The sequence below is a fragment of the Pseudomonas sp. URIL14HWK12:I6 genome (genome assembly GCF_000514195.1).
Taxonomy (GTDB): Bacteria; Pseudomonadota; Gammaproteobacteria; order Pseudomonadales; family Pseudomonadaceae; genus Aquipseudomonas; species Aquipseudomonas putida_A.
Genome location: NZ_KI911359.1, coordinates 226,343 through 284,013, shown reverse-complemented (window position 1 = coordinate 284,013; position 57,671 = coordinate 226,343). Strand labels below are relative to the sequence as shown.

Genomic DNA, 57,671 nt, shown 5'->3' with positions numbered 1-57,671 from the left:
AATCAGCCGTTCGGCATCGGGATCAGCATGAAATACACCACCCACCAACTGAACACGCCTGTGTCGGTGGACGGTGGTTATGTCAGCAGTTTTACCGATTGGTCGGTGAAATTTTCCCGACCGTTCATGGGCGTCGATCTCGATCTGATCTACAGCAATTCCAACCTCAGCGGCAGCGAATGCTCTGCGTACTCGGGACACAACAGCCAGTGTGACGGGCTGGTGACGCTCAAGGCCGAGCGCGCATTCTATTGATCGGCTGAACTGCCGGGAGCTTCCTGCGTTCACATGAGAATCAGACGTCAGGCTCTCGCAAGGATTCGCTCATGTCTCGCTGGTTCAAACACCTCGCCACCCTGCTGATCTTCACCCTCGCCCTCGGCGCCTGCAGCCGCGTCGGCCTGGCCTACCGCAATCTCGACGTGATCATTCCATGGACGCTTGGCGACTATCTGGACATGACCAGCGAGCAAAAAGACTGGTTCAACGATCGCCTCAAGGAGCACCTGAACTGGCACTGCACCACGCAATTGCCGGGCTACCTCGACTGGCTGGATCGCTTGCAGGCAATGGTCGAAAGCAATCAGGTGACCGACGCTGCGCTGCAAGCACGAACCGAGGAAGCGAAAAAAGCCATTGCCGAAACTGCACGGCAGATCACACCGTCGGCCATCGAGCTGCTGCAAGGGCTGGACGACAAGCAAGTCGCCGAGATGAACGATTCGTTTGCCAAGGATCTGCGCAAACGGGAAAAGGAATACGTCAAACCGCCGCTGGCGCAACAGATTGCCGAACGCGGCGCGCGCATGGACAAGCGCCTGACCGATTGGCTTGGCCCGTTGAGCGCCACTCAGGAACAAAGGGTGATGGCCTGGTCGACCGCGCTGGGCGATCAGAACACTCAATGGATCGCCAACCGCGCACATTGGCAGCAGCAGTTCAGTAACGCCGTTGCCCAGCGTAAAAGTGCCGAATTCCCACAACGAATCGAGACACTTCTGGTCAACCGCGAGCGTTTATGGACAACGGATTACCAGAAGGCTTACGCCAACACCGAAGCACAAGCGCGCTCGCTGGCGGTGGATCTGATGGCCGAAAGTACGCCGCAGCAGCGTCAGCGGTTGCTGAAGAAAATCGAAGGGGTGCGTAAAGATTTCAACGACCTCAAGTGCCTCAGGACCGCACAAAAACCTTAAGGCTATGCAAAAAACAAAGTGGGAGCGGGCTTGCTCGCGAATGCGGTGTATCAGACACGTAAAGGGTGAATGACACGCCGCATTCGCGAGCAAGCCCGCTCCCACAAAGGCCGTCAGGCAATCTGCGCTTTGGAAGCCAACTCATCAAACGTCGCCTCATCCAGCGCATCCACCTGTTCATCCAGTACTTGCCGAGGATGATCATTGCCGGGAATGCTGCTGTCGATCAGGCTCAGCAGGCTTGATCCGCGTGGCGTCAGAATAAAATTGCTGCCGGTACTGCCCATATGATCTGGGCGCGGTTCGATAAATCCACGATCAAGCAACAAGCCTTCATATTCGCAAGCCACCGTTTTCAGGTGATCCAGATTCTCGATCGGCTCGCCTGCACTGGCTTTCTGCGCCGCATAGTCCTCGGCATATTTTCGCGGCGCGAAACTTTCGCCTGCACTGTTCTGCACTTCATGCAGCAGGCGTTCAATCAAATCCCAGTTATAAGTCGTCATCCTGATTCAACCTCCGGTGCGCGTGATTTGGGGCGCTGTCATAGGTTGTGACCCGGACGCATCGCAGCCGTTCAGCGCCATTTTCCGCAGCGACCGACCGGCGGTCTGTCGAATTGATCGAGGGTTAAACGACTAGTCTGACAAAGACGGTTTCAACCCCGCAGGAGAAATCATCATGAACGTCGAGAATCATCCGGTCGTATCGCGAGAAGAATGGCTCGCTGCGCGCAAACAACATCTGGCCGACGAAAAGGCCTTCACCAAAGAACGCGACCGCCTCAGCGCCAAGCGCCGCGCGTTGCCCTGGGTCAAAGTCGACAAGGACTACCAATTTCACGGCCCAAACGGCGAACTGAAGCTGGCCGACCTGTTCGGCAAGCACAGCCAGTTGATCGTTTACCATTTCATGTTCGCCAAGGACTGGGAGGAAGGCTGTCAGGGCTGCTCGTTCCTGTCCGACCACATCGACGGCGCCAATCTGCACCTGGCCCACCACGACATCGCCATGGTCGCGGTCTCCCACGCCCCGTTTGAACAGTTCCAGGCCTTCAAGCGGCGTATGGGCTGGAAATTCGACTGGGTGTCGTCAGACGGTTCCGATTTCAACTACGACTTTGGTGTTTGCGCCCGCGCTGAAGATGTTGCTACAGGAAAGGCTACGTACAACTACGAAAAGACTGACAGTGCCGAGGAAGAAATGCCCGGCCTGAGCGTGTTTTATCGTGATGCAAAGGGTGACATTTTCCATACCTACTCAACTTATGCTCGCGGTCTGGACATGCTGGTCGGTGCCTACAACTACCTCGACCTCACGCCCAAGGGCAGGAATGAGGACGAGATCATGGAGTGGGTGCGGCATCATGATCGGTATGAGTCGGCAATGAAGTCTGACTGCTGTCATGACAAAGAATGTTGAACCCAATCGGAAAAAGCGGGGTTCGCCCCGCTATCGACGCAGCCAGAAGGTGACCTACCTTTCGGTACGCAAGTTCATATACAAGGATTTGATCAATGCATCCTCGCCGTCCTCAATGTCCGGGACATAAAAGCTCATGCCAAATTCGCTAACGTCGAACCCGTCATCGTCAATGACGGGTTGGATGCCATTACCGCGAAACAGACTCAGTACGGGGAACAGTTTTTCTCCCACAAGTTTGTGTCCCTGCCAGGAGACGCCGCTTCTATCGAAAAATTCCACACCTTTTACCATGTCTTGCTCGTCGTAAAAGACATGCAGGTTGTGACGTACAAAAGAATCGGTAGTGTTCAACGAGGCAGCCGTTTTCTTGAACTCCTCGAAATCCCGGCCCAAAATACTGCGCACCTGCATTCTGGACAAGGTTCCACTCAGCGGCCCTACCGCTCCGAACACCTGGAATGAAAAGTCCACCTCCGCTACCTCCTGAAATCGTTCGGATCTAGTTTGGAGGCATACTCCAACATTTGTTTTATTCCTTCATCATATTTATTGCCAAACTTACTTCTGATGTCGTTGATGTCCATCTGAATAGCGTCCATCAGGCGACCCTCTTCGAGCAGCGCTTGCTGCTTGTCCCGATAAGCCTTGGCTTCTTCGGAACGACCAAAACTCGCGGTGTTTTTGTGATCCTCTGGATCCATCTTGATGGCAGGACCATCACGACTGCTGATTGGCGCGCCTTTGTAGCATTTCTGAGCAGGACAATGGTGCGAGTCCAGCCCGTCGTTTACTGGCTTGCTGGTGTCTTTGTGCGGACCGCCCAATACATCTGCCGGATCCTTTTTGACGACGGCAACCGTTCTCGTGACGGCCTTCATCCCAATGGACTTGAATTCCCCAAGTACCGCATCGATCAGGAAACGGGTAGCGACAACATACCCATCACCATCGTATTTGTATTCCTCATTACCCCCTTCGTGCTCTTGTTTGGCAGTCTCGTGGAGCTTCGTCAGGTCCTCCTCTTTCTCACCCAGTAATTTCGCGGCCAACTTGATGGCTGCCAGATCTTTCAGTTCGTCAATTTTGTCGCCATACGCGGCGTTGAGTAATCCATTGGCGGTCATGCTCAACAGAAACTTCATCGGCCCCATGACTGCCTGTACAGCAATAACGGTGGCCTGAATTTTCTCGGTCGGCATATCCTTCGTGAGATCAATCAAGTCCAGAACTTGATTCAATGCCAACTGACCATGAGTGATCAGGTTTGCGGGAACCGGAATAGGCGGCAGCGTCATTGTTCCAGGTTTGTCTGGGCCGCTTGACGGATCAGCCGTCATTTGTGGGCAGGTGTTGTTTGCGGTGCAGCTTTCTACCAGCTTTTCGTAATCAGCCGCTTGTTTCGCGAACTCGGACAGCCCTTTCAAAACTGTCTCAGGCAATGATTTTATCTGGTTGGGATCAAGCCCTTGTCGAACGAAGTTCTTGGTGACTGCCAGAGCGCGCTCTTTGCCCAACTCAGTGATCAGCGTTGGAGAAACATCATCAATGTCAACAAGCTGAGCATTGATCGCCTGATTCAGGTTTTGCAGAAAGCTGGCGCCCGCCTTGGCTTGATCGAGCATGTTCTTCTTGAAGTTGATGACGTTATCGCCCCAACGCTCAAGCGTCTCCAGCGGATGGCTAACGGCATCAATGGAGGAACTGCTCGCATACAGCGTCGTGCGATGTTCTTCATCCCTGGTGATTTCATACGCCTTGTTCACATCACGATTAAGACCTGCCGTGGAATCCTGCCCGGTAGTCTTGTCGTTACGTACAACAATCTGTCCCTCGCCCACCGTGGCGTTCAACGTCTGCTGGCGATCCTTGTCATATTTGTAGCCTTCAACTGCCCAGCTATTTTTGCTCTCGCCTTCCATGCCTTTGTTTGGCTTGTCGGCCTGGGAGCCACCGCCACCGCCATAGCTGCCACTGACATTAAGGTAGTAGCCGTGCTCATTATCCTTACCGGTGATGTTGCGATAGCCGAGGGTGTCGGTGTCGAGTTTCAGATTTCCGTTGTCGGCGCTGATTACCGAACCATCGAGTTGCGTATGTTTTTCGGTACGGATGTCGACTTTGCTTTTGCCACTGATAACAGTCTGGTTGTCGACCCAGTTGGTTTTGCCGTTGGTTTCGCCATAACCCAAAGAACCGCTGACCGTTGCACCGAAGCTGACCGCAACCGTCAGGCTGGCGTCGAACTCCTTGCCTTCGACCTTGCCGGTGTTCGGCACAGAGGTCACGGTCAGGTTACGACCGACATCACCGATGACTTCGTCGCCACGCAAAGTCGCGCCAGCGATATTGGTATCGCGACCGCTTTCGAAGCCCAGTTTGTTGCCGGCATACAGATAGGCTTCTTGCTGCTTGACGCCCTCACGGTTGAGATCGCCAATGCCCACATTCGCCGAACCATAAATCCCGAAGCCGTCCTGGCCCGCGATGATGCCGCCCTCCGCGCCCCAACTGCGCCGATCATGCGAACTCTCGTAGGCGTTTTGCGCCGAGAGAATATTCAGATCGTTACCGGCCTTGAGGGAGATATCCCGCTCGGCGGTGGCCCGGGTGCCGATCAGCGTCAGGTCGTTTTTCGCGTCAAGGTTGATGCTGCCACCGGCGTTCAACTGAGTTGCCGTCGAGGTGCCCTGCGTGGATGTGTCTGCAGTGCCGGCATTGCTGACACCTACGCCCAGTTTGAAGCCGCCGGTGGTGCCCCCTTTGACACCGCCCTTGCTCTGGGTTGAATGCCCGTCGCTGCTTTCTGAACCGTGCGCGACATCAAAGGTAATGTCTTTGCCTTTGACGTTGATGTCACGGCCGGCATTGAACTGGCTACCGCTAACGTTGACGTTGTTGCCAGCGTCCAGCGAAATGTCATTGCCTGCAGAAAGTGTCGACGGACGTTGAGTAACCGACGTTTGAGTCTGGTTTGAACTGACGCTCGATCCACCGATATGGCCGTCAAATTTCGGCCCACTGAAAAACTGATCCAGCGTATCAACCGACTTCAGAACACTTGAGCCCTTGCTGACCCCGTCCTCACCTTTGCCAGTGCCTTTGAGGCCATCCATCGTATTGCCGATGTTGTAGGCCGTGGTCACGGTGATGCCGTTGCGCTTGATGCTGTCACGGATGGTGACTTCGCTGGCCTCCTCCTTGGCATCGATGTTGATGTCGCGATCGGCCTTGAGGCGGATGTTGTTCTCCGCCGTCAAGTCCGAGCCTTGCTGATTGATGTCACGACCGGCGTTTACGGTAATGTTAATCCCCGCATCGATGGAACTGCCCGCCGCGGTGTAGCCCTTGCTGTTGACACCATGTTGAATGGTTTCACTACCGGCGAAGGTGGTGAAAGCATTGCTGTCGATGGTCTGTTTGATACCAACGGTCTTGTCTGTCTCCCAGCTGCTGCTGCGCTGGTTGTCGATGGACGCGACCACGTTGACGTCGCGACCCGCGTCGAGCGAAACATTGTTGTCGGCACTGATGCCGCTGCCAATGACATTGATGTCACGCGACGCATTGAGAATGGCATCGTGCCCGGCATTGACCTGGCTACCGATACTCTCGGAGCTGACAACTTCCCGTCCTCCATTGTGGGAGGTGGCGAAAGTCATGTCCGCGCCAAAGCCCGGCGTTCCGGCAGCCCAACCGATTGCGTCCTTCAGCGAAAGGCCCAGTTTCTTTTTGTACTCTTCGGCACGGCTGTAGGCCTGATCATCGGCGGAAGACAGGGTGATATCGCCTTCCTTGTCCACCAGGCCAGCGTGTAGTTCAGCGTCGTTTTTGGCGTTGACTTCACTGGCGTTCAGGCGAACATCGCGCCCGGCGAGAACCACCGTATCGTGACCAGCGTTCAACTCACTGCCGACCTGGGTAACCGATGTCTGCAAATGACTGCTGCCACTTTCGGACATGCCGAATAGGCCGGTTTTGGTTTTTTTGCTGTAACTGCCCGACTCCTCCGTAGCGGAAAGCACCGCGACATCGTTGGTCGCACCGACAAACAGATCATTACCGGCGTTCATCTGGCTGCCGATGATGGTAACGTTACGACCGCCATCAAGACTGAGGTCGCCGTCTTTACGCCTTGAGACGTTGACGGTCAGATCACGGCCCGCGTCGATCACTGACGCGACGTTTTCACTTTCATAGCTTTCTGTCTGGGTCGTCTTGCTTCGACCAAAAGAGCCTTTTTTCTTCCTGTAGTAGTAAGCGGAACTCTCGTCCTTGGCCGAGGCGACAGTAATATCCTGTACTGCGTCGAGGCTGACATCATCTTCGGCCTTGATCCGGCTGGCGATAATCCCAAGATCGTTACCTGCCTTCAGGGCAATGTCGCGCCCGGAATTTAAAACCGACGACTGTTGAGTAATGCTGTGGGTTTCGTTCGCGCGCTTCTTGCTGCGCGAGACGTAGTCACTCTCGTCGGCGGCCGAAGTAATGACAATGTCATGGCCTGAATCGACGCTGAGATCGCGCTTGGCATCCAGCCGACTGGCCACGACCTCCACATCCCGATCGGCACTGATCGACAGATCCCTTCCGGACGTCACTTCAGCGCCGTGCTGGGTAATGGTCTGATTCAGGAAGTTACTGCCACGTGAATCCGTGCGGCGATCCTGAACCGAGGTGATGTTCACGTCGCGATCGGCATCAAGCGTCATGTCCCCACCGCTTTTCAGCACACCGCCGATATTGCTGATATCACGCCCGGCATTGATCGTCAGATCATTGGCCGCTTCGATCCGTGCCGCGTTGTTCAGGACGTCGCGGTGCTGCAGCGTGCCGCCATAGTTGGTGTCGTAGCCATAAACATCGCGCTGGTTGATCACGTCACCGTTGGTGGCCGTCAGACTGACGTCCTTGCCCGAAACAACGCCGCCGCCCTTGTTGACGATGTTGTTGCCAGCCTTGAGCGTCAGACGCTCACCGGCTTCGATCAAACCGCTGTTGGTGAGGTTGTTGCCGGCTTCGGCCGACAGGTTGTTCGAGGCGCGAAGCGTGCCGGCGTTATTGAGGTCCGCACCGGCGATCAGAGTCACGTCACCGCCCTGAATCAATGCACCGTTGGGTGCCAGACGGTTATTCGCCTGGGCGAGGTAAAGCACCGGCACCAGCACCTTCTCGCCATTCACTTCGTGCTCTTCGAGCCAGACGATGTCATGGGTCAATGCCGCCACTTGTTGCGCCGTCAATGTCACGCCCATCGACAGGTTGAGTTCATTCTTGCTGGCGACAGCATTGTTCATCAGGTACTTGAACATCGCTTCGTCGGAGGTCTGGCCGTCGATGAAACGTTGGCCGGTGCGGGCAACGACAGCCTGCTGAACCAGGCGCTGTTCAAACAGGCCATCGCCCAGACGCTTGGCGCTGTTGTCCGGGTCGTACCCCAGTTTGTCGAGCAGATAGTCCGAGCTCATGAACTGCTTGAGATCGGTGAGTGCCGGGTTGGTCTCGATCAGGTATTTGTGCGGATTGGAGCGCACGCTGGTGTCAGGCAAGCCCTGGACGCGCGGAACGTTGAATGAGGCGCTTCCCCGATTGGGCAACAGCACGCCGACCGGCCCGTCACCCGCGGCTGCGTTGACATTGATCACGGCCGTCTTGTCGTCGAGGTTCAACGATGGGCGACTGGCCAATGCCAGCTCTCGGTTTTTCACCGAGACCGGATCGTTCTTGTCGAACTGCAAGTCAGTGGCGTGCCTGACCGGCATGCCATCGGAGCGCTCTGTAGTACTTGCGGCTATGGAACCAATCGTCCAGTCCTTGCCGGCAACCACCGCTTGTTCCGTGCCGCCCTTGCCACTGAGACGGAACAGGCCATTGTCACCGGTCGGCAGCGTGAAGCCTGGCAGTGCCAGCGGGTTGACCTGTTGTTGCGCCAGATCCGGCGGCAACTGCGGGTTCAAGAAAACCACCGTCGGTTTGGCCGCGTTTTTCACCCCGGTATCGGCACCGCCCTTAGTGGTGCCGTCAAAGTTTGTATATGGGTTCAGGTTGCCGTTGTTGATGGTGGTCTTGGCGTTGATCTGTACCGCTTGTCCGGCCTGAATGATCGAAGGAACACTGCCGCCGCCGTTGGTGAAAACCCGGTCATCGCGCTGCTTCACGCCTGCCAGAATCTGTGCCGGCACTGCGACCTCGGGCCCGATGCCGAACTTGGTATTGACCTTGTTGAGCAATTGCTTGTTCAGCGCCTGGTAATCCCAATGCATCCCGCCCTTGTCAGGCTCGTGCCAGCTATCAATATAGTCATATTGATTTTTTGAGTTTCGGTCGGCATAAGCCTGCAGATCCGTGCTGACCCAGCTCGATTGGGGTTTGTTTGGAAGCCCGCCGAGTTTGTAGGTGCGCATCCGTGTAAAGGTGCCCGACTGCAAGCCGAAATTATCGAAGCTATCAACGTCGAGAGTGATGTTCTTGCCCGCGGAAATCAGTGACGCCGTGTTGGTGAAGGCCCCAACATTCGCGGTCAGATTGCCAGCCACCGAGAGCGATGATTGCGGCCCGGTGATCTTCGAAGTCGACTCAAAGTTCTCGTTGACGTAGAACGTGGTACCGCTGAACGTAATGTCGCCGGAGAGAAACTTCTCCTCGCCAATCACACCTTCAGTCTTGTTATTGAAACTGTTGGCCGACAGCGAAAAATCACCGTCCACATTGATCGAAGCCGCGAGGTTGTTGACGCTGTTCGCACGACCGCCAGCCATACCGGCAATCGTCAGGTTGCCAATGCTGTAAACGTCCCCGGTCTGGTTGGTGAAATCATTGACCAGCAGATTCATGTTGCCGCCGCTGAAGACCAGCCCGTGGTCGTTCACCAGGTTAGCCGTCCTGATCGTCAGGTCCTGCGCGGCACCCAGCGTACCGGTGTTGCTCACGGCGCCCGCATTGATCGTCAGGCCGTTGTTGGAAGTCAGTCGACCTCCGGCATTGTTCAACAGCCCGCCAATGTTGAAGTTACCCTGCCCGCCACTGCCGATGCTGGCGACGCTGGTGAGGCCCAGTTGCGCCGCGTTGAAGGTCATGTCACCCAAGCTGCTGACACGACCATTCCCGCCGTAAGTCCCGCCTATCTGGAAGTCCATGCCACCATCACTGGCGATCAAACCCTCGTTGGTCCAGTTGCCGCCACGCGCCACCAACAGGTTCGACGCCAGCAACTGCCCGCTAGCGGTCTGCACAAAATTGCCGACATTGACGGTCAACCGCCCAGCCTGAATCACACTGCTGTTGGTCCAGCTGTCCGCGTTCAGCGTCAGGCCGCCGAGGGTCACCAGCGAGCCGCCGGCGTTCATGACGTTGGCGGTCGAGATGCCGAATTCGCCGACGCCGACATGGGTGATCGAGCCGCCGGCATTGAGCAGGCTCGGCGTGGCGAGATTGAAGTCGTTGTTGGCGGTTTCCACCAGACCGTTGCGGTTGTCGAACAGGCTGCCGATCTGGAAATCGGTTTTGCCGCCAGCGCCCAGTGCGCGCAGTTTGCCGCCCTGGTTGTCGAGGTTGGCGGCGCGAATCGTCAGTGTGCCAGCGCTTTCGATCAGGCCGCTGCGGTTGCTGAGGTTGCCGTTGACGCCCAGGTCGATGCCATTGCCGCTGATCTGGCCGGCGTTGTTGCTCATCGAGCCGGCGGTGGCTTTCACCTTGCCCCGGGCGTAGATCCCGCCGCCGCTGTTGTCGAGCGTGCCGACACCGGCATCGAGCAGGATGTCACCGCTGTTGGCGGCGATACGCCCGCCGTCGCTGTAGATACCACCGAGTGCGCGCAGATCGAGGCGGCTGCCTTCGATCTTGCCGCCCTGGCCGTTGCGCAACACGTCAGTCAGGCGGGTCTGCAGCAAACCCTTGAGGCTCGACAGCACACCGCCACGGCTGTCGAGGCTGGCGGCGGTGAGGGTCAGGTCGCCGTTCTGGGCGATGATCTTGCCGCCCTGGTTGTCGATGGCGCCGCTGCCCGCATTCACGGTCAGTGCAGTCATGCTTTGCACAGCGCCCTTGGCGTTGTTCAGCGCCGCAGCGGTGAGGTGCACCCCGGCATCGCGGCTGGAGATCAGGCCATCGGTGTCGTTGTGCAGAGTGCCGCCAACGGTGAGATCCAGTTGGCTGTTGGCCGACACGGTGCCGCTTTGGCTGTTGTTCAGATCACCGCTGGTGAGCAGGTTCAGCAAGGTCTGGCTAATCAGTTGCCCGCCGCGGTTGTCGACGCTGGCGGAGCGTTTGATCAGCAGTGGGCCGTTGCTACCCAACGCGCCATTGACGTTGGTCAGAGCGCCGAGCAGGTCGAGGCTGACGCTGTCATCGCCAACGAAGCTGCCATGGCTGTTATTCAGTTGCGTGCCGGTGAAGGTCAGGGCTTTTTTCGCGGTAATTCTGCCGCCGCTGTTGTCCAGCGTTACAGCGCGGACATCCAGCGTGTCACCGCTCTCGATCAAGCCGCCGGAAGTATTACTGAGCGTGCCACCGGTCAGCGTCAGCGTCTGCTTGCCGCCACTGCTGAGAGTGCCGTTGCTGTTATCGAGGCTCGCGGCCTTGATGCTCACCTCGCCCTTCGCGCCCACGCCACCGTTGCTGTGGTTGGTCAGCGCGCCACTGAGGTCGATGCTGGTGTTGCCGAGCAGACTGGAAACACTGCCTTGCTGACTGTTGTCGAGGGTGCCGCCGGTGACAATCACGCCGTTCCAGCCGGAGACCAGACCACCCTGGTTTTTCAGCTCGGCAGCGGTCAGGGTCAGCTGATCGTTGCTGATCAGGTTGCCGCCACGGTTGTCCAGGCTGTTGCCTTTCAAACTGAAGCTGTTGACGCTGGAAATCTCGCCCTTCTGGTTATTCAGATTGCGCAGCGCATCGATGCTCAACACGCCTTTGCTGTTGATCACGCCGTTCTGGTTATTGAGGTCACGCAGGTGGGCGATGCTCAGCAAACCCTTGCTGCTGATCAGGCCGTCCTGGTTATTCAGATCCTGTGCGGTGGCGCCCAGATCGATCGCCACGCCCGCAACACCCACCAGCGTGCCGCCCTGATTATTCAGGCCGGTGCTGTTGAGGGTCAGTTGTTGCGCGGCCTTGATGCTGCCCTTGTTCTGGTTGTTCAGCAGGCCATCGACCTTGACGTCGATATCGCTGTCACTGAGCAAAACACCCTCGCCGCTGTTATCCAGACTCGCCGCGCGAACCTGCAGCGCCGCCGCCGCGATCTTGCCTTTGATCGAGGTCAGCGCGTTGTCGATCTGCAGGGTGAGTTTCTGATTGCTCAGCAGTTGGCCGCCGCTGTTATCCAATGACTTGGCGAGCAGTTCGAAAGCCTGCTCGCTGGAAATCTCGCCGCCACGGTTGTTTACGTCAGCCAGATTCTTCAACAACAACTGACCCGGTGCACTGATGACGCCGCCCTGGTTGTTCAACGCGCCGCCGTTCAGATCGACGCTGACATCAGCATTGCTGCTGAACAGCCTGCCGCCCTGCTGATCGAGACCACGAACATTGGCCACCAGCGAATTGGCCGCGCCGAGACTGCCGGCGGTGTTGGTCACCTGGCCGGCCGTGATGTGCAGTTGATCGGCGGAGTAAATGCTGGCCTGGCTGTTGTTGAGGTCGCCGGTGGTGATGCTCAGTTTGCCTTTGCCACTGATCGCGCCTTGTTGCTGATTATCCAGCGCGCTGCTGTTGAGCGTCAGGTCGGTGTCGGTCAGCAGTTTGCCGCCCTGGTTACTGACGGCGCCACGGGTGTCGATGGTCAGCGCTTTAGCGCTGGAGACCGTGCCGGCGTTGTTGTCGAGGCTGTCGGCGTTGATCGCCAGAGCCCCTTCACCGACGACACTGCCCTGCCCGTTGTTCAGCCCCGCAGAGAGGTTGATTGCGATATCTTTCTGGCTGGTCAGACGTCCGCTGTTTTCCAGGGTCTTGCCCGTCAGGGTCAAGCCGCTGTCACCGGACAGCAGCCCCTTGTTGCGGTTGATGACGTCATTAACCGTCAGCGCCAGATTGCCGCCGGCGAGCATGTAACCGCTGTCGCTGTTGTCGAGCCAGGCGCCGATCAGGCTCACATCGGCCTTGCTCGACAGTTCGCCGCTGCGGTTGTCGATACGGTCGACGCTGAGCTTCAGCGCTTTTGTTGAACCGATGAGGCCTTCCTGACGGTTATCCAGATTGGCGGCGGTGATCGTCAGGCCGTTGTCGGCGATGACCACGCCGTTCTGGTTATCAAACATGCCGGTGACGCTGAAATCGACATCACCGCGCACACGGATGTCACCGCTGGTGTTGTTCAAACTGTCGCTGCGACTGTCGAGACTGGCGGAGGCAATCATACCTTTAACGTTGCTCAGGGCGCGCTCGATAGTGAGGCTGAGCTTTTCATTGCTGAGCAATTTGCCGCCATCGTTGTTGAGGCTTTGTGCGTTGACTGCCCAGGCCTTGGCGGCGGAGATTTCGCCGGCGCTGTTGTTGACGTCCTTGAGGTTTTTCAGCAGCAACTGGCCCGGCGTATGGATGTTGCCGCGCTGGTTGTCGAGCAGACCGTTGTTCATGTCCAGGGTCAGGTCGCCGTTGCTGAACAGCTCGCCGCCGTCCTGTTCCAGCGAGGTCAGTGAAGCCTGAAGTTTCTGCTGGCTACCGATGGTGCCCCCGGAGTTGTCCAGGTGCCCGGCGGTCAACAACAGCGTGCCATCGGTGGCGATACTGCCGCTCTGACGGTTTTTCAACTCGCCGGTGGTCAGGGTCGAATCGGCCTTGGCGCTGATGATGCCGTTGGCGCTGTTATCCAGGCTGCCACTTTTGAAGGTCAGGCCTTTCTGCGAGACGATCAGGCCGCCCTGGCTCAGTACCGCGCCGGTAGCGGTCAGCGCCATAGCTTCAAGGCTCGACAGTTTGCCCAAGCGATTGTCGAGGCTGTCGGCGCTGAGGATCATTTGCCCTTCACTGCTGATCAGGCCTTGCTGGTTATCCATCGCGCCGTCGAAGGTCAGCCCCAGACTGTTCTGACTGACGATCCGCCCTGCGACGTTACTCAACCCGGTGCCGCTCAGGGTGCTCGCGCCCTTGCTGAAAATCAGGCCGTTGCTGGCGTTGATGATCTGCGCGACTTTCGCCTCCAGCGTGGTGTCGGACAACACCTTGCCGCCCTCGCTGTTGTCCAGGCGCGACCCGTTGATGTGCAGATCATGCTGGCTGGAGAGCGAGCCGCCGCGGTTGTCGATCTGGTCGACGTTGACCGTCAGGGTCTTGAGCGATCCGACGAGACCGTCCTGATGGTTCTGCAGCGTCTTGCCGGTCAGCAACAGGTTGCCTTCGGCAACCAGTTCACCGCCCTGCTGGTTCAGGCTGTCGATGTTGGCGTCGACATCGCCCTTGCCGGAAATCCGTCCGCCATCGTTGGTGACATTGTTGGCCTTGAGCCTCAGCAAACCGGTCGAGGTGAGCAGACCGCCATTGCGGTTGTCCAGCGTGTTGCCCTCGAACGTCAGCGTTGTCTTGCTTTCAACGCGGCCCTTGTCGCCGTTATCCAGTTCACTGATCAGCAGTTTCGCCGCCTGATCAGCGCGAATCGTGCCACTGCGGTTGTCCGTATTGGCGCTGGTAACCGTCAGGGTGTTGAGGCTGGAAATTTTGCCGGCGCGGTTATCCAGGCGCGTGGCCTGCACGTCCATCGCTGCGTTGGCCTGGATCAGGCCTTTGTTCTGGTTGTCCAGGCGATCGCTGATGCGCGTGGTCAGCGTGCCTTCACTGGTCAACTGGCCTTGCTGGCTATTGTCGAATTGCTGTGCGCGCAGGGTCAGCGCTTGTCTGGCGCCGATCCGACCGCCGTTGCTGTTGTTGATCGCACTGATGGCGGTGATGTCGAGCAACTGCCCGGCGGTCATCACGCCGGCGACGTTATCCAACGAAGTGACCGTCAGCACTGCGTCGGTCTGGCCGCTGAGTTCGCCATTGCGGTTGATCAATTGACCGATGTTGCCGGTCAGTCTGGTCTGGCTGTTGATCACGCCTTTGTTGTTCAGCACTTGAGCGGCATTCAGGCTCATCGTGCCGCCGCTCAGTACGCGTCCGCTATTGCGGTTGTCCAGCGTGCCCGCCGTGATCGCCGTGGTTTGTCCGCTGAGGGTGCCGCCCTGGTTGCTCAGGGTTTGCGCAGTGCTGACTGTCAGATTGCGGCCGGCGATGAGGCTTTTGCCAGTGTTGTCGAGGTTCTGCGCACTCAGGTTCAGATCACCGTTGCCGTTGCGCCCGCCGTCGGCGTTGACCCCGGCTTCGATGACACCGCCGTTGGTCAATTGCCCACCGGCACTCAGGGCAATACTGTCGCGGGCAGCCAGGGTCTGGCGGTTGGTCAGATTGCCTTGGGTCTGCACATTGAGCGCGGTGCCGGCATAGACTGGGCCGCGCGCATCAAGGCTGGCCGCCTTGACGTTGACCGCGCCAGTGGCCGAGGTATCAACCAGGCTCAATTGACCATTGGCATCAAGCTGAATATCGCCACCGCTGGCGATCAGTTTACCGTCGAGCTTCACGCCGACCCCGGCCTCGGTGCCGACCAGTTTGATCGCCCCGGCATACATGCCGCCCAGCGCCGAAGAGTCAATCGCCAGTTGCGGCTTGGCGCTGCCATCATCGGCGCGGGCCGTGGCGCTGAGATGTTCAGCGTTGACGTCGTTACGCCCGGCGACGATGGTCAGGTTTTTCGCCTGGATCTCGGCGTTGATCTTCGCGGTGCGGGTGATGATTTCGAAGCGGTCGATATTGGTTGCGTTAAGCCCGGCGCCTTCGATGGCGACCGAGCCTTGATCGACCTGAAAGCGATCGAGGCGACCGTTGTCCAGCACCGGTTTGCCGGTGGTCAACGTGACCCGTGGCGCATTGATGAAACCGCAGCCGTTGCAGGTGATGCCGTAGGGGTTGGCCACGATCACCCGCGCCGACTGCCCCGCCACTTCGGTGTAACCGCGCAACTGGCTTGGGTTGCCGCTGATGACTTCGTTGAGAATCGCTTGCGCCGAGCCGCTGTTTTTCAGGTTCGGGTTGCCGATGATGTGCCCGGCCAACTGGGTGTTCGAGGTTTGCGTCGAGCCGTTGTTGAGGATGACGCCCTGCGCGCCGACGTTGTAATCGTGGAACTGGTTGTGCGACAGCCCGCTGCCGTTGGGCGTGGCGATGTTGATGATCGGCACGCCATTGCCGGCCCGATCCAGCGCGGTGTTCGGGTTGGCCACGACAATGCCGTCGGCCTGCGCCCACATCGGTTGCCAGAACATGACGTTCGCCAGCAGGAACGCCAGCCCGCGCTTGGGCATGCCCCAGAAATGCTCACGGGTTTTCACGTCAGCAGAAGGCTGACCAGCGAGGAAGGCGTATTGGCGAACGTCCATGTTTGAGCTCTCGTTGCGACAGGCGAGTGAGGTCTGGGTAATCAACAGGCAAAGCGATCCCTGCCTGGCCAAAACACGGGGCCAGGTGAGAGAACAAGCAAAAAGGGGGATAAATGCGCGCCTCGGTCAGAACGTCCAAAGCGTGGCAAAAACGATCGCAGAACCGCTGGCGAATAGTTTGTTCGATCCCTCGAAATCACAATTTGATATCAATGTGATGGCGCGATGGTAGATTGCCATCATTCTGGCGTCAATAAGTCGTACAGCGTCTTTTACAACAACCTCTCTAACCCGTGGCTTTTCCTCAAGAGGTCTGCTTTTCAGGGGAAGATCGCGACCGTTCGGTCACTCTAAATGGACTGGTAAAAACACTGGAACTGAACTTTTCACCGCCCGAAACCCTCCACCGATCAACCCGCCCTACCCGGAACGGAGGCCTGCCCCCATGAAAACCCTGCTCAAGCTCACCCTCGCCGCCACTCTCGCCTGCGCCCTGCCGGTCTGGGCCTGCACACCAGAAGAGGCCACCGCTAAACGCGAACAACTGGCCAAGGAAGTGGCCAAGCTCACCGAACAGAATCCGGCCAAGGCCAAGGAGATCAACGCCGAGCTGCAGAAAATGGATCTGGGCACGGCCAGTGCCGATCTGCCGGACAAGTGCCAGTTGATTGATCAGCGCTTGAAGGAATTGGGCACGGCCGAGAAAAAAGCCGACAGCTAAAAGCAAGATCAAAAGATCGCAGCCTGCGGCAGCTCCTACGCCAGACCCTGTAGGAGCTGCCGCAGGCTGCGATCTTTTGATCTTAAAAATGCATTTGTGCATTTATTTTCTTGCATAAACGCATATCCAGACTAAGGTTACATCGAGCAAGGAGATCGGCACCGTTCATCGCAGATGAAAACCGTTACCCACCGATCGCTCGGCAATACCGCAACACAATCACAAGCTGGACGCTTGTTTTCATTCATGGAGGACTGAAAAAATGTTAACCACTCAAGCAACATCGTTCACCGGCGAGAGCCTGCCAAGGTGCCTTGTTGGCCACCTGATCGACCCGCAACTGGTCGAGGTTGAAGCCACTGCGCAAACGGCGGTACTGGCCGCTGCCAACCTTAACTTCACGATGCAGAAACAGACTCAGACCAACTGGTGCTGGGCCGCCGTTTCCGCTTCGGTCGGCAACTACTACGGCACCGGTTCATGGACCCAGTGCGGCGTCGCCAGCACCCAACTGGACCGCAATTGCTGCAGCCAGCCGGGGCCGTGCAACGTCTACGGCTATCTGGATTCGGCCCTGCAAACCACCCGCAGCTATAACGGGATGAATCAGGGTTCGCTGCAGATGTCGGCCATTCAGAACCAGATCAACATGGGTCGCCCGGTCGGCCTGCGTTGTGCCTGGTACGGTGGTGGCGCGCACTTCCTGGCGATCTACGGCACCAACGGCAACTACGTGCTGATCGCCGACTCGATCTACGGTTACTCGACCCGCGCGCTGAACTCATTCCCCGGTTCGTACAACGGCGGCGGCAACTGGACTCACACTTACTTCACCGCGAAAAACTAGGAGGGCGACATCATGCAACTGACTTATCCAAAGGCGCCTTCCAACGGCGTACAGACTTTGCGTCCGGTGCTGCAAGCCGCGCTGCAAAACCAGGGCTTCGGCATCAACCGCCAGTTCGCCAACGCGACACCGGCCAAAGTCAGCCTCAGCGAAGCCTATCGCGGCTACTCGCTGACACTCGACGACCTGAGCCAAGGCAAGGGTCTGAAAGACGCACGTATCGGCGACTGGCATTACCTGGTGTTTGCCGACGGCGTAAGCATTGCCGATGCGCAACTGGCCGAGGTGCGTGGCCATGTCGAGTTCGCTTCGCTGAACCACGGCACCCGGGCCGCCGACACCGTGGGCGCGTTGAAACTGGCGGAACAGGCGCCGCAATTGCAGGGCAAGAGCGTTGAACTGCGGCTGCTGTTTGTCTCGGCACTGCACGTCGTGGCGATCTGGCTGCACGCTGACGGTGAAGATGTGCTGATCCCGATTGAGCCGACGCCAAAAGAGCTGGGCGACTCGCGGCTGTACAGCGAAGCCGCGTTGCTCGCGCAGCTCAAACCGGCGGCAGATCGCGCCAAACAGCGCTTTGACGCAGACACCAGCGGACAGTTGGGGAGCTGACAAACCCTGCGCATAAAAAAACCCGGACACTGTCCGGGTTTTTTATTGCCTGCGAAAACGCCTTACTCAGCCGCTGGCTCAGCCGGCTTGCGACGTTTGAGCGGGGCCATGCCGTCGCTGCTCACCAGAGAATCCGGCTTCGGACGGTTGGCGCTCTTGCGCTTGGTCGGGGTCTTGGCGGCGGTTTTCTTCTTGTCGCCCTTGGCGTCGGTCTTTTTCTTCTTCACGCCGACGGCTTTGCCCGAGGCCTTGACCTTCTTCGGTCCGCCGTAGGTGCCTTTGACTTCCTTGATGGTGCGGCGCTCGAAGCTCTGCTTGAGGTAGCGCTCGATGCTCGACATCAGGTTCCAGTCGCCGTGGCAGATCAGCGAGATCGCCAGACCGTCGTTGCCTGCGCGGCCGGTACGACCGATGCGGTGCACGTATTCGTCGCCGCTGCGTGGCATGTCGAAGTTGATCACCAGATCCAGGCCATCAACGTCCAGACCACGGGCCGCGACGTCGGTAGCGACCAGAATCTTCACGCCGCCCTGCTTCAGACGATCGATCGCCAGTTTGCGATCCTTCTGGTCTTTCTCGCCGTGCAGCACGAACGCTTTGTATTCCTGAGCCACAAGGCGGCCGTAGATGCGGTCGGCCATGGCGCGGGTGTTGGTGAAGACGATGGCCTTCTGATAGGTCTCGTTGGCCAGCAACCAGTTCACAATCTGCTCTTTATGCTGATTGTGGTCGGCGGTGATGATCTGCTGACGGGTCGTCGAATTCAGTTGGCTGACCGCATTGAGCTGCAAGTGCTCAGGGTTGTTCAGCACCTTGCCGATCATCTCGCGCAGGCCGGAACCGCCGGTGGTGGCGGAGAACAGCATGGTCTGCTGACGGTTCGGGCATTCGTCGACCAGACGTTGCACGTCTTCGGCGAAACCCATATCGAGCATGCGGTCGGCTTCGTCGAGCACCAGCACTTCAACTTCTTTGAGGTCGAGGTTGCCTGCGTTGAGTTGCTCGATCATCCGGCCCGGCGTACCGATCAGGATGTCCGGCACCTTGCGCAGCATCGCGGCCTGCACCTTGAAGTCTTCACCGCCGGTGATCAGACCGGACTTGATGAAGGTGAACTGCGAAAAGCGCTCGACTTCCTTCAGGGTCTGCTGGGCCAGTTCGCGGGTCGGCAGCAGGATCAGGGTCTTGATGCTGACGCGGATCTTCGCCGGGCCGATCAGACGATTGAGGATCGGCAGGACAAAAGCGGCGGTCTTGCCGCTACCGGTTTGCGCCGTCACCCGCAGGTCACGCCCCTGGAGCGCCAGCGGAATGGCCGCTGCTTGCACAGGCGTTGGCTCGACAAATTTCAGCTCGGCCACGGCTTTGAGCAGGCGTTCGTGCAGGGCGAATTGGGAAAACACGGGTGCTACCTCGAAGATATGCAAAAAAACAGCTGCATAGGTTACCGGTTTCGAGCGCTCAGGCCGAGTTTCTTTATACAAACGGGCGTAATCAGTGGCTTTTTTGTTGCTCGATTTGTCTCCAACGGTAATACACAGCGTCTTAAATGCTCTAATCGCCCATCGCGTCTTACAGAAGAATCGTTGCTCACATGGATTTCAAACAGCTCTGGCTCAACGCCCAAGACCTCTGGGGTGCCCTCGAAAAGCACCCATTCCTGCAATCCGGCCTGGCGCTGATGCTGCTATTGGTGATCGCGCTGGTCCTCGGACGAGTGGCACGCTATCTGATCCTGCATGCCAGCCGCATGCTCGGGCGCCAGCCGGCCTTTCACTGGATCAACGACTTTCGCCACAACAAGGTGTTTCAACGTCTGGCGCAGATGACGCCGTCGCTGGTGATCCAGTTCGGCCTGCACCTGGTGCCGGAACTGAGCAAAACCGCGATGACCTTTCTCGGCAACGTGGCGCTGTCCTTCACCATCCTGTTCCTGCTGCTATCGGTCAGCGCCCTGCTCAATGCGCTGCTGGACATCTACGCCCGCACCGAACACGCCCGCACCCGCTCGATCAAGGGCTATGTGCAACTGGCGAAAATGGTTTTGTACGTGTTTGGCGCAATCATCATCGTCGCCACGTTGATCGATCGTTCGCCGCTGTTGCTGCTCTCCGGTCTGGGTGCGATGTCGGCGGTGATTCTGTTGGTCTACAAGGACACATTGCTGTCGTTCGTCGCCAGCGTGCAACTGACCAGCAACGACATGCTGCGGGTCGGCGACTGGATCGAAATGCCGCAAGTCGGCGCCGATGGCGACGTGGTCGACATCACCCTACACACAGTCAAGGTGCAGAACTTCGACAAGACCATCGTTTCGATCCCGACCTGGCGCCTGATGTCCGAGTCGTTCCGCAACTGGCGCGGTATGCAACAGTCCGGCGGGCGACGGATCAAGCGCAGCCTGTTCATCGACGCCAGCGGCGTGCGCTTCATTCGTGACGATGAAGAAGAGAAGTTGAGCCAGGTGCACCTGCTGACCGGCTACATGGGCCGCAAGAAAGCCGAACTCAAGGCGTGGAACGAGGCGCAAGGAAACGTCGCGGCGATGTCGGCCAACCGCCGGCGCATGACCAACATCGGCACCTTCCGCGCTTATGCGCTGGCGTATTTGAAGAGTCACCCGGAGGTGCAGCCGAACATGACCTGCATGGTGCGCCAGATGCAGACCACGGCGCAGGGCATTCCACTGGAAATCTACTGCTTCACCACCACCACGGTGTGGGCCGATTACGAGCGGATTCAGGGGGATATTTTCGACTATCTGCTGGCGGTGCTGCCGGAGTTTGGCTTGAGTCTGTATCAGCAGCCGAGTGGCGGGGATTTGCGGACCGGGTTGTTGCCGGCGGTGTTGGGGGCGGCGAGCATTCCCGAGCCGCAGAAACACCTCATGTAACGCCACCGATCAAAACTGTGGGAGCGGGCTTGCTCGCGAAGGCGTCAGGTCAGTCAACATAATCGTTGAATGACACACCGCTTTCGCGAGCAAGCCCACTCCCACAGGGGTTATGCGGTGGCTTGAGTTTTGCGGATGCCCAACCGGCTGATCCACACCGCCGCCAGAATCACACTCCCGCCCAGCAACAACCGTCCCAGTTCCTCATGCTGATTCCAGATCAGCAGATTCAGCAGCAAGCCCACTGGCACATGCAGGTTGTTCATCACCGCCAGCGTGCCGCCGTTGACCATGCACGCGCCCTTGTTCCACCAGTACATGCCCAACGCGGTCGAGACCAGTCCGAGGAACAGCAACACGCCCCATTGCAGCGGTGCTTCCGGCAGAAAGTTGGTTTTGCCGAACAGCAGAAACGCCGGCAACACCACTGCCAGTGCGCCGAGGTAGAAGAAGCCGAAACGTCGGTAATGCGGCAGATCGCTCGGGTGTTTTGCCACCAGATGCTTATACATCACCTGCCCTGCGGCGTAGGTGAAGTTGGCCAGTTGCAGCAGCAAAAAGCCCATGAAGAAATCCGGGTTGATCCGGTCAAAACGAATCACCGCCGCACCGCCCACCGCTACCAACGCGGCCACCAGCGCCCACGGATTGAAGCGGCGGTTCAGCGCATCTTCGATCAGCGTCACGTGCAGCGGCGTGAGGATCGTGAACAGCAACACCTCCGGCACCGTCAGTACACGGAAGCTCAGGTACAGGCAAACGTAGGTGATGCCGAACTGCAACGCGCCGATCAGCAGCATGCCGCGCATGAACGAAGGCTCCACCGAGCGCCAGCGGGTCAACGGAATGAACACCAGCCCGGCCAGCACCACGCGCACCAGCACTGCAAAGTAGCTGTCGACGTGACCGGCGAGGTATTCGCCGATCAGACTGAAGGAAAACGCCTGGATCAGCGTGACAAAAAGTAGATAGCCCATGGTCGCCTCTGTTTCGAATGGCGGCGACGATAGCGGTTTTCTGGTCTCACTGCGAATAGCCCGAAACACAAAATCCCCCTGTGGGAGCGAGCCTGCTCGCGAAGGCGGAGTGTCAGACGGCAGATACTTGTCTGATGCACCGCTTTCGCGAGCAGGCTCGCTCCCACAAGGAGTTTTGTGTTGTTCAAAAAACACAGGCAAAAAAAAGCCCGATCTCGCTAAAGCGTTCAATCGGGCTACAGCACTCAGGAGCAACAAGTGCAAAGGGAGGTTCGATGCGCGTAGAGCCTTGAAGGGGTTGCGCCAGGTCACTTAACCAAGCGGCGATTATCTGGCGATTAACATATCAAGCGACCTGAGACAGTTTGGCGTTGGCCTGATTCAGGCCCTTCTCCTGGAAGTCGCCACCCAGGTTCATGCCTTCGGCGTGAATGAAGGTCACGTCATGGATGCCGATGAAACCCATGACCTGACGCAGGTACGGTTCCTGATGGTCGGCCGGGCCGCCAGCGTAGATCCCGCCGCGAGCGGTCAGCACGTAGGCACGTTTGCCGCTGAGCAGGCCTTGCGGGCCGGTTTCGGTGTACTTGAAGGTCACGCCGGCACGCAGCACGTGGTCGAGCCAGGCCTTGAGGGTGCTCGGGATCGCGAAGTTGTACATCGGCGCAGCCATCACCAGTACGTCGGCGGCGAGCAGCTCGTCGGTCAATTCGTTGGAGCGCTCCAGCGACGATTGTTCGCTGGCATTGCGCTGCTCGGCAGGCTTCATCCAGCCGCCCAGCAGGTTGGCGTCCAGGTGTGGAACGGGATTCACGGCGAGGTCACGCACGCTGATCTGATCGTTGGGATGCGCCGCTTTCCACTGACCGATGAAGGTCTGGGTCAGTTGACGGGAAACCGAGTCTTGCTGGCGGGCGCTGCTTTCAATGATCAGAACGCGGGACATGGTGTGTAGTCTCCATCCGAGAATGTTGTAGGTCGATGGAGTGAAGGTTAAACAGTGTTGTATCGATGAAAAAGCGCAAATAATTGCTGCAAAGCATCGAATAATTCGTTTAGATGCAGTTTGTACCTTGTGGGAGCGAGCCTGCTCGCGAAGGCAGTGCATCAGTCAGAGAAGGTATCGACTGACACGACGCCTTCGCGAGCAGGCTCGCTCCCACGGAGATCGCCGTTATTTCGGGCTGCAGCTCAGGTCGATGCGCAGCCTGATGATCTCGCGGGAAAACTTGGCCGTGGCATTCGTATGCTTGCGGGCCGGGATTTCGATGTTGCGCGTACGCGGTGCTTCCGGACCATTGTTGAAAACGACTTTGCAGGTCGCGTCGACATCACCGTAGTTGGCGATCCGGATGGAGCCGATGTCTTTGTCGGTGTCGAAGGTCTCGTAGTCGATCTTCAAGCCATTGAGGTTCTTCTGCACATCGATCGGGTAAGCAAACGCAGTCAGCGGCAGCAACGCGAGCACCACACAACAGAATTTTTTCATTCGCCAGTCTCCATGAGGGACGGCCAGCTTAGGACAAGAGGAGCTATTGATGAAAGCGCCCCGCGTGACCCTTGATCAATGGCGAACATTGCAGGCCGTGGTGGACCACGGTGGTTTCGCCCAGGCCGCCGAGGTTCTGCACCGTTCGCAATCGTCGGTGAGTTATACCGTCGCCCGCATGCAGGACCAGCTCGGCGTGCCGTTGCTGCGCATCGACGGACGTAAAGCGGTGCTTACCGAAGCCGGCGGCGTACTGCTGCGCCGCTCGCGACAACTGGTGAAACAGGCCAGCCAACTGGAAGACCTCGCCCACCACATGGAGCAAGGTTGGGAAGCCGAAGTGCGGCTGGTGGTCGATGCGGCTTACCCAAGCGCACGCATCGTGCGGGCGCTGACCGCGTTCATGCCGCAGAGCCGCGGCTGCCGCGTGCGTCTGCGCGAGGAGGTGTTGTCGGGGGTCGAGGAGGTCTTGCTCGAAGGCGTGGCCGATCTGGCGATCACAGGCCTGAGCATCCCCGGCTACCTCGGCGCGGAATTGAGCGACGTCGAATTTGTCGCGGTCGCCCACCCTGATCACGCGCTGCATCGGCTCAACCGCGAACTGAGCTTCCAGGACCTGGAAACCCAGATGCAGGTGGTGATTCGCGACTCCGGCCGCCAGCAACCACGCGACGTCGGCTGGCTCGGCGCCGAACAGCGCTGGACCGTCGGCAGCCTCGCCACGGCTGCCACGTTCGTCAGCAGCGGCCTGGGCTTTGCCTGGCTGCCACGACACATGATCGAACGGGAATTGAAGGAAGGCACGCTCAAGCTGCTACCGTTGGATCAGGGTGGCAGCCGCAACCCGAGCTTCTATCTGTATTCGAACAAGGACAAACCGCTGGGCCCGGCCACACAAATCCTCATCGAACTGTTGCGCACCTTCGACACTTTGCCGCTTGACGCACCGTTCGCCGCCCCCGAGCAAGCCTGACACGGAGTTCACCGATGGCCTATTTCGAACATGAAGGTTGCAACCTGCACTACGAGGAATATGGCCACGGCACCCCGTTGCTACTGGTTCACGGACTGGGTTCGAGCACCCTGGACTGGGAAATGCAGATCCCGGCGCTGTCGGCGCACTACCGGGTGATCGTTCCGGATATACGTGGTCACGGTCGCTCGGACAAACCTCGCGAGCGCTACAGCATCGCCGGGTTCAGCGCCGATCTGCTGGCGTTGATCGAACACCTGAAACTCGGCCCGGTACATTACGTCGGGCTGTCGATGGGCGGGATGATCGGCTTTCAGTTCGGCGTCGATCAGCCGCAAATGCTGAAAAGCCTGACCATCGTCAACAGCGCCCCCGAGGTCAAACTCCGCAGCCGCGACGATTACTGGCAATGGTTCAAGCGCTGGAGTCTGATGCGCGTGCTGAGTCTGGCGACCATCGGCAAGGCGCTGGGCGGCAAACTTTTCCCCAAGCCTGAACAAGCTGATCTGCGGCAGAAAATGGCCGAACGCTGGGCAAAAAACGACAAACGTGCTTATCTCGCCAGCTTCGATGCGATTGTTGGCTGGGGCGTTCAGGAACGACTTTCCCGGGTGACCTGTCCAACGCTCATCGTGACTGCCGACCGTGACTACACACCGGTGGCACTGAAAGAAACCTATGTAAAACTGCTGCCCGATGCGCGGCTGGTGGTCATCGCCGATTCGCGCCACGCCACCCCGCTCGATCAACCCGAACGCTTTAACCAAACGCTGCTGGCGTTCCTTGCCACAGCCGATACTCAATCTCAGGATTACTGACCCATGTTGAAAAAACTCGCCCTCGCCGCCGGCACCGTGCTGTTTGCTGCCAACCTGATGGCTGCCACGCCTGCAAAAGCACCGCACGTGCTGCTGGACACCACCAACGGCCAGATCGAAATCGAACTGGATCCGGTCAAGGCGCCAATCAGTACCAAAAACTTTCTGGATTACGTCAACAGCGGCTTTTACACCAACACCATTTTCCATCGCGTGATCCCGGGCTTCATGGCTCAGGGCGGCGGTTTCACCCAGCAGATGCAACAGAAAGAGACCAAGGCACCGATCAAGAACGAAGCCAGCAATGGCCTGCACAACGTTCGCGGCACCTTGTCGATGGCCCGTACCTCCAACCCTGATTCGGCCACCAGCCAGTTCTTCATCAACGTCGCCGACAACGCCTTCCTCGATCCGGGCCGTGATGCCGGTTACGCGGTATTCGCCAAAGTGGTCAAAGGCATGGACGTGGTCGACATCATCGTCAACTCGCAGACCACCACCAAACAGGGCATGCAAAACGTGCCTGTCGACCCTGTGATCATCAAGTCGGCCAAAGTCATCGACTAAGCTGTACAGGGCGTTTCGAGCGGCGCTGGCCTGAAGCCGCGCCGCTCACACCGATAAAAGGAGAGCCCGGCATCCGGGCGGTTATCTGATGCTCTATCGCCGTTTCGAACAACTGATCGACATATTCCGCGACGCCCCCACGGCCTCCCCGCCGGATCGTGTCTGGCCCTTCTATACCTATTACCTCAAGCAGGTCTGGCCGAGTTTTGCCGCCCTGCTCGTCGTCGGCCTGTTTGCCGCGTTGATCGAAGTGGCGCTGTTCAGCTACCTGAGCCGCATCATCGACCTGGCCCAGGGCACGCCCAACCCGAATTTCTTCAGCGACCACGCCCTCGAACTGACGTGGATGGTGGTGGTTGCGCTGGTGCTGCGGCCGATCTTTTTCGGCCTGCACGATCTGCTGGTGCATCAGACCCTGAGCCCGGGGATGACCAGCATGATCCGCTGGCAGAACCACAGTTACGTGCTCAAGCAGAGCCTGAATTTCTTCCAGAACGACTTCGCCGGGCGCATCGCCCAACGCATCATGCAGACCGGCAACTCGCTGCGCGATTCGGCGGTGCAAGCGGTGGATGCGCTGTGGCACGTGGTGATCTACGCGATCAGTTCGCTGGTGCTGTTCGCCGAAGCCGACTGGCGCCTGATGATCCCGCTGCTGACGTGGATCGTCGCCTACATCGGTGCGCTGTATTACTTCGTGCCACGGGTGAAAGAGCGTTCGGTGGAAGCTTCCGACGCGCGCTCGAAACTGATGGGACGGATCGTCGACGGCTACACCAACATCGCCACCCTCAAGCTGTTCGCCCACACCAACTTCGAACAGCACTACGCCAAGGAAGCCATCGAAGAACAGACGGTCAAGGCGCAGATGGCCGGCCGCGTGGTGACCAGCATGGACGTGGCGATCACCACCATGAACGGTCTGCTGATCGTTGGCACCACCGCGCTGGCGCTGTGGCTGTGGACGCAGTCGCTGATCACCGTCGGCGCGATCGCCCTGGCCACCGGTCTGGTGATTCGTATCGTCAATATGTCCGGCTGGATCATGTGGGTAGTCACCGGCATCTTCGAAAACATCGGCATGGTGCAGGACGGTCTGCAGACCATCTCGCAACCGGTCAGCGTCACTGATCGCGAGCAGGCCAAACCGCTGGCCGTGGCTCGTGGCGAAGTGCGTTTCGAGCACGTGGATTTTCACTACGGCAAGAAGAAAGGCATCATCGGCGACCTCAATCTGAACATTAAACCCGGCGAGAAAATCGGTCTGATCGGGCCATCCGGCGCTGGCAAATCGACCTTGGTCAACCTGCTGCTGCGCCTGTATGACGTCGAGGGAGGACGGATCCTGATCGATGGGCAGAACATCGCTGAAGTCGGCCAGGAAAGCCTGCGCGCACGCATCGGCATGATCACGCAGGACACCTCCCTGCTGCACCGCTCGATCCGCGATAACTTGCTGTATGGCAAGCCTGACGCCACCGACGCCGAGCTCTGGGACGCGGTGCACAAGGCCCGCGCCGACGAGTTCATTCCGCTGCTGTCGGACGCTGAGGGCCGTACCGGTTTCGACGCGCACGTCGGCGAACGCGGGGTGAAACTGTCCGGCGGTCAGCGCCAGCGCATTGCGATTGCCCGGGTGCTGCTCAAGGACGCGCCGATCCTGATCATGGACGAAGCAACCTCGGCACTCGACTCGGAAGTCGAAGCGGCGATCCAGGAAAGCCTGGAAACCCTGATGCAAGGCAAAACCGTGATCGCCATTGCTCACCGTCTCTCGACCATTGCCCGTATGGATCGGCTGGTAGTGCTGGAAAACGGCAAGATCGCCGAGAGCGGTACCCACGCCGAACTGCTGGCGCATCGCGGATTGTATGCGCGGTTGTGGGCGCACCAGACCGGGGGATTTGTCGGGATCGATTGATCATTGAATCAATACAACTCCAATGTGGGAGGGGGCTTGCTCCCGAAAGCGGGGTGTCAGTACCGAACATTTGTCTGACACACCGCATTCGGGAGCAAGCCCCCTCCCACAATATATTGAGAACCGTCACAGCCCTCTAACCACGGGCTCTGGCGGTTTTTTCATGGCTGCTGGAAATCCATCCAAAGCGTGCTGTACTCAGCCAAGGTTCCAGCACGGAACCTGTCGTAAATCTGCAAGGAAGCACAACTCGATACAGTCTCGATAGCACGCCTATCAAGGACTCTCTCATGTCTCTGTTCAAACGTTCAGTTACTGAGTTGTTGGGTACGTTCTGGCTGGTTCTGGGTGGTTGTGGCAGTGCGGTGCTCGCCGCGTCTTCGCCTCTGGGCATCGGAGTGCTGGGGGTGGCCCTGGCGTTTGGTCTGACGGTGCTGACCATGGCGTTCGCCATCGGCCACATCAGCGGATGTCATCTCAATCCGGCGGTATCGGTCGGGTTGGTGGTCGGCGGACGGTTTCCAGCAAAAGAGCTACCCGCCTACATCATCGCCCAGGTGCTCGGCGGGATACTCGCCGCCGCGCTGCTCTACTACATCGCCAGCGGCAAGGAAGGTTTCGACATCGCAGCAGGTCTGGCGTCCAATGGGTACGGCGAGCACTCGCCCGGCAAATACTCGATGGCGGCAGGCTTTGTCACCGAGCTGGTGATGACCGGGATGTTCGTGATCATCATCCTCGGCGCCACCGACAAACGCGCCCCGGCGGGCCTCGCACCGATTGCCATCGGCCTGGGGCTGACGCTGATTCACCTGATCTCGATTCCGGTCACCAACACCTCGGTCAACCCGGCGCGTAGCACCGGGCCGGCGCTGATGGTCGGCGGCTGGGCGATCGCGCAGTTGTGGATGTTCTGGGTCGCGCCGCTGATTGGCGCGATAGTGGGCGGGACGATTTATCGCTGGCTGGGCAAAGAGCAATCCTGAACCCACTGGAAATACCCTGTGGGAGGGGGCTTGCTCCCGAAGGCGTCGTGTCAGTCATAGCTACCGTACTGACACACCGCATTCGGGAGCAAGCCCCCTCCCACAGTAATAAATCAACCACGCCCGAGAATCGATGTCGGCCCCGTTTAAAGGCAAGCTCAGGCCTGGCGGTATGGCAAGGCTGTTCTGGCTTCCTCGGCGTACGCAAGGACGCCAGCACGTTCCTGTTGCAGGAAGTCTTTAACTGCGGCTTTCAGACCGGGATGACGCAGGTAGTGCCACGAGTGGGTGATCACCGGTTCAAAGCCGCGAATCAGCTTGTGCTCGCCCTGAGCGCCGGCATCAAAGCGCTGATACCCCTGGGCAATCGCATAGTCCATGCCCTGATAGAAACACGTCTCGAAATGCAGCCGATCAAACTCGGCCAGACAGCCCCAATAACGTCCATAGAAGCTGTCGCCCCCGACCAGACTGAAGGCCATCGCCACCGGCCGTGAACCCTGTCTGGCGAAGACCACCCGAATCGCCTCCGGCATCCGCGCAGCCAGCAGACTGAAAAACTCGCGCGTCAGGTACGGCGCCTGGCGGCGCACGGCGTAGGTGTTGGCATAGCAGGCGTAGACAAAATCCCATTGCGCCTCGTCCAGCTCACGCCCTTCCAGCCATTCGAATTCGAAGCCCTGCCCCGCCACTTGCTCGCGCTCTTTACGCATTTGCTTGCGCTTGCGCGAACTGAGCGCGTCGAGAAAATCCTGGAAGTCCCGATAACCGCGATTCTGCCAGTGATACTGACAGCCGATACGTTGCAGCCAGCCCGGCTGCTCGGCCATGGCGGCATCGGTGAACGGGTCGGTGAAATTGATGTGCGCGCTGGAAAGCTCCTCGATTTCCAGATAACCCGGCAGGCTCTTGAGCAGTTCGAAACCGTCCTCGACCCGGGCGGCCAGCAAGCGTGGTCCGCTGACCGGGCTGAACGGCACCGCCGTCAGCAGTTTGGGGTAGTAATCGATGCCGGCCCGGGCACAGGCATCGGCCCAGCCGTGATCGAACACGTACTCGCCATAGGAATGCCACTTGCGATAACTGGGCAGCGCCGCGATCAGCCGATCGTCTTCGACGTGCAGCAGATGCTCGGCTTGCCACCCCGTATGCGGGCCAACGCTGCCGCTGTCTTCAAGGGCCGAGAGAAAGGCGTGCCGCAAAAACGGCTGGTTCTCGGGCACCAGTGCATCCCAGGTCGCCGGGGCGATTTCTGACAGGCTCTGCAGGCGTTGCAACGGCATCAACTGACTCTCCACTTCCGGGCTTCAAAGCCCCGCGAGTATCGCTTATCGCTGCCCTTTGCACACGAGCAATCGGACGACAGCGCTCTAGATCAATAGTTCAGGACAACTTTGTATCGTCATCGACATGACATCACTTAGCCACTGCTCTGTCATAAACCATCGCGATACTCGCTCCTGTTTTTAGAGCGCCGGGTTCTACCCGGACACTGTTTTCCGACGTGCGCGTCGGTGTGCCCCGGATGGTTCTGCCATCCCTCTCATCTTCGGAGATTGCTATGCGTCTTGCTTCCACGAAAACTGCGGCGGCCTTGTGCGGTGGCCTGTTGCTGGCCATGAGCGTTCCGGCCAGTGCTGCAGTCGACGCCAAACTGCTCGACATGCTCAAGGCCAACGGTTCCATTTCCCAGGCGCAGTACATCGAACTGCAAACTGAACTGGCCAAGGATCAGAAGGCTCAGCAAATCGCGCAGCAGGCGCAGCAAGAGACCAACGAGCAGATCGCGGCGACCGCGAAGAAAACCAACGAGCTGAGCTCCTTCGACCAGAAACTCGCCTGGGCCGCCAAGACCCAGTTCAAGGGTGACGTGCGTATTCGTCAGGAGACCGTCAAGATCGACGGCGAATCCAACAACGGCGGCCGAGACAAGGATCGCCAGCGCATCCGCGCACGTCTGGGGGCTTACACCGAGATCAACCCGCAAGTCGACACCGGCATCCGTATTGCCACCGGCGGCGGCGACGATGCCCGTTCGACCAACCAGGACATGGACAACTACTTCGACAAGAAGCAGATCTGGCTCGACCTGGGCTACATCGACTACCACCCGGATGCGATCAAGAACCTGCACGTGATCGGCGGAAAGATGCTGCAACCGTGGGTCAGCATGGGCGACGTGATCTGGGACAGCGACATCAACCCGGAAGGTCTGGCCGTCACCTACAAATATCCACTGGGCAGCAGCGCCGAACTGTTCGGCAGCCTGGGTAACTACACCCTCAAGGACAACGTCGACGGCGAAGGCGTGCAATTCCGTCACGACCTGCGTCTGACTGCCGGGCAGTTGGGCAGCCGTTTCGCGATCACCGACAACCTGAAACTGACCCTGGGCGGCAGCGTCTACGCCTACCAGAACGACGAAGACAGCCGCTGCACCGGGACATCCACACCGTGCGCGCTGTCGGTCAACGGCAACTCGGCCAACAACGAGTTCCGCCTGTACGAAGGTTTCAGCCAGATCGACATTGGCGGTCTGCCGATGCCGCTGTCGTTCTACGGTCAATACGTGAAGAACAACGATGCCGTGACCGACGCCGATACCGCGTGGCTGGTCGGCGCCAAGTCGAAAGTCTTCGGTCTGAACCTGGATTACAACTATCGTGACGTACAGCGTGACGCCGTGGTCGGCGCGTTCACCGACTCCGACTTCGCCAACGGCACCACCGGTTCCCGTGGGCACAAGTTCAAGGTCGGTTACGACATCGACAAGAACTTCGCCATCGGCGCCACGTACTTCCTGACCAAGGCCGACTTCTCCAGCCGTACCCAGCGTGACGCAGACACCAACACTCTGCAGCTGGATGCCGAAGCCAAGTTCTAAAAAGCGTCACCCTATAGCCTGATGCGGGCGGAACGATCCCCATCATCCGTTCGTTTCGTCTGCGTCGGGCTATTTCTGCAGGATGCAAAAACACTGTAGGAGCTGCCGGAGGCTGCGATCTTTTGATCTTGTTTTTGAGGATCAAAAGATCGCAGCCTTCGGCAGCTCCTACAGGTGGAATTCTATTTTTCCTTACGGCGTTGCTCGGCCAAGCGTTCGGCCAGCGCATCCACACCCTCTTGCGGCCTCTCCGGCATCGCCTTCAACGTGGCCTGCATCAAACGCATCTGACGAATGAACCGCCGACAGTTCGGACAGAACATCAGGTGATGGCGCACCAGCAGTTTCTCGCGAAAGCTCAATTGGCCATCGAGATAATCGCTGGAGCGTGCCACTTGTTCCTTGCAGGTCAGCATTCGCCGGTCTCCTCAAAATGCTCCACCGTGGCGAAGACTTTCAGCCGCGCCCGATGCAGCAGCACACGGACATTGGAGAGCGAGATCTCCAGAAGATTACAGATCTCTTCCAGCTCCAGGCCTTGGCGCTCGCGCAGCAGCAACACGCTGCTTTGCAGTTCCGACAGGCTGAGCAAGGTGTGCTCAAGGCAATCACGCAGTTCGCTTTCGGTGAGCAAGGCTTCTGGGGTGTCCTGATGCCAGGCGAATGGCGCCACCAGCCAATGGCCGTCACCGGGCGAAAAACGGTCGTCATCGATGGTGCCGTGGGGTGACGGCAGATCATCCATCAATACTTCGCGGCGGTTTTGTTTGTAGCGGCTCTTGGCCGAGTTGGCGGTGATGGTCAGCAGCCAGGTCTTGAGACTGGAACGACCCTCGAAGCTACCGATGTGGCGCACCACCGAAAGCCAGGCGTCCTGCACCACTTCCTCGACATGGCGCTGGCCGACAATCGCGTAAGCCACGGCGCGCATGGCGCTCTGGTAGGTGCTGACCAGCTCCTTGAAAGCCTTTTGCTCACCCGCGAGCAGACGTTCGAGCAGTTGGGTGTCGTCCGTTGCGGCCATGCACGCCTCGTTTTCAGATGGTCGAAAGCAAAAGATCGCAGCCTGCGGCAGCTCCTACAGAGATCAGTGTAGGAGCTGCCGCAGGCTGCGATCTTTTCAGGCGCACTCAGCGCTTGCGCAGAATCACGCTGCCGATCGAGTAACCGGCGCCGAACGAGCTCAGCACCGCCAGCGAACCGGCGGCCAGATCGTCCTGATATTTGTGGAAGGCAATCACCGAGCCGGCAGAGCTGGTGTTGGCGTAGGTGTCGAGAATCACCGGCGCTTCTTCTTCAGTGGCTTCACGGCCCAGCAGCTTGCGCACGATCAGGTGGTTCATGCTCAGGTTGGCCTGGTGCAGCCAGAAGCGCTTGACGTCGCCGACGTTGAGTTTGTTCTCTTCCAGGTGCTCACCGATCAGCTCGGCGACCATCGGGCAGACGTCCTTGAACACCTTGCGGCCTTCCTGCACGAACAGCTTGTCGCGGGCGCCGATGCCCTCTTCCGCGGCGCGGTTGAGGAAGCCGAAGTTGTTGCGGATGTTGTTGGAAAACTTGGTCAGCAGTTTGGTGCTGACCACGTCGAACTGGTACTTGGACGTCGCCAGGTCAGCGCGCTCGATGATCACTGCCGTCGCCGCGTCACCGAAGATGAAGTGGCTGTCGCGGTCACGGAAGTTCAGGTGACCGGTGCAGACTTCCGGGTTGACCATCAGAATCGCCCGGGCCTGGCCCAGTTGCACGCTGTTGGCCGCGGCCTGAATGCCGAAGGTCGCCGAGGAGCAGGCCACGTTCATGTCGAAACCGAAACCCTGAATGCCCAGTGCTTCCTGGACTTCGATGGCGATGGCCGGGTAGGCGCGTTGCAGATTGGAGCAGGCAACGATCACGCCGTCGATGTCGGCGGCGGTCTTGCCGGCACGTTGCAGCGCCTGTTCAGCGGCGCCGATGGCCATCTGGCACAGCACCGACCATTCGTCGTTGGAACGCTCCGGCAGGCGCGGGGCCATGCGCGCAGGATCAAGGATGCCGTCCTTGTCCATGACAAAGCGGCTCTTGATGCCCGAGGCTTTTTCGATGAATGCAGCACTGGATTCGGTCAGTGCCTGGACTTCACCGCTAGCGATGGCGTCGGCGTTGTCGGCGTTGAACTGCGCGACGTAGGTATTGAAAGACTGCACCAGCTCTTCGTTGGAGATGCTGTTGGCCGGGGTGTACAGGCCGGTGCCGCTGATGACGACGTTATGCATGGTCGTTTCTCTAATCTGTTCAGGCAGAAAGCGCTGGCACCGACGTACCAACACACAAAGGGTCTATTCCCGTCCGGGGACGCTGACCTGGCATCTTTTAGTCCGATCCGCGAACTCGCCAAAGGCTCTGGGTCGCGAAAACGGCATTTATGGTCGCGAAGTTTGCCATAAACCCAAGGTTTTGGCGCCTTTCTCAAGCACAACCCAGATCCAATGTGGGAGCGAGCCTGCTCGCGAAGGCAGTGTGTCAGTCACGAGGATGGTGTCTGATATACCGCTTTCGCGAGCAGGCTCGCTCCCACACGGGATCGCGTACGGCTCAAGATCAGGCCTCGACCTGACTCCACTGCTTGCTCAGCCGCTTGTCCGAGATCGGCACTTTCGTTCCCAACTGCTGGGCGAACAGCGACACGCGGTATTCCTCCAGCCACCAACGGTACAGTTCAAGCTGCGGATCGCGTTTGCCTTCCTGGGCATGTTTCGCCGCGCGTGTCTGGTATTGCGCCCAGAGGCCGGCCAGTTCACCGCTCCAGACGCGATCCTTCTGCACTTGCGCACCGAGTTTCTCGAAACGCTGCTCGACCGCCTTCAGATAACGCGGCAACTCTTTGAGCCATTGCATCGGTGTTTCCCGGACGAAACCCGGATACACCAGATTGCTGATTTGCTGCTTGATGTCATTCAGCGCCACAGCCTGCGCCAGATCGATCTTGCCCTTGAAGCGTTTTTGCAGGCCGTGCCACAGCTTGAGAATTTCAAGCGTCAGCCGCGCGACGCGCTCGGCGTGTTCGGTCCAGCTGCCGCGTTTGCGTTCCGCCAATGCGGCGAGCCCGGCGCCGTCACGGGGCAACGGGTCTTCGCCTTCCAGAATGCAGCTGTCGAGACTGGCCAGCAGAATGTCTTCGACCAGCGCATCCACTCGGCCCAGCTCGCGATAGAGCAGGCCCAACTCGGTGATACCCGGCAGTTTGCTGCGCAGGAACTTCGCCGGCTCCGCCAGTTGCTGCAGCAGCAGCCGCTGCAAGGCGCGGCGATGCTGGAACTCGGCTTCGGCCGGGGTCGAGAACCGCCCTTCCTTGACCGTGCCGCCCTCTTCCACCAGCGCCGGATAGACCGTCATCGACAGTCCGGCGATCTTCTGCTGAGTCTTTTCCGCCACCGGGGCGAAGACCTTGGCCTCCACCGGTTGCTGACTTTTCGCACTCTGCGGCACGGCCAAAGCCGCCTGGCTGGCTTCGGCAAAACGCGCGGTCAGCTCGGCCAGGTCGCGGCCCTCGCCGAGGAACTTGCCCTGGCCGTCGACGATTTCCAGGTTCATCCGCAGATGGCTTTCGACCTGCTGCGCGGCTTCCGCCCATGCTTCATCGCTGACGCGCGCACCGGTCATGCGCAGCAACTCGCGACCGAGCGCTTGCGGCAATGAGCCTTCAGCGAAGGTCATGCGCTGCAACGCCGCCTTGATGAAATCCGGCACCGGCACGAAGTTCTTGCGCAAGGCTTTCGGCAGATTGCGCACCAGCGCAATGCACTTGGCCTCGATCAGCCCCGGCACCAGCCATTCCAGACGTTCCGGCGGCAGCATCGGCAGCAGCGGTGCCGGCACGCGCAGGGTCACGCCGTCGCGCGGGTGATTGGGTTCGAAGTGATAACTGAGCGCCAGTTCCAGATCACCGATGTGCAGCGTGTCCGGGTAGTCGCGCGCGGTGACCTCACTGGCCTCGCGGGCCAGCACGTCTTCTTCGCGCATGATCAGCAATTGCGGGTCTTTCTGGCTGTTGACCCGATACCAGCTGTCGAACGTCGCGGTCTGATGAATCTCCGCCGGCAAGCGCGCATCGTAGAACGCGTACAGGGTTTCTTCGTCAGCGAGAATGTCGCGGCGCCGAGCCTTGGCTTCCAGCTCGTCGAGCTGTTCGAGCAACTGCTTGTTGGCGGTCAGGCACTTGGCTTTCGACTGAATCTCGCCACGCACCAGACCTTCACGGATAAACAGCTCACGCGAGACCACCGGATCCACCGGGCCGTAATGCACCGGGCGGCGACCGACCACGATCAGCCCGAACAGGGTGATCTGCTCGTAAGCCACGACCTGGCCGCGCTTCTTCTCCCAGTGCGGTTCGAAATGGTTTTTCTTGATCAGGTGCCCGGCCAGCGGCTCAATCCAGTCGGCATCGATCTTGGCGACCATCCGCGCGTAAAGCTTGGTGGTTTCCACCAGTTCGGCGGTCATCAGCCACTGCGGACGTTTCTTGCCGATGCCCGACGACGGATGAATCCAGAAGCGCCGCTGACGGGCACCGAGGTAATCGCCGTCCTCGGTTTTCTGACCGATCTGGCTGAGTAGGCCGACCAATACTGCTTTGTGCAGTTTCGGATAATCCGCCGGCTCTTTATTGAGGCTGAGCTGCATGTCGCGGCAGATCAGACTCAGTTGGCGATGGGAATCACGCCACTCGCGCAGACGCAGGTAATTGAGGAAATTCTTCCGGCACCAGTTGCGCAGCGGACTGGCGGTCAGCGCCTGGCGTTGCTCTTCAAAACCGCGCCACAGATTGACCAACCCGGCGAAGTCGGAGTCGGTGTCTTTCCATTGTGCGTGGGCCTGATCGGCTGCTTGCTGACGCTCCGGCGGACGCTCGCGCGGGTCTTGAATCGACATGGCGCTGGCGACGATCAGCACTTCCTGCAGGCTGCCGAGTTTTGCCGCTTCGAGCAGCATGCGGCCCATGCGCGGGTCCACCGGCAGACGTGCCAACTGGCGCCCGAGCGGAGTCAGCTGACTGTTGCGGTCCACCGCCGAGAGTTCTTGCAGCAGGTTGAAACCGTCGCTGATCGCCTTGCCGTCCGGCGGCTCGATGAACGGGAACGCGGTGATCTCACCGAGGCGCAGGTGCAGCATCTGCAAGATCACGGCGGCGAGGTTGGTGCGCAGAATTTCCGGATCGGTGAACTCCGGGCGGCCGAGGAAATCTTCCTCGCTGTACAGACGCACGCAGATCCCCGGTTCAACCCGGCCGCAACGACCTTTACGCTGATTGGCGCTGGCCTGGGAAATCGCTTCGATCGGCAGGCGCTGAACTTTGGCGCGATAGCTGTAGCGACTGATGCGCGCGGTGCCGCTGTCGATCACGTAACGGATGCCCGGCACGGTCAGCGAGGTCTCGGCGACGTTGGTCGCCAGCACTACGCGGCGCCCCGGATGCGACTGGAAAATCCGCTGCTGTTCGGCCGGCGACAGGCGCGCGTACAGCGGCAGGATTTCGGTGTGTTTGAGCTGAGCCTTGCGCAGCATGTCGGCGGCGTCGCGAATCTCGCGTTCGCCGGGCAGGAACACCAGCACATCGCCGGGACTGCGGCGTTCGCTGCGCTCATAGGCGGCGATTTCGTCGAGGGTGGCGAGGATCGCCTGATCCACGGTCAGGTCGTCTTCGACACGGTTGCCCTCTTCATCCTGCTCCAGGGTCAGCGGGCGATACCAGGTGTCTACCGGGAAGGTGCGACCGGACACCTCGACGATCGGCGCATCGTCGAAATGCTTGGAGAAGCGCTCCAGATCGATGGTCGCCGAAGTGATGATGACCTTCAGATCCGGGCGACGCGGCAGCAGGGTTTTCAGGTAACCGAGCAGGAAGTCGATGTTGAGACTGCGCTCGTGGGCTTCGTCGACGATGATCGTGTCGTAGCGTTCCAGATAACGATCATTCTGGGTTTCCGCCAGCAAAATACCGTCGGTCATCAGCTTGATCAGGGTGTTGGCATCGCTCTGATCTTCGAAGCGCACCTGATAGCCGACCAGCGAACCGAGCGGCGTACCGAGTTCTTCGGCGACCCGGTTGGCGACGCTGCGCGCAGCGATTCGGCGTGGCTGGGTGTGGCCGATCAAGCCATGCTGGCCGCGACCGATTTCCAGACAGATTTTCGGCAACTGGGTGGTTTTACCCGAGCCGGTTTCGCCAGCGATGATCAGCACTTGATGCTTCTCCAGCGCTGCCTTGATTTCGTCGCGCTTGGCGGCGATCGGCAGGCTGTCGTCGTAACGAATCACTGGCAGGCTGGCACGGCGCGCCAGCACCTGATCACAGGACGCCTGCATGCGCGCCACCCACTGGGCCAGTTTGGCCTCGTCGGGTTTCTTGCGCAGCTCGAGTAACTGCCGCCGCAGCCGGTGACGGTCGGCGAGCATGGCGTGATCGAGGTTTTTCAGCAGTTTGTCGATGGAGGGCGATTCGTCGGTCATCGGGTACGCAATTCGGTCGTCTGTTTATGCAGGGGGCCGATTGTCGCAGATTTGCATCACTGAACACGACTGCGAGGTGCTCTTGTGGCGAGGGGATTTATCCCCGATCGGCTGCGCAGCAGTCGTCGGCTGGATATCAACGTTGTACTGAAGCGTCTGAATTGAATGGCTTTTGGGGGTGCTTCGCACCCCATCGGGGATAAATCCCCTCGCCACAAGATAAATCCCCTCACCACAATGTGTTAACTGGGAGTTATTCGTTATCGAGGCCTTTGCGGCGGTATGGGAAGACATCGATGACTTTGCCGGCGCGAATCGCCTCCTGCAAACCCTTCCAGTAATCGGCGTTATACAACTCGCCATGCAGTTGATCGAACAGTTTGCGCTGCCCGGCATCGGCGAACAGGAAAGGCGGAAACTCTTCCGGGAACACATCCAGCGGCCCGATCGAGTACCACGGTTCGGAAGCCATTTCGTCCTCAGGGGTACGCGGCGCGGGGATGTGGCGGAAGTTGGCTTCGGTGAGGAAACAGATCTCGTCGTAGTCGTAGAACACCACCCGACCGTGACGAGTGACGCCGAAGTTCTTCAACAGCATGTCGCCGGGAAAGATGTTGGCCGCTGCCAGTTGCTTGATCGCCAGGCCGTAATCCTCCAGTGCCTCGCGCACCTGGGCTTCGTTGGCGTTTTCCAGATAGAGGTTGAGCGGGGTCATGCGGCGCTCGGTCCAGCAGTGGCGGATCAGCACCGTGTCGCCTTCGACCGAGACCGTCGACGGCGCGACCTCGAGCAGTTCTTCCAGGCACGCCGGATCGAACTTGCTCAGCGGAAAACGGAAGTCGGCGAACTCCTGGGTATCGGCCATGCGCCCGACCCGGTCGACACTTTTCACCAGTCGGTACTTTTCGATCACCGTCGCCCGGTCGACGTTTTTCGACGGTGAGAAACGGTCCTTGATGATCTTGAACACGGTGTTGAAGCCCGGCAGGGTAAACACGCTCATGACCATGCCGCGCACGCCGGGGGCCATGATGAACTGGTCGTCGGTGTTGGCCAGGTGATTGATCAGCGCCCGGTAGAACTCGGATTTGCCGTGCTTGTAGAAACCGATCGAGGTGTACAGCTCGGCGATGTGCTTGCCCGGCAGAATGCGCCGCAGGAAACCGATGAACTCCGCCGGCACCGGCACATCGACCATGAAATACGAACGGGTGAAAGAGAAAATGATCGACACGTCGGCTTCGTCGGTGATCAGCGCGTCGATCTGAATCCCGCGGCCTTCGCGGTGCAGCAATGGAATCACCAGCGGCCACTGCTCGTCGCGGGTATAGATGCGCCCGACCAGATAGGCGCCCTTGTTGCGGTACAGCACCGAGGAAAACAGCTCGACGCTCAGCTCCGGGTCTTTGCACACCCAGTCCGGCAGGTTCTCGCGCAGTTGCGACTCGAGGCGCTGCAGGTCGCCCGGCAAATCGGCGTAGTCCTCGCTGAAGCGATAGTCGGCAAAGATGCTGGCGAGCATCGACGACAACTGCCCTTGCGGTTTGTAGGTGCGGGTTTGCGCAGCCCGGGCGCGGCGCAGGCTCGGCCGGGTGGTGTGGATGAACATGCAGCCGTCGCTGATCAGGTCGTGACTGAACAGCCCGCAGAAGATCGAGTTGTACCAGGTCTCGGACAATTCATCGTCGAAACGCAGGTCAATGACACTGATGTAAGCGCTCTTCACCAGCGGCCAACTGCCGACATTCATCAGCGTCTCGTCATCGAAATGCTCGCGCAGGCGGGCGATGGTTTCGCCGACCTTTTCTTCGTAGAGATTGATCCGCGCCGCCGACGCGGTCTGCGTCTCCTGCCAGCGCGCCTGCTCGAAGCGCTCGCGCGCACCGTCGGTGATCCGCCGGAAGTGCTCGCGGTAATCGTCAAAGCCATCGAGGATCAGGCGGGCGATGTCGGTGGCTGGCCATTGCTGCGGCATAGAGGAGACCTCGGCGTGCAAGTGGAAATCTGTGCCTGAGCTTAGCCACGGATGCGTGCGCAGGAGAAGTGCAATTTCTGCCAAAAGCGCGGCAGGGTTGTACAGCGACACAGTTTTTATCAAAGTTTTTTGAGTCGACCGTTCGGTCAATTAACCGCCCTCTCAGTCTCGTCTGCCGCCCCTCGCCAGCCCGCGAATTCCCTTGGATTCGGATCCAATCCCTGCCCCACCGCTCTGGCTCGCGGTTTTACCGCTGCGTTCCCGCCTGTCGATGAAAGAGAAGAACTGCTCACAGATTGGTCTTACGAAAATAGTGGCACTTTGATATACAGCCCGCCAGTACCCGCCTCACAACAAGATCCTCGGCCCACGAGGACGACCTCTTCCTCATAGATCAAGGAGCACATTGATGTCTATCCGCAATCTGCGCATCGGTTTGCGCGCCAGTTTGAGTTTTGCCGTATTGGCCGCCCTGCTGGTGGTGGTCGGCCTGTTCGGCCTGGGCCAGATGAAAAATCTGCGTGAGAGCGCAACGGTGATCGAGGAATCGTGGATGCCCAGCATCGAGAGCATTCACGATGCGGCGGCGAACATCGCCAACATCCGCCTCGAATCCCTGCGCCTGATCACCAGCACCCAGCCGGCGGTACGCGACACAAGCAAAGGCATCATCAAGGTGCAGCGCGAAGAATTGTCGAAGCGCCTGAAGGACCGCACCGCTCTGCTGGCCAGCGATGCGGAACGGGCGATGCTCGACGGTTTGAATAGCGACGTCGCCAAGTACATGAGCATCCTGGACCAGATCATCGCTCAGATCGACGCCGGGCAAAGTGAACAGGCCTATGCCCGTCTGAACAATGAACTGGCGCCACAGGGCCGGATCCTCGACAAAGCGCTGGAGCAGATGATCAGCTTCAACCAGCAAGGCGCCGACAGCGCCGCCGAAGCTGCTGCCGGGGTTTATCAGCAGGCGCTGTGGATTGTCGCGTCGATCATCGTTGTCGCCCTGATCGCTACCCTGCTGCTGGCCTGGCTGCTGACCCGCAGCATCACCGCACCGATCAATCAGGCCCTGTCCGTCGCGCAAAAAATTGCCGCCGGCGACCTCAGCGGCCAGATTGCCGATCACGGTAGCGATGAGGCGGCGCAGTTGCTCAGCGCCCTCGCCGAGATGCAGAACAACCTGCGCTCGACCATCCGTGGCATCAGCGAATCGGCGCAGCAACTGGCCTCCGCCGCCGAAGAAATGAGCTCGGTGATGGAGCAAAGCACCCGTGGCCTGCAACAGCAGAACGATCAGATCGAACAGGCCGCCACCGCCGTCACCGAGATGAGCACGGCGGTGGATGAAGTTGCGGCCAACGCGGTGTCCAGCGCCGAGGCCTCCGAAGCCTCGAACGAGGACAGCAAACACGGGCATGTGCAGGTCAGCGAGACCATCAACTCGATTCAGGAACTGGTCAGCGCGGTGCTCGGTGCGTCGGAACAGGCCGAAGGCCTCGCCACTCAGGCTCAGGACATCAGCAAGGTGCTCGAGGTGATTCGCGGCATCGCCGGGCAAACCAACCTGCTGGCGCTCAACGCCGCCATCGAAGCGGCGCGCGCGGGTGAGGCCGGACGCGGTTTTGCGGTGGTCGCCGATGAAGTGCGTTCGCTGGCGCAACGCACGCAGAACTCCACCGAAGAAATCGAGCTGATGATCAGCAGCATCCAGCAAGGCACCGGCGCCACCGTCGGCGCCTTGCAAAGCAGTGCCGAGCAGGCCAGCCACACGTTGCGCCGGGCGAACAGTGCCGGTCAGGCACTGGAGAAAATCACCGCGTCGATCTCGCAGATCAACCAGCGCAACCTGGTGATCGCCAGCGCGGCCGAGCAGCAAGCGCTGGTCGCGCGCGAGGTTGATCAGAATCTGGTGACCATCCGCGATCTCTCGACCCAGACCGCCGCCGGCGCTACCCAGACCTCCGCTGCCAGTCAGGAACTGTCGCGCCTGGCGATCGACCTCAACGGCTTGGTGACGCGCTTCGTGCTCTGAATGAAAAATTAAATGCCCGATTGACGGTTGCCATCGACAGGGCGCTCGGCAACACTCTCGTCCCGATCAAGGAAGGAGTGCCATCGTGAGCGCTGTCGATATTTTCCGCATGCTGTCGCTGGCAGCCATCTGGGGCGCGAGCTTCCTGTTCATGCGTATTATTGCGCCGGTGATCGGCACCATTCCGACCGCGTTCTTTCGGGTGTCGATTGCTGCCGTCGGTCTGCTGGTGATTCTCGGGCTGATGCGCATCAGCTGGGATTTCAAGGGCAAACTGAAAACGGTGATGTTGCTGGGCGTTATCAACTCGGGGATTCCGGCGACGTTGTATTCGGTGGCGGCGCAAGTGTTGCCGGCCGGTTACTCGGCGATCTTCAACGCCACCACGCCGTTGATGGGCGTGTTGATTGGCGGGCTGTTTTTCAGCGAAAAACTCACTGTCGCGAAACTGACCGGGGTGTTTCTCGGCTTGTTCGGTGTCGGTGTGCTGACGCGCGCAGGTCCGGTCGCGTTCGATCTGCAATTGCTGATGGGCGCCCTCGCCTGCCTGCTCGCTACCACTTGCTACGGCTTCGCCGGGTTCCTCACGCGGCGCTGGCTGGATCACAGCGGCGGGCTCGACAGTCGTCTCTCGGCCGTGGGCAGCATGCTCGGCGCCTCGCTGTTTCTGTTGCCACTGTTCGGCTACAGCGTGATCACCGCCCCTCCGGCAAGCTGGGGTGGGTGGAATGTCTGGCTGTCGCTGCTGGGCCTGGGTCTGGGCTGCACGGCGTTCGCCTACATCATCTATTTCCGCCTGCTCAGCTCCATCGGCCCGGTCAAATCGATGACCGTGACCTTCATGATTCCGGCGTTCGGCGTGTTGTGGGGCGCATTGTTGCTGGATGAACCGCTGTCGATGGCGCACCTGTATGGCGGGGTGTTGATTGCGCTGGCGTTGTGGCTGGTGTTGAAGCCGGCTGTAGCAACAGCCCGCTGATGTTGCGGCGCTGATAAGTCAGTCTTCGCGAGCAAGCCCGCTCCCACAGGAGGAATGCATTCCAATTGTGGGAGCGGGCTTGCTCGCGAAGAGGCCGGCCCAGACACTGAAAATGCCCGGGTCGGCCTGAAGGTTTTCAAGCAGTTTTACGGAACACAAACGCCAGCCCGACGATGATCAACAGCATCCCCAGCACACTCAACGCCGCCAGACGATTGCCGAAAATCACGTAGTCCATCACCGCCGTCACCGCCGGCACCAGATAGAACAGACTGGTGACATTCACCAGATTGCCCCGGGCGATCAGGCGATAGAGCAACAGTGTCGCCAGTACCGACACCACCAGTCCCATCCACAACACCGGCACGATGAAACCCGTGCTCTGTTCAAAGTGGAACGGCTGAAATGGCACAAATATCCCGCACAACAACAGTCCAGCCAGATACTGCACCGGCAAAGTGCCGAGAGGATTGTCGGTGATGCGCTTCTGCATGATCGAGCCAATCGTCATGCTCGCCAGCGCCAACAGACCGAACAGCATCCCTGCCCAGGACATCCCCGCCAGACCGATCCCCTGATAAACCACCATGATCAGCCCGGCCAGCCCCAGCGCCAGACCGAACATCCGGCTCGCCGAGCGCTGGCGCTCCATCAACACCACGGTGAGGATCGGCTGTACGCCCATGATGGTCGCCATCACCCCCGGCGTGACTCTGGTGTTGAGGGCCAGCAGATAGAAAATCTGATACGCCCCCAACAACACCACGCCCGTTGCAATCGCAAACAGCATCGGCCTGCCGCCCTTGGGCAACTTCAACTTGAGCAGCGGCGCCAACAGCAGCAACCCACACAGTGCAATCACAAAGCGAATCAGCAGAAAGGCAAAGGGCGAAGCGTGGGCCAGCCCCCATTTGGAGAAGATCGCCCCGCTGCTCCACAGTAGAACGAACAGGCTCGTGGACGTCGCCGCGAGCGCGGATTTTTTCGAAAGGACAAACATGAATACCACCTGTAGTCAGGCAAACAGCCAACTCAGCCGAGGCTGAAATTCAGTAGGTTTTTCTGGCGGGCGCAGGGGTCAGCAAAGAATGCCGATCAGCCCGAAACGCCAACGCCCGGCGGTGATACGACGGCGCACACCGGCGTGCTACTGACAGGTGGAGGGTAATGACTGATCTGCCCAGGCTGCTGATTCCCGCACGGCACGACGCCAGCGTTGACCGCTGAATCGACTACCGCGTTGATGAGGAATGCAGGCATTGGGGCTGATCTTTTTTGAAGGGTTTGGAGAGTGAATCAGATGATTCACGAGCGCCGACTATAACCAGCGTGGGACATGGATTGCAATGATTTGGACAAAGGGCCAGCAGGGACAGCTCGATGGCAGGCGCATAGGCTGATGAGCAACGGATAGGCCCATTGATGGGGAGACAGGGAATGCTCGGGATCACATGCCAAGGGAACGGACGAATTTGCGGTATCAGTTGTACAAATCGCAGGCCAGGAAACAGGCAAGCATCGCCAAAGCTCTATTGCAGCTACCAGCGCGACAAGACTTGTCGAAAGTACGCTTCGAACCCATCGACGCCATAGCACTGAGCGCGTTCGAGCTCTGGGAGAATCCACTTTTTTGCTGGCGAGAGGTTGCCGCATGGAAATCACGAGAACCCCTGTCCCTGGATATCGCGATCTGGTTCGAAGAACAGCTCTGCGGACTGTGCTTCGTCAATCCGAACAAAAGCCGCCAACGTATTCGAATCGTACGATTGGAAGGGCGACCCGGAGATTCTCACCCGCTGAAAAATCGTATCGGGACCTTGGCAATGATGGTCATCGATGAGTTCGCCCAAATAGTCGGCAGCAAGTTCATTGAAGTCCAGGAGCCAATGCAGGGAGCAATTCCTGTTTATACAAAGCTCGGCTTCAAATTTGATTTGGAAGGTCGTCTTGTCCTCGCAGTGGAGAGTAAAGTATCGTGAAAACAGTTCAAGTAATGATCAATGAGGGAGGGAGCATGCGCAAATCAGTCAAGAAATCCCCCGCTAAGAAAAGATCAATCAAAACAGAAGAAAAGATTGTGTCATCCAGGCTATCAGCCAATCAGCAGCGCTTTCTGCAGTTACTGATTACAGGCATTGAAGACGAACCCAACGTTCTCGCCGGGCGCCGCTGACTCACAGACAATAAAAAACCGCTCACAAGGAGCGGTTTTTTCATTTCAACATCCGGCCTCAACCAAACAGCCAATACCCCAGCAGAGTCAGCACCACCACCGCCAATACCGGACGCAGGATGCGGTAGGCCTTGGGATTGCGGCGTTTCCACTGTTTGACCACGCCGCTGAACCGGTCGCTGAAGTTCTTGCTCCAGGCGTAGGCCTGGTTGATGCCGCCGACACGTTCATCATCAAGGTTCTGCGGCGCGGTGGCGCGGCCCAGCCAAGCGCTGATGGCGCGGTTGATGCGGGTCATCAGGCGGTTGCTCAGCGGGCGTTCGACATCGCAGAACAGGATGACGCGGGTTTGTTCGGTCTCGTTCTTGACCCAGTGCACGTAGGTCTCATCGAACATCACGTCTTCACCGTCGCGCCAGGCGTAGACCTGACCATCAACGAAGATCCGGCAATCGTCGGAGTTCGGTGTCGACAGGCCCAGGTGATAACGCAGCGAGCCGGCAAACGGGTCACGGTGCGGGTTCAGATGGCTGCCACCTGGCAACAGCGCGAACATCGCGCCTTTGACGTTAGGGATCGCACTGACCAGCGCCACGGTCTTCGGGCACAGAGTTTCGGCCGACGGCAGCGGTTTGTCGTACCACTTGAGGTAGAAACGTTTCCAGCCCTTCTTGAAGAACGAGCCGAAACCGGCGTCATTGTTCTTTTCGGCGGCGCGGATGTAGCCCTCGTCGAACAGGTGCATGGCCTCGTCGCGAATGGTTTCCCAGTTATCGCGCAACACATCCAGCTCCGGAAACTTGCTGCGATCCAGATATGGCTTGGACGGAACGCCGGAGAACAGGTACATCAGCGCGTTGTACGGGGCGAACAGCGCCGAGTGGTTGACGAACTGGCGCAGAACCGGCAAACGCGCCTTGCCGCGCAAATGCACATAGAGGATGCTGCCCACAAACAGCAGCAGCACCAATACCTTGGCGGCTAACGAAAAGGTCATCAACGACTCCTTGAATAAAGACAACGCTGCGCAATGCCCATTACCCGACATGGCAGCCGGCCATGATAAACACTACCGGCCTCGGGAAAAACCCGCTGAACCCAAGATTCAGTGTTAAGAATTGCGCAACAAAGCATTTATTAGCATAACGATCCTGAACCCTGGCTGATCTGAGTCAATTCGACTACTGCTGATTCTCCTGCTCGGTGAACAGATCGCTGAACAGCATGCTCGACAGATAGCGCTCACCGGAGTCCGGCAAAATCACCACGATGGTCTTGCCCTGCATTTCAGGCTTCTCGGCTAAACGCACTGCCACGGCCATGGCCGCGCCGCAAGAGATACCGCACAAAATCCCTTCTTCCTGCATCAGGCGCAGCGCCATGGCCTTGGACTCGTCGTCAGTGACCTGCTCCACCCGGTCGACCATCGACAGATCGAGGTTCTTCGGCACGAAACCCGCGCCAATCCCCTGAATCTTGTGTGGGCTCGGCTTGATCTCTTCACCCGCCAGCGCCTGGCTGATGACCGGCGAAGACACCGGCTCCACTGCCACCGACAGAATCGGTTTGCCCTGGGTATTCTTGATATACCGCGAAACGCCGGTGATGGTTCCGCCGGTCCCGACGCCAGCCACCAGCACATCGACGGCGCCATCGGTGTCGTTCCAGATTTCCGGGCCGGTGGTTTTTTCGTGGATCGCCGGGTTGGCCGGGTTATCGAATTGCGACGGCATGAAGTATTTGCCGGTATCACTGGCAACAATTTCGGCAGCCTTCTCGATTGCGCCTTTGATGCCTTTGGCCGGTTCGGTCAGGACCAGTTCTGCGCCGAGGGCCTTGAGCACCTTGCGCCGCTCGATGCTCATTGATGCCGGCATGGTCAGCATCAATTTGTAACCACGGGCGGCGGCAACGAAGGCCAGACCGATGCCGGTATTGCCCGACGTCGGTTCGACGATGGTCATGCCCGGCTTGAGTTTGCCGCTGCTTTCGGCGTCCCAGATCATGTTCGCGCCGATCCGGCACTTGACCGAATAACCGGGGTTGCGCCCCTCGATCTTGGCCAGAATGGTCACGCCGCGCGGCGCGATGCGGTTGATCTGCACCAGCGGCGTGTTGCCGATGGAATGGGCGTTGTCAGCGAAAATACGGCTCATGGCTGGGTCCTTATGCAGCGTTGAATTCAGCCTTTCAAGGTATGCCTGTTGCCGGGCGCAGTCCAGTCGGGTCGAACGTCTGCGCCGCGCCACAGTCAATCGCTTACATCGTTCGGGAATTGTTGTCATGAAGCGTCGTTATAGCTGGCCAATAGGGATTTTTGCCGTCGTGGTTGTGCTGCTGATCGCCCTGCACATCGCCCTGCCCTATGTGGTGCGGGATTACCTGAACGGCAAACTGGCCGACATGGGTGATTACCGCGGCCAGATCACCGACGTCGATCTGGCCCTGTGGCGCGGCGCCTACCGGATCAACGGCCTGAAGATCGTCAAGGTCGACGGCAAGGTGCCGGTGCCGTTCGTCAACGCGCCCGTGATCGATCTGGCGGTCAGCTGGCATTCGCTGTGGTACGACCATGCCGTGGTGGCGCAGGTGCAATTCTTCAATCCCGAGGTCAACTTCGTCGATGGCGGCCCCAACAAGCAGAACTCGCAGACTGGTAAAGGCACCGACTGGCGGGCGCAACTGGGCAAGTTGCTGCCGATCACTCTCGACGAGGTGCAGATCCACGACGGCAAGATCACTTTCCGCAATTTCAACTCCAAACCGCCGGTCAACATGAACGCCAGTAACGTCGAGGCGAGCATCTACAACCTGACCAACGTGGTCGACAAACAGGGCAAGCGAGACGCCCGCTTCGAAGGCAAAGCCAAGCTGCTCGGCCACGCACCACTGGAAACCACGGCCACTTTCGATCCGCTGAGCAATTTTGAGGACTTCCAGTTCCGCCTGCGCGCCCGCGACATCGAACTCAAGCGCATGAACGACTTCGCCTCGGCCTACGGCAAGTTCGACTTCAACGCCGGCCACGGCGACGTGGTCATCGAAGCCCAGGCGAAAAAAGCCCAGGTCACTGGCTACATCAAACCGCTGCTGCGCGACGTCGAAGTGTTCAACTGGCAGCAGGACGTGGAGAACAAGGACAAGAGCATCTTCCGCTCAGTCTGGGAGGCCATCGTCGGCGGCACGGAAACCGTGCTGAAGAACCAGGCCAAGAATCAGTTCGCCACCAAGGTCGAACTCAGTGGCAACGTGCATCAGCAAAACATCAGTGCGTTCGAAGCGTTTTTGCAGATTTTGCGTAATGGCTTCATTCAGGCTTTCAATGCGCGGTATGAGCGGCCGAAGCCGGATGCGGGCTAGAGCGCTGCGCCAGCATTTCCAAATAGAGTGTATCAGCGCCGATCTGAATATCCGGTTCCGGCCATTCCACACACCAGCCATGATCGCCCAGGATCACAGTGGCGAATATCTCAGGGTCCAGCAACGGCTGGAGCCCTGGAGCGTCTTGAAGATCCTGACTCAAATCGACCACCCATCGCTGATCATCGATAAAGGTCAGTTCCAGACAAAAACCAGACCAGACACGAGCCGCCGACAAGCGGGGGCGTTTCATCCGTAACATCAGTGCAAGTCCTCCATCAGATGATGGTGCTGCTACGCAGCCCGGCGGGAGCAAGCTCCCTCGCCACAGATTTTGTAAACATCCTGGAGGCTATCGTTAAATCAGCAAGGGCTGAATGCTGGCCATCAGCCGAAACTGAGTCAACATGTGACGCCCCATTCAGAGACTGAATAAGCCGTCTGCGTTCACAGTCGACCGGGCTGCGCGTTATAGTCGGGGCATCCGATTTTTCGCCCCGCCCTGCCTGTGCAGGTCGGCGTTACCGTTCGAGGATTAGCAGATGAAGTTCGAAGGCACCCAGGCCTACGTCGCCACCGATGACCTGAAGCTGGCGGTCAACGCCGCCATCACCCTGGAGCGGCCGCTGCTGGTCAAGGGCGAACCGGGCACCGGCAAGACCATGCTCGCCGAGCAACTGGCCGAATCGTTCGGCGCCAAGCTGATCACCTGGCACATCAAGTCCACCACCAAGGCCCACCAGGGCCTGTACGAGTACGACGCGGTCAGCCGTCTGCGCGACTCGCAACTGGGCAATGAGAAAGTCCACGATGTGCGCAACTACCTGAAGAAGGGCAAGCTGTGGGAGGCTTTCGAGTCCGAAGAGCGGGTGATTCTGCTGATCGACGAAATCGACAAGGCCGACATCGAGTTCCCTAACGACCTGCTGCAAGAACTCGACAAGATGGAGTTCTACGTTTACGAGATCGACGAGACCATCAAGGCCAAGAAGCGCCCGATCATCATCATTACCTCCAACAACGAGAAAGAGCTGCCGGACGCCTTCCTGCGCCGCTGCTTCTTCCACTACATCGCCTTCCCGGATCGCAGCACCCTGCAGAAAATCGTCGACGTGCACTACCCGGACATCAAGAAGGATCTGGTCAGCGAAGCGCTGGACGTGTTCTTCGACGTGCGCAAGGTGCCGGGCCTGAAGAAGAAGCCGTCGACCTCGGAACTGGTCGACTGGCTGAAGCTGCTGATGGCCGACAACATCGGCGAAGCGGTGCTGCGCGAGCGCGATCCGACCAAGGCCATTCCGCCATTGGCCGGTGCGCTGGTGAAGAACGAACAGGACGTGCAGTTGCTTGAGCGCCTGGCATTCATGAGCCGTCGCGGTTCTCGCTAAGAGGCTGATGCCATGTTGCTCAACCTGTTCAATGAAATGCGTGCAGCCAAGGTGCCGGTGTCGGTGCGCGAGTTGCTCGACCTGATCAACGCGCTGAAACAGCGCGTGACCTTCGCCGACATGGACGAGTTCTACTACTTGTCGCGGGCGATTCTGGTCAAGGACGAACGGCATTTCGACAAGTTCGACCGTGCGTTCGGCGCCTACTTCAATGGCTTGGAAAAACTCGACGATCACTTGCAGGCGCTGATTCCCGAAGACTGGTTGCGCAAGGAATTCGAGCGCTCGCTGACCGACGAGGAACGGGCGCAGATCCAGTCCCTCGGTGGCCTGGACAAGCTGATCGAAGAGTTCAAGAAGCGCCTCGAAGAACAAAAGGAACGCCACGCCGGCGGCAACAAATGGATCGGCACCGGCGGCACCAGCCCGTTTGGCTCCGGCGGCTTCAACCCGGAAGGCATTCGGGTCGGCGATGCCGGCAAGCGTCAGGGCAAAGCGGTCAAGGTCTGGGATCAGCGCGAGTACAAGAACCTCGACGATTCGGTGGAGCTGGGTACGCGCAACATCAAGGTCGCCCTGCGTCGTCTGCGCAAATTTGCCCGTCAGGGTGCGGCTGAAGAGCTGGACATCGACGGCACCATCGACCACACCGCCAAGGACGCCGGCCTGCTGAATATCCAGATGCGTCCGGAGCGGCGCAACACGGTGAAGCTGTTGCTGCTGTTCGACATCGGCGGCTCGATGGACGCGCACGTGAAGATCTGCGAGGAACTGTTCTCGGCCTGCAAGACCGAGTTCAAGCATCTGGAGTACTTCTACTTCCACAACTTCATTTATGAGTCGGTGTGGAAGAACAACATGCGCCGCACGTCCGAGCGCTTCTCGACGCAGGATTTGCTGCACAAGTATGGCGCCGACTACAAAGTGATCTTCATCGGTGACGCCGCCATGGCGCCCTACGAAATCACCCAGGCCGGCGGCAGCGTCGAGCACTGGAACGAAGAGCCGGGCTACCTGTGGATGCAGCGCTTCATGGAGAAGTACAAGAAGCTCATCTGGATCAATCCGTATCCGAAGGACACCTGGGGCTACACCTCGTCGACCAATATCGTGCGCGATTTGATCGAGGATCAGATGTATCCGCTGACGTTGCGTGGGCTTGAGGAAGGGATGCGATTTCTGTCCAAGTAATCTTTGTTGTCAGTGATGCCCTCTTCGCGAGCAGGCTCGCTCCCACAGGTGAAATGCATTCCAATGTGGGAGTGAGCCTGCTCGCGAAGCCCTTAGCTAATTATGAAACGCTGCAAATACTCGACATGCTCGCGATGTGCGACTTCCTGCACCACCGGCCTAAACCGCACCTGCGCCCCCGGCAAACACTGCGCCAGTCGCGCCAGCGCCAACGGCGTCAACGCTCCCAAGCGCGGATAGCCACCAATCGTCTGCCGATCATTGAGCAGCACAATCGGCTGTCCATCCGGCGGCACCTGCACCGCACCCAGCGGAATACCCTCGGAAATCATCGGCCGGCCCTGATACTGCAAGGCCTTGCCCAACAGTCGAATGCCCATGCGATCAGCGCGACTGTCGAGCGTCCACGGACTGTTGAACACATCGAACAGACTCTGCCCGCTGAACTGGCCGATCTGTGCGCCAAGCACCAGATCCAGCGGCGCGTTGAGGCGCAGATCAGGTCGATGCGCCAGCGGCACTTCACGCACCTGCAAAACCGCACCGCGATAACTCAACGTCGCGCCCTTGGTCAGCGGTAACCCCATACCATCCAATCCACCGAGTTCTTCGCGCACCACCGTGGCACTGCTGCCCAGCACCTGCGGCGCGTCGAAACCACCGGGCGCCGCCAGGTAAGCCCGGGCACCGAGCAGCGGTTGAGTGAACTTCAATGTCTGGCCTTTGCCCAGTTTGAAACTGCGCCACGGCGCCAGCGCCTGCCCATCGATCTGCGCACCAAGATCAGCGCCGGCCAGCGCCAGCAGGCAATCCTCCTGCGCCACCACGGTAAACCCGCCGAGGGTGATTTCGATCACCGGCAGATCCAGCGCATTACCGAGCAACCAATTGCCCCAACTCATCGAACTCCAATCCGCTGCGCCGCCCTGGGTCACGCCCAAATGGCGCACGCCGAAGCGCCCGGTGTCCTGCAACAGGCACAGCGGCGTGCTCGCTTCAATTGTCAGTCGGCTCATGCCAGCGCCTCCAGTGGCGTGTCATCGCCGCCCAGGTTGATGAACTCGGCGTGGCTCACCGCTTCGAAACGCACGGTGTCGCCGGGTTGCATCAGGCTGTAGCCGTCGCGATGACGGTCGAACAGTTTCGCCGGGGTGCGGCCGATCAGGTTCCAGCCACCGGGGGACACCACCGGATAAGCCGCGGTCTGCCGCTCGGCAATCCCGACGCTGCCAGCCGCGACTTTCTTGCGTGGGGTGTCCAGGCGTGGCGCCGCGAGGATTTCTTCCACCAGCCCCATGAAGGCGAATCCCGGCGCGAAGCCGAGGGCGAACACCTGATATTCACGCGCGCTGTGACGGCGGATCACCTCTTGCACCGCCAATCCACTGCGCTGCGCCAACAGACTCAGTTCGGGACCGACACTCAGGTCGTACCAGACCGGCAACACATGGCACTGGCCGCCGGTGCGCGCATTCGGCGACAGGTCGATCAAGGCTTCAGCGATCAATTCACGCGCCTGACTCGGGCTCAGCGCGGTCAGATCGTAATGCACCATCAACGTGGTGTAGGACGGCACCAGGTCGATCAACTGCGCGCCAAACACCGCGCGCAAGCGCTCACTGGCGGCGAGCATCCACGGCATGTTGGATTCGGCAATTTCATCGAACAGGCGCAGCATCAGGCAGTCGAGGGCCACCACTTCAATCCGTGGACTCATGGCGCGCTCTGCTGATTCAGGGCCTCGCGAATGCGCTGTACGGCGGCCACCGAACTGGTGTTGTCGCCATGCACGCACAAGGTGTTGGCCTGCAGGTGCAGCGCGCTGCCGTCGCTGGCGACGAGTCCACAGCCACGGGCGATGGTCAGGGCCTGTTCGATGATTTTTTCTGGCTCGTGATGCACCGCGCCCGGCAGTTGCCGCGAAACCAGTCGACCTGCGCTGTCGTAAGCGCGGTCGGCGAAGGCTTCGAACCACAGGGTCACGCCGTATTCATCACCAAGCTGTTGCGCCGCCGCGTTATCGCGGGTGGCCATCAGCATCAGCGGCAACGTGCGATCGTAAGCCGCCACAGCTTGAATCACCGCCCGCAATTGCGCCGGGTTGGCCATCATGTCGTTGTACATCGCGCCGTGGGGTTTGACGTAACTGACTCGCCCGCTCTGCGCCTTGCAGATGCCGTCGAGCGCGCCGATCTGGTAATGCAGGATGTCTTGCAGTTCCTGGGCGGAATAGGCCATGGAGCGCCGGCCGAAACCGACCAGATCCTGATAGGCCGGGTGCGCGCCGATCTGCACGCCGTGGCTCAGGGCCAGGCTGACGGTCTTGCGCATGATGCTCGGGTCACCGGCATGGAAGCCGCAGGCCACGTTGGCGCAGTCGATGAAGGGCATGACCTCGGCGTCCAGACCCATGGTCCAGCTGCCGAAACTCTCGCCGATATCACAATTCAATAGCAGGCGGCTCACGGTGAACACTCCTGTAGCTTCTGGTCTTTTTATCTATAGGACGCTTGCCCGGCAGGTTATCAGTTACTGCGCATCCAGTTGCTTGCCACGGGTCTCCGGCAGGCTCAGTGCGGCGAAAATCACCACGCCGTAGGACACCGCAGCGAACGCACCGATACCCACGCTCAACGGGACTTTCTGACTCAGCAAACCAATCAACAGCGGAAACAATGCCGCCAGCGCCCGACCGATGTTGTAGCAGAAGCCCTGCCCCGAGCCACGAATCCGCGTTGGAAACAGCTCGGTGAGAAACGCGCCCATGCCGCTGAAAATCCCTGAGGCGAAGAAGCCCAGCGGAAAGCCCAGCCACAGCATCACCCCGTTGCTGACCGGCATCTGCGTGTACAGCAAGACGATGGTGAACGAACCGACCGCAAACAGGATGAAGTTCTTTTTACGTCCCAGCAGATCGGTCAGATAAGCGCTGATCACATAGCCGACGTAGGAGCCGACAATCACCATCGCCAGATACCCGCCAGTGCCGAGCACGCTCAAACCGCGTTCGTTCTTGAGGAAGGTTGGCAGCCACGAAGTGATCGCGTAGTAACCGCCGAGCGCACCGGTGGTCAGCAAGGAAGCACGGAACGTGGTGAACAGCATGCCGGGGGCAAAGATCTCGTAGAACTTCGCCGGATTCTGCGGAGTTTGCGCCGCCTTGGCTTCGCGATAGATCTCCGGGTCTTTCACCAGACGGCGGACGAAGATCACGAAAATCGCCGGGACGATGCCGAGGATGAACAGCGCTCGCCAGGCATCTTCCGGCGGCAACACCGAGAACAGCAGCGCATACAGAATCGCCGTCAATCCCCAGCCCAAGGCCCAACCGCTCTGCACCATGCCCACCGCTTTGCCGCGATCCTTGGCGCGGATCACTTCACCGATCAGCACCGCGCCAGCGGTCCATTCGCCACCGAAACCGAAGCCCATCAGGGTGCGGGCGATCAGCAGCTGTTCGTAGTTCTGTGCGAAACCGCAGAGGAAGGTGAAGAAGGCGAACCACAGCACCGTCAGTTGCAGAGTGCGCACGCGGCCGATGCGGTCGGAGAGAATCCCCGCCACCCAGCCACCAATGGCCGAAGCGATCAGGGTGCTGGTGTGAATCAGCCCGGCCTGCCCGGTGGTGATGCCCCACATGGCGATCAGGGTCGGCACCACGAAACTGAGCATTTGCGTGTCCATGCCGTCCAGGCCATAGCCGATCTTGCAGCTCCAGAAGGTACGACGCTCTTGCTGATTGATGTTGCGATACCAGTCGAACGGTCCCGGGCGGGCCGTGCTCTTGGGGAGGTCGAGGGTGTCGGGCGCACGCATGGCAAGTCTCCGCAGGCTTTTATTGGTCTTGTTCGAAGTTCCGACGACGCCTATCGTGGGAACCGGATGCGCCGATTTTTCGTCGCCCGGCCCTGCTGCGTCCAACGAATAAAAACCCGCCTTAGGCATAAGAAAAATTTGTCACCCGAGCCGTTGCCATGAACCTGAAGTTTCTCGAGACCTTTGTCTGGGTCGCCCGGCTGAAGAGTTTTCGCCTGACCGCCGACAAGCTGTTCACCACCCAGGCGTCGATTTCCAGTCGCATCGCGGTGCTCGAAGGCGAGCTGGGGGTGAAGCTGTTTCTGCGCGATTCACGCGGCGTCAGCCTGACGCCCGAAGGCCTGAAGGTGCTGGATTACGCCGAGCAGATGCTCGATACGATGTCGGCGCTGAAGCAATCGATCGAGACCCGTTCAAGCAAGGTCGGACGGGTGCGCATCGGCGTGATGGACACGGTGATCCACACCTGGCTCAGCCCGTTGGTCGCGCAGATGACCGATCTGTATCCGCGGGTGGAAATCGAGCTGGTGGCGGATACCTCGCTTAACCTCTGCGATCAGCTGCAAAAAGGCTTTCTCGACATCGTTCTGCAAACCGATCTGGTGCGCCACGAAAGCGTGCGCAGCCTCGAGCTGGCCAGCCATCCGCTGGGCTGGATCGTTGCGAGCAATTCGATCTACAACCGCGAGTACGCTGACCTCGGCGAACTGGCGCAGGAACGGATCATCACCTACTCGAAAAACTCCCGACCGCATCAGGATCTGCTGGCTTTGATGCAGGCCAACGGTGTGTTGGCGCCGCGGCTGAACTGCGTGAATTCGGTGTCGGCGATTACCCGGCTGTTGCGTGATGGTTTTGGGATTGGCGTGCTGCCACCGGTGCTGGTGGCCGAGGAACTGGCGCGGGGTGAACTGACCTTGCTCGACATCGACCAGCGACCGCCGAATCTGCAGGTGGTGGTGTCGTGGCGAGTTGGCGTGGAGTGGGTCGAGGAGATGGTGACGTTGTGTCAGCAGGTGCTGGCGGGGTATGCGCGCAAGGTCGGTGAAAACTACATCACCCTCACTCAGTAATCACACCTGTGGTGAGGGGATTTATCCCCGATGGGCTGCGCAGCAGTCCTGAAACCTGAGCAATCAGGTTGATCTGACACACCATTGAGGGCCGCTTCGCGCCCCATCGGGGATAAATCCCCTCGCCACGGGGTTTGGCCAGCCTTACAAGCCGCGCACGTCGCGGTCTTCGATCGGCCGGCTCTGGCGCAAACGCCGGCCGCCGAGCACCACCCAGTCAATCAGACGAATCAGACACTCGATGCCGAACGACAGCAGCAACGCGCCGCTCATGCCCCAGATCATCGCTTCCGGGGTCAGCAGGATCTGGTAGCTGTAGCCGTTCCAGGTTTCCTTGCGAATGTCCGGGTCGGCGGCCAGCACCACTTGCAGGAAGCGGATGTACCACGGGCCCTGCATCGCCTGGAACTGTTTATCCAGCGCTGTCTGGCGGTTGAGCAAGGTGCTCAGGCTGTCGGCATCGCTGCGAAACACCGGGTCGTCACTGGCGCGGTAATGCGCGACCAGCGCCTGCAAGTCGCCCTTGAAGAACTGCTCGGCGGTGCCCTGAAAACCGCGCAGACCGGTCTGCGCTTCGATCAGATGGGCTTCGACGCGTTTGGCGTAATCGTTGATGAAACCCGGCACCTGGACACCGATCAACAGGCCCGCCGCAAACAACACCAGCCGTAGATAACTGAGCAACATCGGGGAGAGATCCTTTATTCGGTCGTGCCCTGGCTGACGCATTCGCCGCGTCGCCACAGGCTCCATTGGCCCGGTTGGTAGCGGGTCCAGGTTTCGTTTTCGGTCAAAGGCTCGGTGGCGATCACCGTGACCACGTCGTTGGGCGTGGTTTCCGCCTGGAAATCGACGATCACATCGACATCCTTGAGCCGCGCCGGGCCGAACGGTGCGCGCCGGGTGATCTGTGCCAGTTTGGTCGAGCAATAGCAGAACAGCCAGTCGCCGTCGCTGAGCAGGCAGTTGAACACGCCTTTGCTGCGGTATTCGGCACATGCAGCGACCAGATCCGGCAGCAGTACTTCTATATCGACCGGTTCCGGAAATGCTGCACGCACGCGGTTGAGCAAATCGCAGAACGCCGCTTCGCTGTCGGTGTCGCCCACCGGGCGGTAGAAACTCTTGATCGGGGTGAAATCGGCGAGCTGGCCGTTGTGCGCGAAACACCAGTTGCGCCCCCACAGTTCGCGGACGAACGGGTGGGTGTTGGACAGGCAGACCTTGCCGACGTTGGCCTGACGAATGTGGCCGATGACCACTTCGCTCTTGATCGGATAGCGCTGCACCAGGTTGGCGACTTCCGATTCGCTGCTCGCGGCCGGGTCCTGAAACAGGCGCAAGCCACGACCTTCATAAAAGGCGATACCCCAGCCGTCGCGGTGCGGGCCGGTACGCCCGCCGCGCTGCATCAGGCCGGTGAAGCTGAACACGATATCGGTCGGCACGTTGGCACTCATGCCCAGTAGTTCACACA

Annotated in this window: 44 protein-coding genes (2 of these 44 running past the window's edge); 21 read left to right on the top strand and 23 right to left on the bottom strand. The window is 59.4% G+C overall.

The window, feature by feature from the left end:
- Positions 1–255, top strand: partial view of a TorF family putative porin gene (locus H043_RS0127950; RefSeq protein ID WP_027614565.1) — the end only. Its footprint begins 465 nt before the window's first position; 255 of the gene's 720 nt are visible here — the last part of the coding sequence; its start codon lies off the left edge, out of view; the stop codon is at positions 253–255.
- Positions 256–326: 71 nt separating this feature from the next.
- Complete coding sequence (locus tag H043_RS0127945; protein ID WP_027614564.1) at positions 327–1,196, top strand: DUF6279 family lipoprotein; 870 nt, start codon at positions 327–329, stop codon at positions 1,194–1,196.
- A gap of 113 nt (positions 1,197–1,309) precedes the next feature.
- Here the strand turns inward: H043_RS0127945 and H043_RS0127940 are convergent, their stop codons facing one another.
- Positions 1,310–1,702 carry a hypothetical protein gene (locus tag H043_RS0127940; protein WP_027614563.1) on the bottom strand — a complete coding sequence of 131 codons (393 nt, stop codon included), beginning with the start codon at positions 1,700–1,702 and terminating at the stop codon, positions 1,310–1,312.
- Between the two features lie 175 nt (positions 1,703–1,877).
- Between H043_RS0127940 and H043_RS0127935 the strand changes: the two genes are divergently transcribed.
- Positions 1,878–2,618 carry a thioredoxin family protein gene (locus tag H043_RS0127935; RefSeq protein WP_027614562.1) on the top strand — a complete coding sequence of 247 codons (741 nt, stop codon included), beginning with the start codon at positions 1,878–1,880 and terminating at the stop codon, positions 2,616–2,618.
- A 54-nt stretch (positions 2,619–2,672) separates the two neighbouring features.
- Here H043_RS0127935 and H043_RS0127930 read toward each other — a convergent pair whose 3' ends face one another.
- Positions 2,673–3,092: a hypothetical protein gene (locus H043_RS0127930; RefSeq protein ID WP_027614561.1), complete on the bottom strand. Its 420-nt coding sequence runs from the start codon at positions 3,090–3,092 to the stop codon at positions 2,673–2,675.
- Positions 3,093–3,097: 5 nt separating this feature from the next.
- Positions 3,098–16,027: a hemagglutinin repeat-containing protein gene (locus tag H043_RS0127925; RefSeq protein ID WP_027614560.1), complete on the bottom strand. Its 12,930-nt coding sequence runs from the start codon at positions 16,025–16,027 to the stop codon at positions 3,098–3,100.
- Between the two features lie 445 nt (positions 16,028–16,472).
- On the opposite strand from H043_RS0127925, the gene H043_RS0127915 reads away from it, so the two are divergent.
- The 3 genes from H043_RS0127915 to H043_RS0127905 all read left to right on the top strand — a co-directional run bounded on the left by H043_RS0127915 (position 16,473) and on the right by H043_RS0127905 (position 18,207).
- Positions 16,473–16,748: a hypothetical protein gene (locus H043_RS0127915; protein WP_027614558.1), complete on the top strand. Its 276-nt coding sequence runs from the start codon at positions 16,473–16,475 to the stop codon at positions 16,746–16,748.
- 262 nt (positions 16,749–17,010) lie between these two features.
- Positions 17,011–17,595, top strand: coding sequence for a papain-like cysteine protease family protein (locus H043_RS0127910; RefSeq protein WP_027614557.1), 585 nt, complete (start codon positions 17,011–17,013; stop codon positions 17,593–17,595).
- 12 nt (positions 17,596–17,607) lie between these two features.
- A complete protein-coding gene (locus tag H043_RS0127905) occupies positions 17,608–18,207 on the top strand; it encodes a hypothetical protein (protein ID WP_027614556.1) in 600 nt (199 codons plus the stop codon).
- 62 nt (positions 18,208–18,269) lie between these two features.
- Here the strand turns inward: H043_RS0127905 and H043_RS0127900 are convergent, their stop codons facing one another.
- Positions 18,270–19,610, bottom strand: a complete 1,341-nt coding sequence (locus H043_RS0127900; protein ID WP_027614555.1) for a DEAD/DEAH box helicase — start codon at positions 19,608–19,610, stop codon at positions 18,270–18,272.
- A gap of 191 nt (positions 19,611–19,801) precedes the next feature.
- Here H043_RS0127900 and H043_RS0127895 point away from each other — a divergent pair, with 191 nt between their 5' ends.
- Positions 19,802–21,100 carry a mechanosensitive ion channel family protein gene (locus H043_RS0127895; RefSeq protein ID WP_027614554.1) on the top strand — a complete coding sequence of 433 codons (1,299 nt, stop codon included), beginning with the start codon at positions 19,802–19,804 and terminating at the stop codon, positions 21,098–21,100.
- Between the two features lie 110 nt (positions 21,101–21,210).
- On the opposite strand, the gene H043_RS0127890 is transcribed toward H043_RS0127895, so the two are convergent.
- The 3 genes from H043_RS0127890 to H043_RS0127880 all read right to left on the bottom strand — a co-directional run bounded on the left by H043_RS0127890 (position 21,211) and on the right by H043_RS0127880 (position 23,566).
- A complete protein-coding gene (locus H043_RS0127890; protein ID WP_027614553.1) occupies positions 21,211–22,077 on the bottom strand; it encodes a carboxylate/amino acid/amine transporter in 867 nt (288 codons plus the stop codon).
- Between the two features lie 346 nt (positions 22,078–22,423).
- Positions 22,424–23,023 (bottom strand): FMN-dependent NADH-azoreductase, encoded by a 600-nt coding sequence (locus H043_RS0127885; RefSeq protein ID WP_027614552.1) that lies wholly within the window; start codon positions 23,021–23,023, stop codon positions 22,424–22,426.
- A 228-nt stretch (positions 23,024–23,251) separates the two neighbouring features.
- On the bottom strand, positions 23,252–23,566 hold the full coding sequence (locus H043_RS0127880) for a hypothetical protein (protein ID WP_027614551.1): 315 nt from the start codon (positions 23,564–23,566) through the stop codon (positions 23,252–23,254).
- 49 nt (positions 23,567–23,615) lie between these two features.
- Between H043_RS0127880 and H043_RS0127875 the strand changes: the two genes are divergently transcribed.
- The 5 genes from H043_RS0127875 (at position 23,616) to aqpZ (ending at position 28,831) form a co-directional block, all read left to right on the top strand.
- Positions 23,616–24,539, top strand: coding sequence for a LysR family transcriptional regulator (locus H043_RS0127875; RefSeq protein WP_027614550.1), 924 nt, complete (start codon positions 23,616–23,618; stop codon positions 24,537–24,539).
- A gap of 14 nt (positions 24,540–24,553) precedes the next feature.
- The gene (locus H043_RS0127870) at positions 24,554–25,357 is read left to right on the top strand and encodes an alpha/beta fold hydrolase (RefSeq protein ID WP_027614549.1); all 804 of its coding nucleotides are present in this window, start codon (positions 24,554–24,556) and stop codon (positions 25,355–25,357) included.
- 3 nt (positions 25,358–25,360) lie between these two features.
- On the top strand, positions 25,361–25,924 hold the full coding sequence (locus H043_RS0127865; protein ID WP_027614548.1) for a peptidylprolyl isomerase: 564 nt from the start codon (positions 25,361–25,363) through the stop codon (positions 25,922–25,924).
- A gap of 88 nt (positions 25,925–26,012) precedes the next feature.
- Complete coding sequence (locus tag H043_RS0127860; RefSeq protein ID WP_027614547.1) at positions 26,013–27,845, top strand: ABC transporter ATP-binding protein; 1,833 nt, start codon at positions 26,013–26,015, stop codon at positions 27,843–27,845.
- Between the two features lie 290 nt (positions 27,846–28,135).
- Positions 28,136–28,831 carry an aquaporin Z gene (aqpZ, locus tag H043_RS0127855; protein ID WP_027614546.1) on the top strand — a complete coding sequence of 232 codons (696 nt, stop codon included), beginning with the start codon at positions 28,136–28,138 and terminating at the stop codon, positions 28,829–28,831.
- Positions 28,832–28,989: 158 nt separating this feature from the next.
- On the opposite strand, the gene H043_RS0127850 is transcribed toward aqpZ, so the two are convergent.
- A complete protein-coding gene (locus tag H043_RS0127850; protein WP_027614545.1) occupies positions 28,990–30,114 on the bottom strand; it encodes a GNAT family N-acetyltransferase in 1,125 nt (374 codons plus the stop codon).
- A gap of 278 nt (positions 30,115–30,392) precedes the next feature.
- Here H043_RS0127850 and H043_RS0127845 point away from each other — a divergent pair, with 278 nt between their 5' ends.
- The gene (locus H043_RS0127845) at positions 30,393–31,715 is read left to right on the top strand and encodes a putative porin (protein ID WP_007966005.1); all 1,323 of its coding nucleotides are present in this window, start codon (positions 30,393–30,395) and stop codon (positions 31,713–31,715) included.
- Positions 31,716–31,897: 182 nt separating this feature from the next.
- Here the strand turns inward: H043_RS0127845 and H043_RS0127840 are convergent, their stop codons facing one another.
- From H043_RS0127840 to aceK, 5 genes are all read right to left on the bottom strand, one after another.
- Positions 31,898–32,131 carry an anti-sigma factor gene (locus tag H043_RS0127840; RefSeq protein ID WP_027614544.1) on the bottom strand — a complete coding sequence of 78 codons (234 nt, stop codon included), beginning with the start codon at positions 32,129–32,131 and terminating at the stop codon, positions 31,898–31,900.
- Positions 32,125–32,739 carry an RNA polymerase sigma factor gene (locus H043_RS0127835; RefSeq protein ID WP_003222662.1) on the bottom strand — a complete coding sequence of 205 codons (615 nt, stop codon included), beginning with the start codon at positions 32,737–32,739 and terminating at the stop codon, positions 32,125–32,127. Before H043_RS0127835 ends, H043_RS0127840 begins: the two co-directional genes overlap by 7 nt.
- A 106-nt stretch (positions 32,740–32,845) precedes the next feature.
- The gene (locus H043_RS0127830; protein ID WP_027614543.1) at positions 32,846–33,967 is read right to left on the bottom strand and encodes a beta-ketoacyl-ACP synthase III; all 1,122 of its coding nucleotides are present in this window, start codon (positions 33,965–33,967) and stop codon (positions 32,846–32,848) included.
- Between the two features lie 325 nt (positions 33,968–34,292).
- Positions 34,293–38,204: an ATP-dependent RNA helicase HrpA gene (gene hrpA, locus H043_RS0127825; protein WP_027614542.1), complete on the bottom strand. Its 3,912-nt coding sequence runs from the start codon at positions 38,202–38,204 to the stop codon at positions 34,293–34,295.
- A gap of 253 nt (positions 38,205–38,457) precedes the next feature.
- The gene (gene aceK / locus H043_RS0127820) at positions 38,458–40,179 is read right to left on the bottom strand and encodes a bifunctional isocitrate dehydrogenase kinase/phosphatase (protein WP_027614541.1); all 1,722 of its coding nucleotides are present in this window, start codon (positions 40,177–40,179) and stop codon (positions 38,458–38,460) included.
- Positions 40,180–40,588: 409 nt separating this feature from the next.
- On the opposite strand from aceK, the gene H043_RS0127815 reads away from it, so the two are divergent.
- Positions 40,589–42,214: a methyl-accepting chemotaxis protein gene (locus H043_RS0127815; protein WP_027614540.1), complete on the top strand. Its 1,626-nt coding sequence runs from the start codon at positions 40,589–40,591 to the stop codon at positions 42,212–42,214.
- Between the two features lie 85 nt (positions 42,215–42,299).
- Positions 42,300–43,193, top strand: a complete 894-nt coding sequence (locus tag H043_RS0127810; protein ID WP_027614539.1) for a DMT family transporter — start codon at positions 42,300–42,302, stop codon at positions 43,191–43,193.
- Positions 43,194–43,329: 136 nt separating this feature from the next.
- Here the strand turns inward: H043_RS0127810 and H043_RS0127805 are convergent, their stop codons facing one another.
- Entirely contained in the window at positions 43,330–44,193 is an 864-nt protein-coding gene (locus H043_RS0127805; RefSeq protein WP_027614538.1) for a DMT family transporter, read from the bottom strand.
- Between the two features lie 451 nt (positions 44,194–44,644).
- On the opposite strand from H043_RS0127805, the gene H043_RS0127800 reads away from it, so the two are divergent.
- Both H043_RS0127800 and H043_RS30550 read left to right on the top strand, forming a co-directional pair.
- Positions 44,645–45,172: an N-acetyltransferase gene (locus H043_RS0127800; protein WP_027614537.1), complete on the top strand. Its 528-nt coding sequence runs from the start codon at positions 44,645–44,647 to the stop codon at positions 45,170–45,172.
- A gap of 35 nt (positions 45,173–45,207) precedes the next feature.
- Positions 45,208–45,366 carry a hypothetical protein gene (locus H043_RS30550; RefSeq protein ID WP_177325678.1) on the top strand — a complete coding sequence of 53 codons (159 nt, stop codon included), beginning with the start codon at positions 45,208–45,210 and terminating at the stop codon, positions 45,364–45,366.
- A gap of 58 nt (positions 45,367–45,424) precedes the next feature.
- Here the strand turns inward: H043_RS30550 and H043_RS0127795 are convergent, their stop codons facing one another.
- Positions 45,425–46,363 carry an aspartyl/asparaginyl beta-hydroxylase domain-containing protein gene (locus tag H043_RS0127795; protein WP_027614536.1) on the bottom strand — a complete coding sequence of 313 codons (939 nt, stop codon included), beginning with the start codon at positions 46,361–46,363 and terminating at the stop codon, positions 45,425–45,427.
- 184 nt (positions 46,364–46,547) lie between these two features.
- On the bottom strand, positions 46,548–47,522 hold the full coding sequence (gene cysK / locus H043_RS0127790) for a cysteine synthase A (protein ID WP_027614535.1): 975 nt from the start codon (positions 47,520–47,522) through the stop codon (positions 46,548–46,550).
- Between the two features lie 127 nt (positions 47,523–47,649).
- Between cysK and H043_RS0127785 the strand changes: the two genes are divergently transcribed.
- Entirely contained in the window at positions 47,650–48,726 is a 1,077-nt protein-coding gene (locus H043_RS0127785; RefSeq protein WP_027614534.1) for a DUF748 domain-containing protein, read from the top strand.
- On the opposite strand, the gene H043_RS30195 is transcribed toward H043_RS0127785, so the two are convergent.
- On the bottom strand, positions 48,686–48,979 hold the full coding sequence (locus H043_RS30195; RefSeq protein ID WP_256214506.1) for a DUF2442 domain-containing protein: 294 nt from the start codon (positions 48,977–48,979) through the stop codon (positions 48,686–48,688). The genes H043_RS0127785 and H043_RS30195 overlap by 41 nt on opposite strands.
- Before the next feature lie 289 nt (positions 48,980–49,268).
- On the opposite strand from H043_RS30195, the gene H043_RS0127775 reads away from it, so the two are divergent.
- Positions 49,269–50,114 (top strand): MoxR family ATPase, encoded by an 846-nt coding sequence (locus tag H043_RS0127775; protein WP_003222636.1) that lies wholly within the window; start codon positions 49,269–49,271, stop codon positions 50,112–50,114.
- Positions 50,115–50,126: 12 nt separating this feature from the next.
- Positions 50,127–51,305 carry a VWA domain-containing protein gene (locus H043_RS0127770; protein ID WP_027614532.1) on the top strand — a complete coding sequence of 393 codons (1,179 nt, stop codon included), beginning with the start codon at positions 50,127–50,129 and terminating at the stop codon, positions 51,303–51,305.
- A gap of 92 nt (positions 51,306–51,397) precedes the next feature.
- Here the strand turns inward: H043_RS0127770 and H043_RS0127765 are convergent, their stop codons facing one another.
- The 4 genes from H043_RS0127765 to H043_RS0127750 all read right to left on the bottom strand — a co-directional run bounded on the left by H043_RS0127765 (position 51,398) and on the right by H043_RS0127750 (position 55,121).
- The gene (locus tag H043_RS0127765) at positions 51,398–52,321 is read right to left on the bottom strand and encodes a biotin-dependent carboxyltransferase family protein (RefSeq protein WP_027614531.1); all 924 of its coding nucleotides are present in this window, start codon (positions 52,319–52,321) and stop codon (positions 51,398–51,400) included.
- Positions 52,318–53,022, bottom strand: a complete 705-nt coding sequence (locus H043_RS0127760; RefSeq protein ID WP_027614530.1) for an allophanate hydrolase subunit 1 — start codon at positions 53,020–53,022, stop codon at positions 52,318–52,320. Before H043_RS0127760 ends, H043_RS0127765 begins: the two co-directional genes overlap by 4 nt.
- Positions 53,019–53,771: a 5-oxoprolinase subunit PxpA gene (locus H043_RS0127755; protein WP_027614529.1), complete on the bottom strand. Its 753-nt coding sequence runs from the start codon at positions 53,769–53,771 to the stop codon at positions 53,019–53,021. Before H043_RS0127755 ends, H043_RS0127760 begins: the two co-directional genes overlap by 4 nt.
- A 63-nt stretch (positions 53,772–53,834) precedes the next feature.
- Positions 53,835–55,121, bottom strand: a complete 1,287-nt coding sequence (locus H043_RS0127750) for an MFS transporter (RefSeq protein WP_027614528.1) — start codon at positions 55,119–55,121, stop codon at positions 53,835–53,837.
- Positions 55,122–55,279: 158 nt separating this feature from the next.
- Here H043_RS0127750 and H043_RS0127745 point away from each other — a divergent pair, with 158 nt between their 5' ends.
- Entirely contained in the window at positions 55,280–56,194 is a 915-nt protein-coding gene (locus H043_RS0127745) for a LysR family transcriptional regulator (protein ID WP_027614527.1), read from the top strand.
- A gap of 144 nt (positions 56,195–56,338) precedes the next feature.
- Here the strand turns inward: H043_RS0127745 and H043_RS0127740 are convergent, their stop codons facing one another.
- Positions 56,339–56,881 (bottom strand): DUF2937 family protein, encoded by a 543-nt coding sequence (locus H043_RS0127740; RefSeq protein ID WP_007969600.1) that lies wholly within the window; start codon positions 56,879–56,881, stop codon positions 56,339–56,341.
- A 14-nt stretch (positions 56,882–56,895) separates the two neighbouring features.
- Positions 56,896–57,671: the 3' portion of a class II glutamine amidotransferase gene (locus H043_RS0127735; RefSeq protein WP_007969599.1), read on the bottom strand. The gene runs 1 nt beyond the window's last position; only the last 776 of its 777 coding nucleotides appear in the window; its start codon straddles the right edge of the window (only 2 of its three bases are visible, at positions 57,670–57,671); the stop codon is at positions 56,896–56,898.

Coding starts and splice junctions, on each gene's coding strand:
- H043_RS0127875 (WP_027614550.1), top strand. CDS start 23,616: ATGAAAGCGCCCCGCGTGACCCTTGATCAATGGCGAACATTGCAGGCC.
- cysK (WP_027614535.1), bottom strand. CDS start 47,522: ATGAGCCGTATTTTCGCTGACAACGCCCATTCCATCGGCAACACGCCG.
- H043_RS0127785 (WP_027614534.1), top strand. CDS start 47,650: ATGAAGCGTCGTTATAGCTGGCCAATAGGGATTTTTGCCGTCGTGGTT.
- H043_RS0127895 (WP_027614554.1), top strand. CDS start 19,802: ATGGATTTCAAACAGCTCTGGCTCAACGCCCAAGACCTCTGGGGTGCC.
- H043_RS0127860 (WP_027614547.1), top strand. CDS start 26,013: ATGCTCTATCGCCGTTTCGAACAACTGATCGACATATTCCGCGACGCC.
- H043_RS30550 (WP_177325678.1), top strand. CDS start 45,208: ATGCGCAAATCAGTCAAGAAATCCCCCGCTAAGAAAAGATCAATCAAA.
- H043_RS0127915 (WP_027614558.1), top strand. CDS start 16,473: ATGAAAACCCTGCTCAAGCTCACCCTCGCCGCCACTCTCGCCTGCGCC.
- H043_RS0127745 (WP_027614527.1), top strand. CDS start 55,280: ATGAACCTGAAGTTTCTCGAGACCTTTGTCTGGGTCGCCCGGCTGAAG.
- H043_RS0127765 (WP_027614531.1), bottom strand. CDS start 52,321: ATGAGCCGACTGACAATTGAAGCGAGCACGCCGCTGTGCCTGTTGCAG.
- H043_RS0127870 (WP_027614549.1), top strand. CDS start 24,554: ATGGCCTATTTCGAACATGAAGGTTGCAACCTGCACTACGAGGAATAT.
- H043_RS0127935 (WP_027614562.1), top strand. CDS start 1,878: ATGAACGTCGAGAATCATCCGGTCGTATCGCGAGAAGAATGGCTCGCT.
- H043_RS0127800 (WP_027614537.1), top strand. CDS start 44,645: ATGCCAAGGGAACGGACGAATTTGCGGTATCAGTTGTACAAATCGCAG.
- H043_RS0127940 (WP_027614563.1), bottom strand. CDS start 1,702: ATGACGACTTATAACTGGGATTTGATTGAACGCCTGCTGCATGAAGTG.
- aqpZ (WP_027614546.1), top strand. CDS start 28,136: ATGTCTCTGTTCAAACGTTCAGTTACTGAGTTGTTGGGTACGTTCTGG.
- H043_RS0127740 (WP_007969600.1), bottom strand. CDS start 56,881: ATGTTGCTCAGTTATCTACGGCTGGTGTTGTTTGCGGCGGGCCTGTTG.
- H043_RS0127795 (WP_027614536.1), bottom strand. CDS start 46,363: ATGACCTTTTCGTTAGCCGCCAAGGTATTGGTGCTGCTGCTGTTTGTG.
- H043_RS30195 (WP_256214506.1), bottom strand. CDS start 48,979: ATGAAACGCCCCCGCTTGTCGGCGGCTCGTGTCTGGTCTGGTTTTTGT.
- H043_RS0127750 (WP_027614528.1), bottom strand. CDS start 55,121: ATGCGTGCGCCCGACACCCTCGACCTCCCCAAGAGCACGGCCCGCCCG.
- H043_RS0127865 (WP_027614548.1), top strand. CDS start 25,361: ATGTTGAAAAAACTCGCCCTCGCCGCCGGCACCGTGCTGTTTGCTGCC.
- H043_RS0127925 (WP_027614560.1), bottom strand. CDS start 16,027: ATGGACGTTCGCCAATACGCCTTCCTCGCTGGTCAGCCTTCTGCTGAC.
- H043_RS0127840 (WP_027614544.1), bottom strand. CDS start 32,131: ATGCTGACCTGCAAGGAACAAGTGGCACGCTCCAGCGATTATCTCGAT.
- H043_RS0127830 (WP_027614543.1), bottom strand. CDS start 33,967: ATGCATAACGTCGTCATCAGCGGCACCGGCCTGTACACCCCGGCCAAC.
- H043_RS0127815 (WP_027614540.1), top strand. CDS start 40,589: ATGTCTATCCGCAATCTGCGCATCGGTTTGCGCGCCAGTTTGAGTTTT.
- H043_RS0127890 (WP_027614553.1), bottom strand. CDS start 22,077: ATGGGCTATCTACTTTTTGTCACGCTGATCCAGGCGTTTTCCTTCAGT.
- H043_RS0127945 (WP_027614564.1), top strand. CDS start 327: ATGTCTCGCTGGTTCAAACACCTCGCCACCCTGCTGATCTTCACCCTC.
- H043_RS0127770 (WP_027614532.1), top strand. CDS start 50,127: ATGTTGCTCAACCTGTTCAATGAAATGCGTGCAGCCAAGGTGCCGGTG.
- H043_RS0127905 (WP_027614556.1), top strand. CDS start 17,608: ATGCAACTGACTTATCCAAAGGCGCCTTCCAACGGCGTACAGACTTTG.
- H043_RS0127805 (WP_027614538.1), bottom strand. CDS start 44,193: ATGTTTGTCCTTTCGAAAAAATCCGCGCTCGCGGCGACGTCCACGAGC.
- H043_RS0127775 (WP_003222636.1), top strand. CDS start 49,269: ATGAAGTTCGAAGGCACCCAGGCCTACGTCGCCACCGATGACCTGAAG.
- H043_RS0127880 (WP_027614551.1), bottom strand. CDS start 23,566: ATGAAAAAATTCTGTTGTGTGGTGCTCGCGTTGCTGCCGCTGACTGCG.
- H043_RS0127885 (WP_027614552.1), bottom strand. CDS start 23,023: ATGTCCCGCGTTCTGATCATTGAAAGCAGCGCCCGCCAGCAAGACTCG.
- aceK (WP_027614541.1), bottom strand. CDS start 40,179: ATGCCGCAGCAATGGCCAGCCACCGACATCGCCCGCCTGATCCTCGAT.
- H043_RS0127845 (WP_007966005.1), top strand. CDS start 30,393: ATGCGTCTTGCTTCCACGAAAACTGCGGCGGCCTTGTGCGGTGGCCTG.
- hrpA (WP_027614542.1), bottom strand. CDS start 38,204: ATGACCGACGAATCGCCCTCCATCGACAAACTGCTGAAAAACCTCGAT.
- H043_RS0127850 (WP_027614545.1), bottom strand. CDS start 30,114: ATGCCGTTGCAACGCCTGCAGAGCCTGTCAGAAATCGCCCCGGCGACC.
- H043_RS0127835 (WP_003222662.1), bottom strand. CDS start 32,739: ATGGCCGCAACGGACGACACCCAACTGCTCGAACGTCTGCTCGCGGGT.
- H043_RS0127760 (WP_027614530.1), bottom strand. CDS start 53,022: ATGAGTCCACGGATTGAAGTGGTGGCCCTCGACTGCCTGATGCTGCGC.
- H043_RS0127910 (WP_027614557.1), top strand. CDS start 17,011: ATGTTAACCACTCAAGCAACATCGTTCACCGGCGAGAGCCTGCCAAGG.